This is a genomic window from Stutzerimonas kunmingensis (assembly GCF_002929225.1).
In the GTDB taxonomy this organism is placed as follows: domain Bacteria; phylum Pseudomonadota; class Gammaproteobacteria; order Pseudomonadales; family Pseudomonadaceae; genus Stutzerimonas.
Genome location: NZ_PISM01000019.1, coordinates 57,672 through 101,343 on the forward strand (window position 1 = coordinate 57,672; position 43,672 = coordinate 101,343).

Sequence of the window (43,672 nt, forward strand, 5' to 3'; positions counted from 1 at the left end):
GGTTGGCATGAAAACTTGGGTCGAGCGCTACAACGCTGCGGAGGTCGTCGCCGCCGAGCGCCCGGACAGTCTGGTCGCGCTGGCAGGCTCGGTTGGCATCGTGGTCTGCAGCTCCCTGCAGCGCTGCATCGAATCGCGCTCGCATCTGGAATGCGACTGCTGTGAACTGCCTGATCCGCTGTTCGCTGAGCCGCACCTGCCGTATCCCGAGTGGGGCCTGCCGCTGTTGCCGTCGCGCTTCTGGCGCCTGGCGTTTCGCACCGCCTGGTTTCTCGGCTTCGCCAGCCATACCGAGCACATCCGCGAATCCACCAGGCGTGCCAGCGCAGCGGCCGAACGGTTGATCGAGCTGGCCGAGGCCAATGAAAGCGTGTTGCTGATGGGGCACAAGATCATGAATGCGCTGATCGCCCGGCAACTTCGTCAGCGCGGCTGGCGTGGCCCCGCTCTGCCGCTGCTCACCGGCTACTGGCAGCCGAGTCGCTACAGCAAGGGCTGAAAGCCAAGCTAGAGCACTCCGTACAGCATGCGTTCCGCCTCCCTTCGGTCATTCGGCAACCGCTTTGGCTTGCCAGATGAAACGTTTCAGCTACCTTGATCAGGAGTCATAACAACAAAGGGAACCCCCATGACCCGTTTGCAGCTTCTCCTCGGCCTGGGCATCTGCCTGGCCACTCCTGCCATGGCCTGGGAACAGGTGCTGATCGACCACGACAAGCCGGCGAAGAACTGGCGCATCACCAGCGAAGAGCTGGGCATCGACGCGTCGACGCCATTCTCGGTCAGCATGCGTACCTTGCATGGCGGCCGGCAGGAAGGCGTCAGCCTGATCGAGATCGACAACGGCAGCATGCGCATGACCGTCGTGCCCACGCGCGGCATGAACGTGCTGGAAGCGGTGGCCGGCGATGTACGCCTGGGCTGGGATTCGCCGGTGGATGAAGTGGTCAACCCCGCCTTTATCGAGCTCAACGGGCGCGGCGGGCTGGGCTGGCTCGAGGGCTTCAATGAACTGGTCACCCGTTGCGGCTTCGAGTGGGTCGGCCACCCCGGCGAAGACAATGGCGAACTGCTCACGCTGCATGGCCGTGCGGCGAACATTCCGGCCTCGCGGGTGGTGCTGCAGATCGACGAGAAGCCGCCCTATGCCATTCGCTTGCGTGGCGAGCTGCAGGAGAAGGCCTTCAAGAAACTCGAGTTCGCAATCCTCACCGAGCTCAGCACAGAGCCCGGCCGCACCGGATTCTCGTTGCACGACACGCTGACCAATCAGGGCGACTACGCCAAGGAATATCAGGTGTTGTACCACACCAATTTCGGCACGCCGCTGCTGGAGGAGGGCGCGCGCTTCGTGGCGCCGGTCAAGCAGGTCTCACCGTTCAACCCCCGCGCGGCGAAGGAGCTGAGCGACTGGCAGCGCTATCGCGGCCCAACCAGGGACTACGACGAGACGGTGTTCAACGTGGTGCCCTATGCGGACGAACAGGGCCAGACCCTGACCATGCTGCACAACCGCGCCGGCAATCTCGGCGTCAGTGTCGGCTTCAATACTGCCGAGCTACCGGTGTTCTCGCTGTGGAAGAACACCGATACCGAGAAGCAGGGCTACGTGACCGGTCTCGAACCAGGTACCAGCTTTTCCTACAACCGCCGCTATCAACGGCCGTTGGGATTGGTGCCGAAGATTGAGCCAGGTGAGCAGAAGCATTTTCGCGTGAGTTACGAGCTGCTGGTCAATAGCGCCGCAGTCGACGCCGCGCGCAAACGGATCGAAGCGGTACAGGCCGGTCGCGACACTGAAATTCGTGACGAGCCGCTGGTTGACCTGTCGAAGGACTAATACGTCTGCTGGACAGGTTTCGCGCGTTTTGGATCTCGTCGCAGCGATGCACCGTCGATTACGATGCATCGCTTGCTCAGGATGGCTCTACGTCGGGCCTTTCAGGGCGACTGCGAGGCGTTCCTTGGGTCTGAAAGTTCCCCGGCTCCTGCAGCTATAGCAAAAGGCTTACAAGAGGCTGAGGCGTTCGACCCTTTAACCGTCCACCGCGTGTAATTAATCTACACCCACTCTGAAGCGCAGGACGCGCTCAGGATCAGGAAGATCGACCATCGCCAGGACGGCAATCGAAGGGAATTCGGAAAGGTCAGAAAAAACCCGCTTCGGCGGGTTTTTGCTTTTCTGACGTATTCATATGCCGCTGGCGCTGAACGTCGACCGCGCCTATTTGCGACATTCAGAATTCGCACCCATTATTTTCCGATTATGGGAAAGCCGTTGCGTCAGATATTACGGACGAAAAAAAGCCCCGCCGAAGCGGGGCTTTTTTGTATCAGGCGTCTTAGGAGACTTGAACCTGATCAGCCTGCATCCCTTTCTGGCCTTTGGTAGCCATGAAAGAGACCGCTTGGCCTTCGCTCAGGCTTTTGAAGCCTGTGCTTTCGATTGAACGATAATGAACGAACAGATCTTCGCTGCCATCGGTCGGCGTAATAAAGCCGAAACCTTTTTCATCGTTGAACCATTTGACTGTGCCATTTTGACGAGTAGACATGAGTATCTCCCAAGGTGTTTTAAGGCTGCAGCACTGAAACATTCGGTGCCGAGACTGAGAAGCGAGAAGCAAAACGAACCGAGGAGATGAAACAGAGAAACATCATGCCGGGTGTCGAAGTGTTAATTGCGAAGCAGTGGGGGCGAATATACGTAGATTTAAATATATGTACAGCTTTTATTTGCGATTTAAATAAATTGGCTCCTTTAAGTAAGCCCGCGAACTCAAATATTTAGGGTTTAACTAGTTGTTAATCATCAATGTTGTATGGGCTATGGAGGCAAGAGAAATAATTCAACAAATGTTCCACGCTAATAGTTCGTAGCGGGGGCATCGCTTGCCGACAAAGCAGCGGGGGTGCGTGGCCGCGCAAAGGCGCCTTCTGTCCCGCCAGGCTGGTAAACGCGACAGTGAAACGACACGTTCGTTTTAGCTATAGCGAAAGGCTTACAAGAATCCCGGTTTTTGGCTCTTCATTGCCTGCGGCCTGATGATTAATCTAGGCCCACTCTGAAGCGCAGGACGTGCTCAGGATCAGGATGATCGACCACCGCCAGGAAGGCAGCCGGAAGGATTCGGATAGGTCAGAAAGAACCCGCTTCGGCGGGTTTTTTGTTTCACGATGACTCCAGTACCGCAATTCGCTGGACTACGCCAAGGCTCGATACAGCAGGTTTATCAATCACTTAGGCGAGTTCAACATATGCCGGTGCTTTCCGAAACTTGACCCGGCTTCCCCTCGCGTGGCTCCCATGCGGCTCTTGGAAACCGGGCTTTCCGAGGAGTCATCATGGCGAAGATCAAGCTCACCAAGTCCGCAGTCGATGCGGCACAACCTCAAGACAAGGCCATCGAACTGCGGGATACCGTGGTGCCCGGCTTCCTGTGCAAGATCACCCCGGCCGGCCGCAAGGTGTTCATGCTCCAGTACCGCACGAACGCCGGCGAGCGCCGCAAACCCGCCCTGGGACAGTACGGGGAACTGACCGTCGATCAGGCGCGCACGATGGCGCAGGAATGGCTGGCCGAGGTGCGCAAGGGTGGCGACCCCAGCGCGGCCAAGAACGCCGCCCGCAAGGCACCGACCATGAAGGAGTTCTGCGACACCTTCATGGAGGACTACTCCAAGCAACGTAACAAGCCCAGCACACAACGCGGCTATCAGGGTGTGATTGACCGCTGCATCATCCCGATCATGGGCCGGATGAAGGTGCAGGACGTGAAGCGCCCGGACGTGGCTGCGCTGATGAAGAAGCTGGCCTACAAGCCGACTGAGGCGAACAAGAGCTTCGGCGTCTTGCGCAAGATGTTCAACCTGGCTGAAGTGTGGGGGCTGCGCCCAGATGGCACGAATCCATGCCGCCACGTCCCAATGTACCCCCCCCGGCAAGGAAACCCGACTCATCGTGGACGATGAACTGGTGCGCATCTTCCGTCATCTGGAGCATCTGGAAGCCGAGGGACTGGAGAACTACGTCATCCCGTTGGCGATCCGCCTGCAATTCGAGTTCGCCGCCCGCCGTTCCGAAATCTGCCCGCTGGAGTGGGACTGGGTTGATCTGGAAAAGCGCCGCGTCGTCTGGCCGGACAGCAAGACCGGCGGCATCTCCAAGCCCATGAGCGAGGAAGCCTATCGGTTGCTGTCCACCGCGCCGCGCCGGGAAGGCTGCCCCTACGTCCTGCCGTCGCCGAACGATCCGACCCAGCACATGACCCACGGTGAGCACTATGGCGGATGGAAGCGCGTGCTCAAGGCCGCCAGCGTGCCGCACGTCGGCACGCACGGCATCCGACACCGGGCGACGACCGACATTGCCAACTCAGGCGTGCCAACCAAGGTGGGCATGAAGCTCACAGGCCACAAGACCGTGGCGATGTTCATGCACTATGTTCATACCGAGGACAAGCCGGTGCGGGATGCGGCCGAACTGGTGGCCAGCCGGCGGCTGGCGATCACCGGGGCATCCCGTTCTATGGAGGTGACAGCATGACAAGGAAGACGCCTGTGGCAGCGGGGAAACGCGCCACCTTACCGGCTGGCTATGCCGGCATCCACGGCGGCATCGTGGAACTGCTGGATGCGGCGCGCCAGGCCGCGGCGCGCAGTGTCAACGCGCTGATGACGGCCAGCTATTGGGAGATTGGTCGCCGGATCGTCGAGGCCGAGCAGAAAGGCAGGCGGCGGGCCGGTTACGGCGAGCAGTTGATGGAACGCTTGTCCGCCGATCTGACGGCCCGGTTCGGGCGCGGGTTCAGCCCGGACAACTTGGAGAACATGCGGCGCTTGTTCGTTGCATACCCAGTAGGGACAATTTCCGAGACACTGTCTCGGAAATCTGGAGAAAGACTGCCTGCAGGGAATTCCGAGACGGTGTCTCGGAAATTCGACCTCTCCGAATTGTCCCAAGTCTTCACCTTGCCGTGGTCGGCTTATGTTCGGCTGCTGTCGGTCAAGGACGACCATGCCCGCCAGTTCTACGAGGCTGAGGCGCTGCGTGGTGGCTGGAGCGTGCGCCAACTCGACCGGCAGATCGGTAGCCAGTTCTACGAGCGCACGGCCTTGTCCAAGGACAAGGCGGCGATGCTGGTCAAGGGTTCGGTAGCCAAGCCCGAGGATGCCGTCACGCCCAACGACGCGATCAAAGACCCGTATGTGCTGGAGTTCCTCGACCTCAAGGACGAGTATTCGGAATCCGATCTGGAAGCAGCCTTAATCCAGAGGCTGGAAGACTTCCTGCTGGAATTGGGTGAAGGCTTCACCTTCGTCGGAAGGCAGCGCCGGTTGCGCATTGACCAGACCTGGTATCGGGTCGATCTGTTGTTCTTCCATCGCAAGCTCCGCTGCCTAGTCATCATCGACCTGAAGCTGGGCAGCTTGACCCATGCCGACGTTGGCCAGATGCACATGTACTGCAACTATGCCAAAGAGCATTGGGCCTACCCGGACGAGAACCCTCCCGTTGGCTTGATCCTGTGTGCCGACAAGGGCCATGCCCTGGCGCGATATGCGCTGGATGGCTTGCCGAACAAGGTCATGTCGGCCAATTACCGAACAGTGTTGCCAGATGCAGAATTGCTGCAAAAAGAGCTGGAGAACACGCGGCGTCTGCTTGAATCTCGCGGAACGCTTTTCCTTAAGGAAAGCAAGCCGTAGTCTTGCGTCCCGGCGTGTTGCTGTCGGGCTCGCGGACTACACCCCCTGCTTAGTAGCGAATCACAGCCATTCGGCGCTGATCCGTGACGCCTTCGGTTTCCAGCATCAAGTCGCCTTAGCAATGATCTCAACATATCCAATCAACTCGGCCGAATAGCTGCCATCTCCATTTGCTGCGCCCTTGTGCTTCAGCTCACGTTGCAGGGTCGGCTCCACGGTATGGGCAAACAGCGCTAGCCGCTGCTCCGGCGTAAAGCTTGGCTGAATCGTCGGCGCTTGCAGATACCTTTCGCACTGCCGCTCAATCGCCGGTACCCGTGTCCCGTCCTGCTTGACTGCGATGGGCTGCACCACCACACGACGTTCGCCGTTGCCCGCAGACGCCTCCACCATCCACAAGGACAGCACCACCGGCTCGTCAACATCCCCGGCCACCGCAATGCCGATGTCTTCGGGCGTCACGCTGCGCCAGCGGCCCAGCTCTTCCTGTACCAACGGGTGATCCAACCCCATCAGCTCCAGATCGTCCCTGCTGGTGGCGGTGTCGCGGCTCAATGTGAAACGCGCACGGCGCGTGCCATCCACTGTTACAAGGTCGTAGGTCTCCTCGTCCACCTTCAGCAGTTTCTGCTGGCGATCTGCCACTGCCGCTGACAGAAAACGCACTAGCCGATCCAGGCTGGATGAGACATCCGAGAAAGGCTGGTAATCATCTAGACTGAAACCGTCGAGGTCTTGAAACAGGTCGAACACCACCTGCCGTGCCTCGCGGGAATTGGACAGCGCCGCTTCCAGCTCCACCTGGGTGCGTTTCAGTTCGGGATCGGACAGCGCCTCCTGGTACAGGCGGTCGTAGTTCAACCGCTCGGAAAGCTGCCCCAGAATCTGCGCCCTCATGTCTTCGGCCACGTTGCCCTGATCATCGACCTTGCCGACCGTGCGTGCAATTTCAGTCAACTTCTCATCCAGCAGCAGGAAGATGCGACCCTCGATGGTGTCCGACAGCACCAGGTTGTAAACCTGTGCAGTGTCGCGCTGGCCGTAGCGATGGATGCGCCCGATGCGCTGTTCCATGTCCATTGGGTTCCACGGCAGGTCGAAATTGAACAGGATGCGCGCGAACTGGAGATTCAAGCCTTCGCGGCCTGCCGCGGTACACACCAGCACACGCGGCCCGTCTTTCAGGCGGAACTTCCTCTCTGCCGCCAGTTTGGCACCGTGGTCGCCGCCACGCAGTACCACTACGCCTTGGCCTGGATAAGCCTGTTCAATCTCACGGGCAATCAGATCGACCGTGCCGAGGTAGGTGGCGAAGATCACGATCTTTTCGTTGGCGTTCTGTCGCCATAGATGCCCCAAGCCATCGAGCAGCTTTTGCGCCTTGGTCTCGCGCTGCTGCGGGAAGATACGCAGCAAGTCGCCAATGCGCAGGCGCTCCTCGGGCAGATGCAAATCGACCACAGCGGAAGCCGCCTCCTCGGCGTGCGTAGCCGAATACTCGCTGCCATAGGGGTCGGAGGCCATTTCCAGCGCCTCTTCATCCAGTTTTTTCGCCAGCCGGTATTTGAGATCAGCCAGCACACGGTCTACCTCGCTGCGACCGATGCTGTCCTTCGCCAGCCCAAATTCTGCGTGGATCAGCTCGCGGGCTTCTTCCGTCAGCCGCTCGCGGCCTTCGATGTCCAGTTCCTTGTCACGCAGCAGCGCCTCGTGCAGCGTCAGCATCAACAAGCGGCGCTTGAGCGTGCGGCGCACGGCGGCAAAGCTCGATGCCGCGATCTTCTGGAAGATCGCCATCAAGAAGCCCAGTGCGCGCCCTTGGTTGCCCTGGCGGCGGGCCAGATCGAACCCATCTTCAAGGTATTCGCGCAGCTTCTCGTAAAACAGCCGTTCCTCCTGATTCATCAGGAAGGATTCGGTATGCACCCAGCGCCGTGCAAACAGCGGTGAGCCATCGGGTTGGCAGGCATCGGCCTTGGTGCGGCGGAACATCACCGTGTTCAGGCGATGGCGGTTTTCCAGCATGTCCTCGGGACTGCCAAAGAGCGTGGGGTTCAAGAGCTGCGCCAGCATCCAGAACTGGAAGTGATTGCCTTGGTGCGGCGTGGCAGACAGGAGCAAGAGATCACGCGCGTGATCCTTCAATGCCTCGGCCAGTTTGTAGTTTTCCGTCTTGCGCACCTTGCCGCTCGTGCGATGGGCGGTCAGGTGATGCGCCTCGTCGAACACCACCAGATCCCACCGAGGCGCGTCCAGCAGACGCTTGATGCGCGCCGGGCGCTTCAATGTGTCGATGCTGGCGATCAGCCGGTCGTGTTTGGCGAAGGCATTAGTCTTGCGGTCGGTGATGTCGCCCTCGGAGCCAAACACCTCGAAGTCGAGATTGAACACCTCGTTCAGCTCGCGGTGCCAGTTGTTCACCAAGCCTGCGGGCACCACCATCAGCGCCCGCGTCAACTCGCCCCGGCTGGCCAGTTCACGCAGAATCAGCGCGGCTTCGATGGTTTTGCCCAAACCCACCTCGTCGGCGATCAGATAGCGTCGTGGTGACGCAGTGGCTATGCGGTGCGTCAGCACCACCTGATGCGGCAGCAGATCAATGCGCGCCGAGGTCAGCGCCGAGGCGCTTTCCATCACCGGCAGTGCATGCGCCTCGTAAGACAGCCATGCCTTTCGTGCGCGGTCTGAGCCGCCTGCCACCGATTGCAGAATGCGCTCGGTACGGGTGCGCTCGCGGCGTACCGAACTGACCGGCACGCGGCGCTCGCCCACGCCGAAGAACGCGCGCATATAGCCATCGTGCGCTGGTTCGAGCACCACGCCTGGGCCGAATTCAGTGTGGGTGATGCGCTCGCCGGGCTGGAATAAATCCTCAAAATCATCTGCTTGCACGCGCTGGCCTCAAGTAATCCGAAGGTGAAACAGGCCAGCCGCTTTCGCGCCCTCGCGCAGCAAAATTTCCTGCGGGTACTCGTTGGCCTCACCCCACAGAAGGCGGCCAAAGTCGAGCTGTTGCCCCCGATGTGGCGCTTCACACAGCCAGTTCACTGCGTCGGTGGAAGCCTGCACGCGCAAACGGCCTTGGCCCTGCGGCAGCCAGAAAATCAAGGCGGCTTCGCCTGCGTATTCATCCTGAAATGACAGGATGGCGCGTTTGATCGTGTCGCCCAGCCAGATTTCGCCTTGATCGGGTGCCAGCAGGTCCAGGCTGCCTTCCAGCCCGGCCACCACCAACGTCTGCCCGCCGTTGCTGGGCAGATCATCCGGCCAGCCCTGCGCACCGGGGGCGGCGGCCTGCAAAAACTGCCGCAGGCTCCAAACCTCGCCCGCCGCGCACACCGTGTTGCGTGCCTCCTCATCCCACAGCCAGCTGGTGCCGCGCCGTTGCCATACCGTATCGAGCACCTGCCTCATTGCGTGTACTCCTCATCGTCATCGAACAGCGAAACCTGCTGCGGCTTGGGCGCCTGGCTGGCTTGCCAGGTGGAGAAAATCGCCACCGCGCGCGACGCCGCGTTGCGGGTGGTCTGATCCGAGCCGTTCTTTTGCAGCCATTCCAGCAGCGGCTTGAGCGCTATGTGCGGCTTGAAGTTGTCGTTCGTTAACGTGTCCGAGGCATTGATGCCGCTGCCATCCACGCACGCACCGATCAGCACCATCGCCTGATCGAGATCAGAGGTGAGCTTGCGCCTGTGCTTACCCGACCAATCGCGGGCGAAATCGAGCGGATTGGTGCGCGTAAACACCTTCTTCTCTTCGCTGCACCAGCCACGCTGTACAAAGTCATCCGGCGTGGTGATGGTGCCGCGCAGAAACTTCTGCAACTGGTCGCGCTTCATTTCAGTCGCAGCCCCGAAGGTGCGCAGAAACTGGCGTGACATCGGTTCGGCATTGACCGGCGGCGGTTCCTTGCCCTTGTCGGCGTCTTCGTCGATGAGCTGGTTGATACCCACCAGCGCGTCGCGGACGGAGATGGTGCGGCCTTCATCCACATAGACCTTGCCGTAGTGGCGAGAGAAATATTCCAGCGCCTTGCCGCGCCGGATGACCTGGATGTCGGCAGCGGGCAGACCCTCTTTGGCGTGGTTTTCCAGCATGGCCTGCAACTGGCGCACATCGGCCATCACTTCGCGGCGCATGCGGCCCCAGCTCACTGGCTTGGGTTCTTCCGTGCGCTTGCGGCAGACGTGGATGATGTCATATTCAATAGTTTGCGAGCCAAAAGTTCCGGGTTTTGCGCCATCCCCCTTGGTTTCATCGGAGCGAATTGGGTATGTTGCTTCGAGGTAAAATCCGGCATCAAATAGCGATTCCAACACAGCCACCCACGGTTCATCCGCGCTATGGTGAAAGGTGAAGGCCAGAATGCCACTTGGCTTCAGAAGGCGATGCGCTTCGCCCCAACATTGGGTTAGCAATCGCTGATAAAAGCCATCCGGATCCTCAGGCTCTCGTGCGCGATTTGCCACAGCCTCTAGCGATTTGGGTGTGTACTCAGCGCCGAAAATCTCTGAGTACCTGCTTTTAAGCACCAAGCGCAGCCAAACGTAGAAAAAATCGGCCAATTCTGAGTAGTGGAGCAAGCCGCCAAAAGGCGGATCGGTGATAACGAGATCGAGGCTGCCGCTTTCAAGCTGCGCCAGATCTGTGGATGATCCTTGATGCACGGTCACGTCCAGAACGGGGTCGCCGGGGCGTACCTTCTCGCTCTTACCACTCAATTGTTTCGCTAATATTGGGTCGAGGCGCGTCAACGCTTCGATGCTCACAGCCTCCCAAGGTTGAATCGCCCAATCGCGGCCCTCAAGTATGCCGTCGGAGCTGGATGCCCAGTTGCCACGCCCTAGTGTGGGGAAAACGCAGTTCTCAACTACAGTGGACTTCGGGTGATAGTTGTTATTTGCAAACTGAGGCTCAAGCTTGTCGCCTTGGACATTCCATAAAGTGAACAAGCTTTGATTGCGCAGATATTGCTGAAATGCCCCCAATACAAACTCTCTCACAGCCCAGTCATAGCTTCCGACTTCAATAGTCGCCTTGAGGAGCTGTGCATGCACCAGTAGCTGGCGAGGGTTGAACATCGTCCACCAATGCGTAAATCCATGATTTGGCAGTCCCCCGTTGTTCATATGTGTCATGAAGCCGTAGGGAAGCTCAGAGCGTGGCCAGTAATCTTTTAGGTCGTCGTCCTTGCGCGCCTCCCATTCCGTGAGCGCCGCGTCATACTGTTGGGCATGTGCCGAGTCATAAGCCGCAAAGAAGCGACCGCTGTAGGGTTTTCCTGCTGCATCACGTTTAGGCGCGTAGCCCTGCACCGCGTAGGCCGCCATTGGCCCTGTTTTCCCCGTCGCCTTGATGGTGGTCAATACATCCTGCACGGTGCCGCAGGCTGCGCAGGCGTAGTGGGATTTTTTCGGCACCGTGCCGTTTTCCGGCGCAAAGGTGATCTTCGTTTCCGGGCAGGTCACCTCATCTGGCAGCGCACCACGCACCTCCAGCAGGCGAATCTTGGATGCGCGCGCACCGTCCCACCGCGTTGTCGCGGTCGCATTGTCTTGCGCAGAGCCGCCGTAGGGCTGGCCATTCGCGTCCTGTTTGGCTTCGCCCGCCAGCCATTGCGGATGCACCAGCAGGCTCAGCTCGACCTTTTTGTTCGGCTTTTTCGGCTTGCCCAGGTTGACCATTGCCGCATGGCCGCAATGCGGGCAGATGACGCCTTTCCTGCGATCGAGCACGGAGAACGGGTATTCATCCGGCGCCACATACAGCGGCGAATCGGGCGCCATCCGTGCTGCTTCCTCCTCAACGTGGAATTCGCCGCCGCATTTGCTGCATGTGTGCTCCCAGTGCTTCACGCTGATGGTCTTCACGGCCATCACCGGGCTGGTCATGATCGGCGTGCGGTGGCCGCAACCCGTCACCTGACAAGGGCCGTGCTTGGCCCAGAAGGTATAGATCGCCTCCGGGCCTTCGTAACGGTAGTCCTTGCGCTCATCGCGCGGAATGGTCAGCGGGTCGAAATCGGCAGGCATCGCCTTGTTCGACGGCAAGTGCGTCCACGTGCCTTTCTCACCCTCCGGGCCGTCGCAGTAGTAGTACGGCATGATCTGCGGCTTGACCTCGGCCTCAATCTCGGCGAGCAGCTTCTTCACTTCCTCCAGATCGACGTCGGCCAGTTCCTGCTTGACCACGAACCACGCGACCGGGTTGAGGTCGTTGCCGACCATCTGCATGCCCAGGCGCGAGCCTTCCACCAGCGTGGTGCCGCCGCCCATGAAGATGTCGGCCACTTTCAAGTGTTTGAATGCGCCTTTATGCTGGTGGTTGGCGTAGTAGTTGTCCCACACCAGTTTGGCAGCATGCGATTTGTCTTCCGGGGCCTTGGTCGCCGCAGCGATCAGCATCGAGCGAAATACGCTGGAGCGTCGCCGCGCCCACCACTTCGACATCTGGTAAATCGGCTTGCCCGCGTTGCCTTCGATGATCGCCACCTGATTGACGGGCAGGATCGGGAAGTCCACCTCCAGGCAGGTCTTGGGGCGGTTGGGGTCGTTGAAATCGACGGTTTCCAGCGCGACGGGCTTGCCCGCCCCGACGGCTTTGGCGACTTGCTGTGCGAGTAGTTCTTTTTTGGTGGCCATTCAAGCTTCCTTAATCTTCTTGTGCGCGCGACTGCCTGCGCATGTTTTCTACCGCGGCAACCAAATCAACTTCTGCTTTGGGCGTGGCCCAGCGCGTCCAAAAGGGGATCGTTGCGCTGCGTGGTTCGTGTTTGGGCTTGGACATCTTGATGCGGGTCGGCAGCAAGGTGGCATCGCCCACCACCACAGCCTCGCCCACATCCAGCGTCGGCAGCACCTCCATCAACCCTTCCAGGCTTTCAGGCAGGAGCTGCCTGACCACTGCCTGGTCAGTCTTATTAGCCAGGCGCAGGCTGATGATGTTGCTGCACTGGCTAAGAATGGTCGTGCTGACATCCGAGGGCCGCTGACTGACCACCATCAGACCAACGCCATACTTACGGCCTTCCTTGGCGATGCGCTCGTAATTTTCCAGGGCACGCTTTTCCAGCGGCCCGGTGGAGGCGGCACTGCTTGGCAGGTAGAGATGCGCCTCATCGCAGACGATGACAATCGGGTGGCGCGCATCACCGTCTTCGCCCGGGCTGCTCCAAAACTGAATTTGGTAGATCAACCGCCCGACCAAGCCCACTACTACCGGCAGTATGTCCGAGGGCACCTCCGAGAAATCGATGATCTTGATACCAGGATTGACGCCATCGTTGACGTTGCCTGTGCCGAGCAGTTTTTTTGCGAGATCGTGCAGCGCCTCGTAAGTCTCGTACTCCTTCGGCGCTTGGTACATGAACGCATAACGGCGATCGTTCATCTTGGTTTTCAAGCGAATGAGGAAGCGGGAGAGCTTGCCATTCAATGGGCCTTTTTCGGTTTTGGCTTGACCTTTACGCGGGCCGCTTGCGTAGGTTTCCCCGGTATCAATAGCTTCGTCGTTTTTGTCGTCCAGCGATTGGACAAGATCAGCAAGCCGGTAGGGTACTGGTGTATCGACGGTGAAGCCTTCCAAAAGATCTGGCTTGCCAAGCGCGGCGATAGCTGCGCGCTTCATCACCATGACGGAATCCATGAGCGCAAGTGCCTGATTGGGTGCGTTGTCCCCTGAGCGATCCACAAATACCGATTGCATTTCGTCATAGGTCAGCAGCCAGAACGGCAGGAAGATCGCACCGTCTTTCTTGGCTTTAATGTCGCCAATACCAGCGATGCGGTAATGTGACGCGAACTTCATGCTCGAATACTCGCCATGCAAATCGAGCACAACGATATTGGCGTGAGGCAGTTGCGCGGACTGCTCTAGGATGGATGCGACAGTGAAGGATTTCCCCGAGCCGGTGCTGCCCAGCAATGCGGCATGGCGCTGAAAAAGCTTGTCGCCATCGATGTAGGCGCTGGCCTTGCCATCCAGGGTATAGGTGCCGACCTTGAGCGGGGCAGCGGCATCCGCCTTGGACGACGCACTCAAGATGCCCATGAAGTCTTCGAGAGACTTTTCTTCGATGGGGAACACAGGCCGGTTGATCTCCGGCAGGATGAAAACGGCGCGCGTGAAGGTGTCCTTGCGCTGCCCATCCCGAGCGCGATAGGTGCCGACCAAGCTGATCGACACGCCGTTTTCCTCTTGGGGAACACCGGCAAGATCCGCTGGTGGATCAGCTTCTGGTAGCGTCGGCAGTTCCACCGGATGCCGCCACACTCTTTCGATGATGCCGATCAGCCATTCATCCCCCATCGACTGGATGGCAACCAATCGACCGACGCGCGCTTTTTGCAGACGTTGACCGTCCGTCACCCGCACGGTGATCCGCGAGGTTTCCACACTGCGGACTTCGCCCAGTGACTGCTCGTCGGTGAAATTGAAAATGCTCATCCTCGCCTCACTCCACGAATTTTTTCAGAAAATCATCAAGTTGCCAGATTGGCTCTGAAGACTGCAATGCATTCCCGTTCCAGCGGCAAACCGCCCCGTCACCGTTCTTGAACACGGCGATCACGTGAGGGTGTTCGCCAAGCAGTTGTTCAATGTTCGGGGTGGAGTCGCGCGTGACAATGATTGCGGGCATGCCTGCCGCCAGACGGTGTTTGATGACGCCTTGCAGATGGTCGTCATTGAAGCCAAACCCAATGCACAACAACGCTTGAGCATCGGCGAGTGCCGCATTCATCGCGGTACGCATTTCGTCGAACAAGGTATTGACCAGTGCGTCTTGGTACTTTGACGGGCCGGGTACTACGATGGCCCGACCTGCTGTTGCGGCATCGTTAAGAACCTCCATCGGCCCTTCATCGGTGGTCAACCAACTAATGGAACCATGAGGTTTGTAGATGCGAACGGTTTTGCAAAGCCTGTGGTCGAACTGCTGCTGACGCTTTTCAGCAACCCAGATTCGCGTGTACTGATTCTCGAAAATTGGTCGAGGACGAGGCTTGCGTCGGCGAAATCCGGTGAAACCTGTATCAATGGGAAGTCCAGCCAGATCGCAAAACAGCTCCAACAACGTGTCGTAGTTGGTCGTGATGACGTGAATGCCTTCTGCGTTCTGCGGCGAGCCATCGAACAGACGATTCAGAAGGCGTGATGGCGCGTGTCCATCATCCGCTTTTTCTTGAAGTAACTTCGATTCGGCAGTGGCCGTTCTATCAAGAATCAGCCGAGCAGTTTCACTGCGTATGGCTGATACGATTTCACCCCAGCCCGTAGCGCCCAACGGAATATTGTTAAGCCCCGTCTCCAGGTTCTCCTTGATCGCCTCAATTGCCTGTGCCCAAGCTTTTTTTGCTTCATCCGTGGTCAGTACGCCATCAACGGTATTCGCCAGATGCTCTGCCAGATCCCCCATGCCAGGAAGGCCATAGCCGCAAGAGAATCCAGACCCGACAAGGAGCACAGGCGCTTTGCGAAAAGCGCCCTGTATTTCTGTGAAGAGATCGTCGGGTAAATCTGCCGCTGACATATCGCGCCGCCTACTTGGTCAATTCGACAAACGGCGACAGCACCTCCAGCAGAGAGAGACCACCGTGCGTCAATGTCGGGTAGCCGCCTTGGCTGCGCCACTTTCTGCGGCCCAGCGCCAACAGGTGTGCGCCGTGCGGGCTGTCGATTTGCAATGCGACCGGAGGCACGAAAGGGCCTGCGTCACCATTCCCCGTCTTGCTGCGCCCGCTTGAAAAAGTTTGCTTGAGGTAAGCGGCAACCTCGCCATCGGCATCATGAAAATAGCCAGTGGCGGCGTACCCATGATCCGATGTGATGACCAAGCGCCGACCAGTGGCGAGGCGCTCAACAAAGCCCCAAAAGTCGTCACTGGAAAGTTGCTGCGCGGCATCTTTGGTTAGGAGCTCCAGCCCCTGGCCTGCCCCGTAATCGTGCAGCTTGGCGTCTGGCCAGTGATGCCAGAACACCCAGTTCTTCGCACCCGAGGCATTGCCCACCAATGCGGTGCAGTCCTTCCAAGGCAGATCGATGGTTTCGGTCTGTGCGGGTTGTAGCTTATGCGCCAAGCCGCCGCCGTTGGCTTGCAACTGACTGCGGCTGGCCAACCCCAGTGCGCGGGCGAACGGGTTGGTCTCACTGGGCAGCTCGGATGCAGTAGCGGCCACCGTGTGCAGGGTGAATCCACGTTCTTTGGCTCCTTGCAGTAGCCAAGGCAGCTCGCGCAGCGAGAGGGCATCAAGAATCAGTACGGCGCGCGCGGCGCTATGGCCATAACCGGGTTCGTTCCACCAGCGCGCAAGCCGGTCTGAGGTACGTTCCACACCACTGATTTCGGGTTGACAAAAGGTCTGCCACAGATCCCAGCCGCTAGAGGCCAGGAACAAATCGAGCTCGCCAATCTCGCGGTCTCGCTTGACCACTTCGCCGGGAGCATTGCCTTCGGCCAGCGGTTTGGAGGCAATCTCTAGCGCCCGTTCGGTGATGATGCGCCATGCCTCTTTCGGGCTGTCCTGGGTCAGGCGCTGCAAGATTTGAGCATCCAACGCCATCAGTTGTCCTCCTTCTCAAGGCTCAGCTCGAAAGTCATGCCATCGGGCAGCTTCTTGAGCAGTTCCTTGAGCTGGGCGCCGGTGGCGGCAGATACCTTGATGGAGATTTCGGCCACCGGTGTGGCTGGGCCAATGCCCCAGCCTTCGAGCTTACCGATCAGGTTGAGCGGCGAGGTTGGAGGGTTAGAGAGAGGTATACGCGGTTTGGTCGTGCTGTTTGTGCCACCGAAAATTCCGCCCGGCGTAGAGGCTGGTGTGGATGGAGTACCAGGCTGCGGCTCTTGTACACCGGGGGCCGGGATTGTGCCGCCGCCAAAGATATCGCCGCCCAATCCACCATTGCCGCCAGCTGGTGGCTGCGGCGCGGGCGGCGTAGTGCCGCCGGTGGCGGACACGGCTGAGGGTTCCATCAAGAAGACTTCATCGAGCTGACGCCCGGTGTAGGAGAGCTTGGGCCGCAAGCGTCGCCAAGCTGTGTCCTCATCTTCGCCTGCCTGCGTTTGCAGATGCTCCAGATTACGCAGGTTGATGGCGATCTTGCCGCGCGCGCACAAGCGCAGGATGCGCTCCTTCATCGCGGTTTCACCCAGCCAGGGGATGCAATCCTGACCCGCAGGGCGAGGCTCTTGCAGTTCACGCAGCAGCTTGCCGAGGGGTGCGTTCACCGAGGCGGCTTCAAGCACGAGGTCTTCGAAGTCTTCGGGAACAAAGAGGTCGTTGGTCAGCGTTTCCTCGATGCCCTCGGGGATTTGTGCACCTTGCTTTCTCAGGTGTTCCGTACTGAACAGCGATTGTTGCGGGTTCTGGTGGTCGTAGCGGTGCAGGATGGCAAAGCGATCAAAGCGTTTTTTCAGGTTCTCGCGCAGCGTGCTTTCAAATTCCTTGTGCAGCCTTTTGTACTCGGGGTTCTGCCCGCTCCATTCCTGCGCCTTCATTTCGGCGCGAGCAAGGATGAGTAGGTCCCGATCCTGGAAGGCATTGGTAGAGCCAGATCGGGGCAACAGGAAGCGAATGGTGTTGCGGCGCTTTTGCAGGTGATCCTTGAGCCAACGGCCCAATGTCTGGTCAATTTTTTCCGGTTCTTCGGGCAGAACCAGAATGGGTAACCGGTCATCCCAGCGCTCCGGCTGCTCAGCTTCATCGAGCGAGGTCCACGGATCGTTTTGCCACGATTTCGGCAGCGCAATCACGCGGGAGGTTTTAGCGACCTCGTCGCTGCCTCCAATGACATAGCGCACTTGCTTGGCAAGCTGCGCCTGATCGGAACCATCGGTGAACAGCTTGTCATTGCGTGCGCAGGCCATCAGCTTGGCACGAGGGTTTTCTTCCTCGCGGAAGACCAACCGCGGGCCATCCTGGTGGATGTTGAAGCTGTTTTCGACAATAGTCGCCAGTTCGACCTGAAAGGCATTGCCATCCACCGGCTTGCTGCGGGTGATGTCCACTTGCAACGTGGCAGGCTCGGCCCCGGCAAGATTGCCAACGGCGATGGAGCGCAGCCACAACGCACCTATGATTTCTTGTAGGTGCGGCGCAAGGTTGGCATGGTCGTACACCGCTTCGGTGACCGAAATGATGTTGTGCTGTGCTTTTTCGCGTAGGGTGCGGTGGTGCTCGTTGGACACTGAATCCAGCAGCGCGCCAATGCCCGAGGCATCATCATCCAACCGAAAATCAGCAGCGGTGAGCACCGGTACCGCTTCGCCCCGGCTCTTGTAGAGGTTGGCCAGAATGCGAATCATGTCGCGCGTTTCCTGCGCATCCGTGGCGATCAGCACCTGCTCTTCCAACAGACGTAACAGGTGCGGTGCGTAGGGCCAGGATTCAGTGAATTCGTGGCGCTTGCGATCCTGCTCTGCGGGCGGCACATCCAACAGGCGAAAATATTCGGAGACGTGCTGAGCAACCAGTGATTCGATGGTGCCATCGGCAATCTGCAGGCGGTTGTCGAACAGACGGTGCAGCAGCATCCGCCGCCGATCCTGCTGGATACGCTCGGCATTTCCGCCCGCTTTGAAGTCGATGGCTATGGGGTTTACGCGATGCACCTGCTGGTAAGCGTCGCTGCCACCGTTGCGCACGGAGATCACCAGCACCAGTAGGTCGGGACGCTCTTTGGCGATCTCCGACAGGATCTGGATGAAATTGAACGCCCAGTGCTTCCATGGGTACTGCTTGGTGTTGGTCAGGCCGTCGTACCAAGTCTGGAATTCGTCGAGGAGCAGCATCGTGGGCCGATGCTCCAGCAGTTCGATGATGAGCTTGTCCGAGGGGATGTCGGTCTTGGCCGCTCCCATACCTTCCCACTTGCCCTTGATGAATTCGCCGCGCGGATGGCGCTCGAACAGCAGATCCCACAGGAACTTGTAGCGTTGACGGTGCAGGCTCTCGCCAATAACTAACATGCCATCGCGCAGCGCGATCTTGCCGATGCCGGGATCACCCAGTGTGCTTGACCAGGAGTTCAGCCATGCCCCCGTCGATGCGGCATCGTTGACTGCGTGGTAGAGCGCTGCCATCAAGTGCGACTTACCCAGGCCGCGCTCGCCGATCACGACCACTGGCCGCCCTTGGTTGGGGCCAACGGCTTCGATCCCCTTCAGCAGATCGTGGGTGGGATAGGTGATCTCCAGGAACGCCTGTGCGGCGATCTGGGTGGCACCAGTGTTCGAGTCGTTGGAGAGCTCAATGGCTGTCCCCTTGAGGCGCTTGCCCCGAAATTCATCCCGAAGAGTCAATCCAAGCATTAGTTTTCTTCCTCTTTACGCGATTTTTCTTGAATATCGTCCTTGGACTGACCGGTTGACTGTTGCTTGATCCAGATTTCAATGTCCGCTCGCAGGAATCGCCACGTCCCACCAACTTTGAACGCGGGAATTTTTCCGTCTGCTGCTAAGCGGTAGACCGTGCGTTTGCCCGCCTTTAAATAGGCAGCCATTTCTTCAATGGTAAGAATTTCGTCGCTATCGGTCGGCATGACGTTGCTGCCCTGAAAAATAGTACATAGTTCGACGTATTGTAGTTGAAATTGGCAAGCATTGGCAGACTTGGCAAGGGCGTGGTGTTTTGTACCGCCTTCAAGTTTTCGGTGCGTCTCCGCTTCGCGGATCGCGCTGCTCCAGGTTCGCTTTTCGCTCATCCCTGACGGGACTGGCATTCGCCAGCCTTCCACATCCCTGACGCCTTCGGCCCGGCTTCCAGCTTCGGGCCTGCGCGCTTCGCTTGCGTGCGGTCGGCACACAGGGATGGCCGTTGCCATGTCCAGCCGTCTCTCCTGACGCCATCACCTTGCTCGCGACTGTAGCCCGTGGCCGCGTGCCATCAAGGCGCGCCAGGCCGTGTCCTCGGCTGCGCCTGCGGGCCGCACCTACCTGACGCTTTCCTCCTTGACGGCCCGCGTCCGTGGGCTCCTGACCGTCGCGGGCGATGAACTCAGGAAAGACGGTGGCAACAGGGCCAACCGGGTTCCTCGTGCCAACCGCACCGAACAGCCGAAAGGCTGGGCTCCGAATCTAGGAATCCGGTGTGCGGTTTGAACAGCAAACCCTTTTCGTCAGGAGAAATGACATGCAACTCGCATCCCGATTCGCTTCCCGTTCCCCGTCGCTGCGCAGCGATTACCCGCTGTCCGACGATCAAATCCGCCGCGTGGCCCCGTCCATCTTCGCGGACGCCCCGCATGAGAGCCGTTCCGAACGGTACGCCTATATCCCCACCGCCGCCGTGCTGGCGGAACTGCGCAAAGAAGGGTTCCAGCCCTTCATGGTGGCGCAGACCCGCGTGCGCAACGAAGACCGCCGCGACTTCACCAAGCACATGATCCGGCTGCGCCATGCCAACCAGATCAACGATGCAGAAGCCAATGAAATCGTCTTGCTGAACTCGCATGACGGCACCAGCAGCTATCAATTGTTGGCTGGTTTGCTGCGCTTCGTCTGCCAGAACGGATTGGTATTCGGCGACACCGTGGCAGACGTGCGCGTGCCCCACAAAGGCGACGTGGCCGGTTCCGTCATCGAAGGCGCTTACGAAGTCTTGCGTGGCTTCGACCGCGTGAAGGAATCCCGCGATGCCATGCGTGCCATCACCTTGAACGATGGCGAATCCGAAGTGTTCGCCCGCGCCGCGCTCGCCCTCAAGTACGACGACCCCGGCAAGCCCGCGCCCATCACGGAATCGCAAATCCTGATGCCGCGCCGTCACGACGACCGCCGCCCGGACTTGTGGAGCGTGTTCAACCGCACGCAAGAGAACCTGACCCAAGGCGGCCTGCGCGGGCGCAGCGCCAACGGACGCCGCCAGCAAACCCGCCCGGTGCAGGGCATCGACCAGAACATCCGACTGAACCGTGCGCTTTGGCTGCTGGCCGATGGCATGCGCCAGTTGAAAGCCTGACCCCCCACCCGGCAAGGGCAGGCAGCAACCCTTGCCGCTTCTCTCGCTGCTGCATCCCAACCGCTAGGAGTTATCACCATGAACGCCGTTACCCAAACCGAAACCCGCGCCATCGAAACCACCGCCGCGCCGCTGGAAGTGGCCGACCCGACCAAGAACCTGATTTTGGTTCCGCTCTCGCAGTTGCTGCCGCGCCGCTCCAAGCGCAACGCACGCAAGACCCCGCGCCTGTCCATTCCCGAACTGGCCGCGAGCATCGCCCGCATTGGCCTGCTGCAAAATCTCGTCGTCATTCTTACCGCCGATGGCGAGCAATACGAAGTGGTGGCCGGCGACCGCCGACTGACCGCGTTGAAGCTGCTGGCGAAAAAGAAGCGCATCGCCGCCGACTTTGAGGTGCCTTGCCTGCTGGTGCCCGACGCTTCGGCCCGTACCGTCAGCCTCGCGGAAAACCTGCTGCGCGAGCAGATGCACCCGGCCGATCAGTTCGAGGCTTTCGCCGCGCTGGTCAAGGAAGGCCGGCCCATCGAGGACATTGCCGCCGACTTCGGCGTGTCCCCGCTGGTGGTGCAGCGCCGCTTGAAGCTGGCCAACGTCTCGCCGCGCCTGCTGACCGACTACCGGGCCGCAGCCGTCACGCTGGAACAGTTGATGGCCCTGAGCATCACCGACGACCACGCCGCGCAGGAAGCCGCGTTCTACGGTGCGCCCGAATGGCAGCGTGGCGCGTCCGCGCTGCGCGAACGCCTGACCGAGCGCGAAATCGACGCCACGCATCCGCTGGTGCGCTTCGCCGGGCTGGACGCCTACACGGCGGCGGGCGGCGGCATCCGCCGCGACCTGTTCGCGGAAGGCGATGCCGGAACCTACCTGACCGACCCCGCGCTGCTGGAAACGCTGGTGCGCGGCAAGCTGGATGCGCTGGCCGGGAACGTGCGCGCCGAGGGTTGGGCGTGGGTGGAAGCCGTGCCGCACATGAGCTACGCCGAGCGGCAGGCATTCCAGAACGCGCCGCGCCAGCGCCGCGAACCGACCGCCCGCGAAGCCCGCCGCATTGCCTCGCTGCAAAGCCGCCTCGACAAGATCGACGCCGAACTGGAAGAAGCCTACGACGCCGAGGACGAGGACAAGACCGAGGCGTTGGAACCGCGCCGCGAACAGGTCGCCGGGGAACTGCAAGCCGTGGAGGAAGCCTTGCAGGGCTACGCCCCGGACGTGCGCGCCGTGGCCGGTGCCATCGTCACGCTCGACCGTGAGGGAGAAGCCGTGATTCATCGCGGGCTGCTGCGCGAAGCCGAAGCCAAGGCGCTGCGCACGCTGGAACGCTTGCGGCAGGGTTTCGGCAGCGCGGAAGGCGAAGCCGGGAACGACGACGAAGGCGAGGACGCCGAGCCGCCCAAGGCCGCGAGCCTGTCCGACCGGCTGGCGCAGCGGTTGAGCGCGCACCGCACCGCCGCGCTGCAAATCGAAGTCGCCCGGCATCCGCAAGTCGCGCTGGCCGCGCTGGTGCATGGCATGGTGCAGACCGTCTTGCAGGACAGCCACTACGGCCACGACCTGCCACAGGTGTGAGCATGAAAGTGCAAGACCGGCTGGAAGGCATGGCCCCGGACTGGCCGGAATCGCCCGCCGCCGTGGCGCTGCGTGAACTGCAACAGGTGGCGGGTGAAGCCTTGCCGGAGGACAGCGCCGAACTGTTCGCCGCGCTGCTGGCGAAGCCGCAGGATGAACTGGTGCGCCTGTTGGCCGTGTGCGTGGCGTCCACGGTGGACGTGGTGACGCCCCGCGCTATAGCACAGCAGCCGGGCGCGGAACTGGCGCAGGCCGTGGGACTGGACATGGCGGCATGGTGGCAGCCCACCGCCGAAGGCTACTTCAAGCACGTTTCCAAGGCGGTGATTCTGGAAGCCGTGGGCGAGTTCGCACCGTCGCACGCTACCCGGCTGGCGAAGTTGAAGAAGGCGGACATTGCCAGTGAAGCCGAACGGCTGGCTGCTGGCACCGGCTGGATGCCTTCGATCTTCAAGACCACTGGCCCGCAGGATGCCATGCAGGAGGCAAGCACGGAGCAGGACGTCCCAAAGGATGACGAGGCAACGGTGGATGAACCCACCGAGGCGCTGGCCGCCTAGCCTGCACCGAAGGCAAGTGCCCCGGCCCTATGACCGGGGCACTTCGCTGGCAGGAGAACCGCCAATGACCCGCACCACCAGCCGCCCATGCATGGTGGCAATCTATGCCTCCGGCGTAGTACGTGCCCGGCGCTACGTAGCTTCGCCAGAGTGCGAAATACGTGGATGCAGCCCAACAACGACATGGTTTATGACATAGAGCCAACGGCCGTCCGCCTGCCTGCTCACCAACTCGGCGGAACTGCCCGACGCAACAACAGCGCCAGTCAGTTCCCAGTTCGCGCGCGGCAACGCAAGATCGCGGCCGGCTTTCGAGCTGCGCCCCCGTGCCGCCTTCGCCATCACGGCCATGTGGCTTCAATCCCTCGCGCCTTGGCGCTCTGGAACTGTACGACTACTGTCTGGTATCTATCGCATTCCACATAATTGTGCGGCTACAACTACAGCTCACGTGCTCTCTGCATATTGGCGAGAGCAAAGGCTGAAAATGCACATAACGCGCTTGCAATCAAAGCCCAGTGCGCTCCTTGCTCAGCGCTAAGGCTTAGAGAGCCTGCGGCAATAACCCCACCAGCCATTTGGCCCAGCAACCTGAGTGTGGCTAGAACACCGTTAGATCGACCACTTTCCTGTACAGGACTGTAGCTCAGTATCAATTTGAGGTTTGGTGTTTGAAATATGCCAAAACCTGTTCCAGCTACAGCCGCACATAAGCATGCAAGCCAGACCGCCCCCCCTGCGCCTGAAATGGCTAAAAGAGCTATCCCGACAAACATAAAAAATAACCCGCCAACAAGCAAATGAACGGAATTCCACTTGTCAGAGGCTCGTCCAGAAAAATATGCGGCAATCCCGGAAAATAATGCCCAGAACACCAGCGCAGTCACAGTTTTTGGCAAGTTTTCGGCGTAGGCAAGCGAAAAAAAGAAAGGCAGAGAAATTAGTGCTGAACCTTGCGCCATATACCCAAGTGTCGTGATAAAAATTGCAGTAAGAAACTTCCCTTTACTATAAGGATGAGGCAGGAATTTTCTAAAGGACTTCGAGTTGAACAGTATGATGGTTAGTCCGATGGCGAACGAGGCACCGCCAGCAATGAATCTGGCATTACCATAACCACTCAATCCCAACGCCGCGAGTGAAAAGGCGATTAGAAACAGTCCCGCCACAACGATAAAAAAATCCAGCCAAGGAATTGCGACTGAATCTTTACGATGGTCGTTTGGTAAAAAAGCGGCGGTCATAATAAAAACAACTGTGCCAATCATAAAATTCAAAAAGAATATGAGTGACCAAGATCCATAAGATAGAATTATCGATGAAATCAAAGGCCCCGCACAAAAAGATAAGGCCACCACCAATGCACTAAATCCGATCGCCTTTCCAAATTGATGTGCAGGATATATGCTTCTTATGATTGCTATATTGACTGCAGTCATGGCACTCCCACCTAATCCCTGGATTGCTCTAATTAAAACAAGATGATCGAAAGATGTGGCGATCGAGCAAGCAAGTGATGAGGCCGCGAATAAAATAGATCCGAGTATGTAAATGACTTTGTAGCCAATCGCATCGCCTAGTGCAGAAAAAACCAGCAATGAAGCAACCATCGAAATTTGATAAGCGTTGACTATAAATATAGAATCCGCAGCGGCAACATTTAATTGAAAAGCAATTCTCGGCAGTGCAACATTCACCATCGAGACATCAAGAATGGCGGCTGCAACTCCAAGAAGAATTGCTGACATTGCAACGACTCTCTCATCCACACAACTCATAGAGTTCACGGCCTGCTCAGTATTATTTAAGTCTCAGCATAAGGCTGGCACAGAAGGCTTCAACCAGATGGCCACTCCATATACTGATCTAAGCGTTCTAATGATTCCGTCAACTGGATTAGGCCCTGCGGCTAAGTGAGCGTTCCACCCAAGACTCTTTGCCGTGTTAATATTGGCAAGTGAGTCATCAAAAAAAATTACTTCTTCCGCTGCTGATCGAATTGAACGTTCCACGTCTTTGAAGGCGTCTTGACTGGGCTTCTTTTTCTTCATCAGGAAAGATACGAAAGCATCCTCGTACTGAAAGGCATATTTTTTTATATGATTCCAATGCGCTTCGTTAGTATTGGAAAACAAAACCACCTCAACTTCCAGATCGGCCAGTTTTGACAACAACTCGACAGCGCCAGGAAAGGGGCCTTTCAGCCGTTTTTCTATAAACCACTGTTCGATAGGAATGGCTCCGTCCGGGTGTTTGCTAATGGCTTTAAGGTTTTTGAAGAAGGCTTCCGTGCCGATATTGCCGATGCTATAGTCATCAAGAAGGATTCGCACCTGCAAGATGTCCTGTGGTTCAAGCCAGGAATCAATAGTTGGCCCTAATTCTACCAACACGTTGCCGACATCAAAGCAAATCACATAATTCCCAGCTTTGGCTTGCATAATCAAGAATGCTCTTCTTTCGAGAAGGTTTTCCAGGCGCCTGTTTTGCCAGCGTGGGCATCCAGAATCCTGACTCGGGTGTTGTTTTTCATAGGAGAAGGAAGATCGTCTACGGGAAAGAACTCAGCGGCAGCGATCTCCGAATCGGGTTGCCAATCCTCCCGTGCAACAATTCTGCACGAAAAATATATGACGATATCCGATTTGAAAGGCGCCGAATATAATCCTACCAGTCTTTCGATAACGACCTTGTATCCGGTTTCCTCAAGGACTTCCCTGGTCACACCATCTTCAGGCGACTCTCCATCTTCAAGCCTGCCCCCAGGTACAGTCCATCCATAAGGCGGGTAGTTCCTTTGCACGCAAAGAACTTCTCCCTTGTCATTTAAAATGTTCGCAAAAACGCCAATCGTCGCCATCGTTATAAATCTCCGTTATCTTCAGAACTAAGCTTGCTAGCGCCCGCGTTCCACTCTCCTTGCGGGCGGTCGCCCTGGACATATGCTGGATTTCCATATGCAAGCGTTCCAGGAGGGATATTTCGCGTAACCACCGACCCCGCGCCAATAAAAGCATTTGTCCCTACGGTCACATTGCCCAGCAAAGTCGTTCCGCTTCCAATTCTGGCCCCAGAGAGTATCTTGGGGGCGCGCAATATCTCGCCGACACGCCAGCGCATCTCGTTATCATTTACGGTGACAACCCTTGCGCCAATTTGCACATTGTCACCAATTGAGCAGTTTCCGGTGATGTGGGTCAATGCCGAAATTCTGACATTTTCTCCAACCGTGGAATCACGCTCCAAACAGACAAAATGTGAGATCACGCTATTCGCGCCGATCTTTACCCGCGCGCGAATTACGGCATTGTGTCCGATGATGGAGTTTTCCCCAATGCTGACACCAGAGCACAACAAAGCCCCCGATCTTATTCGGGCACCTCGTCTCACTACAATCGGGCCACTGTTCACGCCATCATCCTCGTTTGGAATAAACCTTACGTCGGATGATATGAGCGCACCTTCTTCCACTTGCAGTAAGCCATGTTGGACTGCCTGCTCATAACTTAGTATTTCCGCTACCATAGTTGACGCTCCCGTGCTGGTGAAGAAGTGTTAAATTCACGTCCTAAGGACAAAGAATATAGTTCTTCGCCCAGGATTCCTCTTGCGACCTGTCCTCGAAGAACGTCGGTAGTGCCATCTGCAATCCTTAGTCCCAGAAGGTCTCGTAACGATTTTTCGAGCTGTGCTTCCGCCGAGTAGCCGTATGCACCGTGCACGAGCATGCTCCACTGGACTGCTGCAATTGATGCTTCTACACCTTCTGCTTTAGCCATGGCCGCGTCGACGTAGCTGTATTGCTTGAGGTCTATGCGCTGCGCTGCGCTTTGCACCAATAGCCACACCATATGCAGCCGAGATGCGTGTTTTGCAAACTCCTGCTGCAGATGCGTGAATCTACCTATTTGCCCAGAAAAGGCTTCCCGGGTTCGCATTCGGTTCTTAGCCTTGTCTAATGCTTTTTCGGCTGAACCTATTGCCGCGGCAGCCATTGCACAGCGCCAGAATGAGAAATGAGTGGAAAAAATCGAAAAACCTTGTCCTTCACCACCAATTCGATTTTTTGCTGGCACCCATACCTTCTCTAGATCAAGCTGCCCCCAGGATATGCCGCGAAGTCCCATTGCTTCAATATCGGCTATTTGAATCGCTGGATTAGATTTTTCGACCATGAAGACGGTCAGCCCCTGTTCGGCGCCGACTATATTTGCAAATACTATTAGAGTATCCGACTGCCTTAGACGAGCCACATATTTCTTTTGCCCATTTATTTCGTATCCACCGTCCAGACGTTTTGCAGTGGTCTTTATGGCATGTAGATCAGAGCCGCCATCTTCTTCAGTTATGCATATTGCGGCAAAACTTCTTGCGCTTGCTATTTCGCCAAGCTGAGAGCTGAATTGATTTTGCTTTTTTGAGGCTAAAAAAACTCGCCCATGTCCGAGGCCTGGGACATCTCGGAGGTCAAGACTGATACTTCCGAAGAATTTAAAGATACTCATAAGGGCACGAGCACTTAGTACAGCTTGCTCACCTGGTCTACTATTTTTGTAGTCCAAGGACGCCAAGCCGGGAATCATCCTCCGCCAAGTCAAAGGATCATGCAACTCTTCTTTATCGCTCAACTCTTCTAGAGTCGAGAGAATTCTGTCGCCCATTTTTTCGCAAAAAATTTGAGGAAGACGTATGCCCATGATCTTACCGTTGGCTAGATGGTTGGATTTCAGTCTGAAACTCTGCGGCACTTCGGATGCTGGGTAGCACCATCAAGTCACAGCAAAGAAAAGTCCCCCTCCAATCTAATGGAGTTTTTGGAAAGCACCATTGCTTTATTGGCATTGATTATTGCTTATTTGGCCTTAATTAAAGTTGCTTCTTCACGCCATATCTCATTCCGAAATTTATAATTTACTTTTTATTATTAAAAAGAAGGACATGCTCTTCGTTGTGAGGGGTTCTGGATGTCGCGTTTCGTAGCCGATGTGATGCGCTACTGCACTTTTTTGTTTTGACGATGACTCCAGCCCGGCACTTCGCTGGACTGCGCCTAAGCCCGCTACAGCAGGTTTATCAAGGACTTAGGTGCGTCCATCATATGCCGGTGCTTTCCGAAACTTGACCCGGCTTCCGGTCGCGTGGCTCCCATGTGGCTCTTGGAAACCGAGGTTTCCGAGGAGTCATCATGGCAAGAATCAAACTCACCAAGTCCGCCATCGATGCGGCAAAGCCCCAGGCGCAGGCCGTCGAACTCCGGGACACCGTGGTGCCCGGCTTCCTGTGCAAGATCACCCCGGCGGGTCGTAAGGTGTTCATGCTCCAGTACCGCACGAACGCCGGCGAGCGCCGCAAGCCTGCCTTGGGCCAGTTTGGCGAGCTGACCGTCGAACAGGCCCGCTTCATGGCGCAGGAGTGGCTGGCCGAAGTGCGCAAGGGCGGCGACCCGAGCGCGGCCAAGGCCGCCGCCCGCAAGGCGCCGACCATGAAGGAGTATTGCTCTACCTTCATGGAGGACTACTCCAAGCAGCGCAACAAGCCCAGCACCCAGCGCGGCTACCAGGGCGTTATTGACCGCTGCATCGTCCCCATCATGGGGCGTATGAAGGTAAAGGACGTTAGGCGCCCCGACGTGGCCGCGCTGATGAAGAAACTGGCCCACAAGCCGGCCGAGGCCAACCGCACCTTCGGCGTGCTGCGCAAGATGTTCAACATGGCCGAGGTGTGGGGACTGCGCCCTGACGGCACGAATCCGTGCCGCCACGTCCCGATGTACCCGCCCGGCAAGGAAACCCGGCTCATCGTGGACGATGAACTGGTGCGGATCTTCCGCCACCTGGAGCATCTGGAGGCGGAAGGACTGGAGAACTACGTCATTCCGTTGGCGATCCGGTTGCAGTTCGAGTTCGCCGCCCGGCGCTCTGAAATCTGCCCGCTGGAATGGGGCTGGGTTGATCTGGAGAAGCGCCGGGTTGTCTGGCCCGACAGCAAGACCGGCGGCATTTCCAAGCCCATGAGCGAGGAAGCCTATCGGCTGCTTTCGACGGCGCCGCGCCTAGAGGGTTGCCCCTACGTCCTGCCATCGCCCAACGACCCGGCCAAACACATGACCCACGGCGAACACTATGGCGGCTGGAAGCGCGTGCTCAAGGCTGCCGGTGTGCCGCACGTCGGTACGCATGGCATCCGCCATCGCTCAACAACCGACATTGCCAATTCGGGCGTGCCGACCAAGGTAGGCATGAAGCTGACGGGCCACAAGACCGTGGCGATGTTCATGCACTACGTCCACACCGAGGACAAGCCGGTGCGGGAAGCGGCCGAACTGGTGGCGAGCCGACGGCAGGCCATCACGGGCGTGCGGCAACCAACGGAGGCCCTGGCATGAGCAAGCGCAAGGCATCCATCACGTCAACCGCCGCGCCGTCGGCGCTGCTGGGGGATATTCGGGCATTGATCGAGGCATCGCGCCAGCGCGTCGCCTCAACGGTCAATGCAGAGCTGACCCTGCTGTTCTGGCGCATCGGCCAGCGCATCCATACGGAGGTGCTGGCCGGGCAGCGGGCCGAGTATGGCGAGGAAATCCTGCCGACCCTGGCCGAGCAGCTTGCCCGCGACTATGGGCGCGGCTTCGGGGAAAAGAACCTGCGCCGGATGGTCAAGTTCGCCGCCACGTTCCCCGAGGAGCCAATTGTCGCGACACTGTCGCGACAATTGAGCTGGTCGCATTTCGTCCTGCTGCTGGCACTCAAGGAGCCGCTCCAGCGGGACTACTACGCGCAGATGGCCGGCGCCGAACGCTGGAGTGTGCGGACGCTGCGCGAGCGCATCGACTCGATGTTGTACGAGCGCACGGCACTGTCGAAGAAGCCGGACGACACGATTGCGCAGGAGTTGGCGACCCTGCGCGATGCACAGCGCATGACACCGGCGCTGGTCATGCGCGACCCGTACATCCTCGACTTCCTGGGGCTACGGGATACCTGGCAGGAAGGCGACCTAGAGGCAGCGATCATCCGCGAAATGGAGTCGTTCTTGCTGGAGCTTGGCGCGGGTTTCAGCTTCGTGGCCCGGCAGAAGCGCATCCAAATTGATGGCGACGACTTCCACCTCGACCTGCTGTTTTACAACCGCAAGCTGCGGCGGCTCGTGGCGGTGGAGTTGAAGGTCGGCGAGTTCAAGGCGGCCTACAAAGGGCAGATGGAGCTTTACCTTCGGTGGCTCGACAAGCACGAACGGGAGCCGGAGGAAGCCTCGCCGCTGGGGATCATCCTTTGCACCGGCAAGAAGCGCGAGCAGATCGAATTGCTGGAACTGGACAAGTCGGGAATCCACGTTGCCGAGTACCTGACAGCCTTGCCGCCGAGGGGCATGCTGGTGGAGCGGCTACAACAGGCAACTCAGCGGGCGCAGTTGCAGATGGAACAGCGAGAAACAGGTAACGATTAGCCTTGTCTCAAACAGCCCGGTTTCCCAGCGTGCCGCTCAAGCTATCTCGGCATCTCGCCTCCAATCTCCCATAACCATCCTAGCGGGATTCCTGATCTTTAGCAGGCCGATCATCTGCTGATGCAGCGGCTCAAGGTAGCTCTGGTACTGGTGGCGACGTGCTCGTTGGGCTACTCAGGGCTGGAGAATCTACCGCTTGCCGAGCGTTGCCTGGCATAAATCTGAAAAAGGAGGGGGACGGTGGAGCCCCCCCATAATTACTACAAAATCATTCGATAACAATGATCGGATGACCTCGATCACGCGGCGACCCCGGAAAATTCGAGTAGCACACTCTCTTTCCAGGCGTGGCTGATGATTTTGACCCATAAACGCTTTCTCGACTAAAAAAGGTCGTTACACCGTCGTCGCCGTCTATGAAGCCGCTATATCCATTTTGAATTAGGTTGGCCACACTTCCAACCTTCCTATCAACGCCGATAAAGCAAAGATTAGAAATTCTCGCGACAACATCATCAGCGGTAGGACGGTCCGCAATGTTGTACTGAAGGCAGTCTTCCACGAGGGACTGTAACTGCTGCGCAAGAATCTTATATTGCGGGTTTGACGTCATGAAGTCCGGCCAAGGCTCTCTATTTTTATTCTGCACATTGACAGCAGCCTGGAGATAAACGCCGAAAGGAACTTTTCCGGTCATTATCTGGAACATCATGGCGCCGAGCGACCAAATGTCGACTGAGGCGCCTGGGTGTTCACCTGGCTGCCTGAACATCATCTCTGGTGCCATATAAGGCAGAGCACCGCGAATTGTTCCAGATGTCGATCTGGTTATATCGCCTTCCCGTGCAGCTTCATCAAAGACCTCTTCTGTTAGTGTGGCGATGCCGAAATCAGTGATTTTTAGCTCATGCAAATTAACGCCATGTTCAACGATGATGTTGCTTGGCTTCAAGTCACGATGAACAACTCCAGCATGATGTGAAGCAGCAACGCCTTTGGAAACGTGCAGAAATATACGAGCAGCGAGATGAGGGTCTATGGCACCAAAAGTCTTGAGCTTATTTTCAAGATTATCACCATCAACAAGTTCTTCGATAAGAAAAAGTCGGCCATTCTCCTCAATATAGTCCAGGGTTTTTGCCACGTTATGATGATTAACTCTTGCAGCTATTTTTGCACTACTTTTGAATCTCTTGTCCGGCTGTCCGAGTTGAGGTGTTTTCAGTGCAATATTAGACTCCAGCAAAATGTCATGTGCCAAATAGACATCTTGCATGCCACCTCGACCTATGTGGCGTTCTATGCGATAGCGGCCAGAGACAATATCTTGTGGATTCATGGCATCACCTCCGGATTTGAGACATCAAAGGTCACGAACTTTCTGCCACCGCCATTGCCGAAAGTTAGAACACAACACCCTGGCACTATCGCCCCAACACTGACGGACGTGTTGTTTATGTAAACAGCCCCTGCAACTTGTGTGACGCTAAAAACTAAGCCGTCATATTCAATCGTGAGACTTCCGACAGTTGCATTTAGCGATATTCTTCTGTTTTTATGGTCTAGGGTGTTCGCTACGCCATTTAAAACAACCGTGGCGCGATGCTTATCCTTCAGAAGATGTTTTTCCAACAAAGTCTTGATGACTTGCATAGACGGCCTGTCTCTCCTGTCTACCGCAAGGCATTGAAACAAGGTGTTCGTAATTTCACTAGGCACCCCAGAGAGCGGAGCAGAAAAATCCGCTAGCGTTGGCTGGCTTGGAGGTCTACTGCGCAGACTAAGAGGAGGCTCATCGGTGAGCAAGGCTAGGCATGTCACACCAAATGCATAGACATCAATAGATGAGTCAAAAGCAATTGTGTGGTCACCCCATAGTTCTGGCGCCATGAATATAGGAGTTCCTATTATGCTCCTTGTCTCAGCATTGGCATTACTTCTCGACAATCCGAAATCAATAATCTTAACCACGCCCTCGCTATCTATTTTTATATTTCCGGGCTTAATGTCTCGATGGATAATTCCATGCGAATGAATGTCCGCAAGTCCGCATGAAATCTGCCATATCAGGTTTAGGTAGTCTTGATTTACAGAAAAAGACCCAACCTGAAGTATCTCTCCATCAATAAATTCAAGGACAATAGCGGGTTGCTGCGCGACTCCTCCTTGAATGTTCACAATGTCATAAAGTTGAACGACGTGCTTTGACCTAACCTTTGACAGTGCCTTTTGCTCATCAAGCAATCTACGAGCCTCGACTCCAGCTTGGAGATGCTTCAGTACAACCTGGCGTTGCAAATGAAGATCTTCGCAAAAAATAACCTCTCCCATTCCGCCTCTGTCGGAGTTGTCGAGAGTTTTATACCTATTTGCTATCAGCACCGACGTCTCCCTGTTCGGCAGAGTGGCCAATTTCTATATCCAGTTGAACTTCTTCCGGGTAATTCTCGTTTTTCTTTTTCCGAGATTTTCGAACGGGTGACTTCGACTTCTTCGGCACCCCCTCAATCGCCGGTGGCTTGCTGGGTATCAGCTGGGATGAATGATTATTCTCTGTTTCATTCGTCCCACTTGGAGCTTGAGCGTTTTTTGCATTAAGCGCCTGTTCTTCCTCTCGCAGCCAAAGCGTAGTTAGTTCTCCACCTGCATCCCATAAACGGATTCCGCCGCCTTCATATCGAGCAAGCGATGGAAGCATTCCGGCGATGTCAAATATGGCCGATGTTGCGTTGTCATTTCCTCCGCACCACATCGCGACAGAATTCAGACGCTCGGAGGCATCATTAAGGCTTGATGAATTCTCTAGAATCCTGCTGAGGGTTTTTTCTTCTATGCCGTGAATGCCATCACTGGTAATGGCGCAAAAACCTTCCTGACAGAGAAAATCAGATATCTTGGGCTGCATCGAATCGCCCATCCCAACAAATTGGAGCAATTCTCGGCCGCTTCCACCAACAGCTTCGACGAGAGAGTCGTCCGTTGTGTGCCGCTCAACCTTTTTCCCAGCCCCGAAAGTGTAGACACGCGTATCGCCAAGATGAACAATTATCTTGGTGCCTTGAGAATCCAGCAAAACGGCAGTTAGCGTAGATCCGCCATCGCCTCGATATATGTCGAATACTTGATTGTTTGACGCTTTTACAGCTTCGTAGGCTCTTTCCTTGATGCCTAAATTCCGGTGCTGTATCAAAGAATAGAAGAAGCTCGATATCGCCAATGAAGAGCATTTCCCGCCATCGCGCATGCCTCCCATACCATCGGCAACTGCTATTGCAAACAGGGGGTTTATTGACTTCTTTCCAGTATAGAGAGTGGCCACTCGATCCTGATTCTCCTTTCGAACCAGTCCTATATCACTGGACAGCAAGAATGGGATCTCAAGGCATTGACTGGATGAGTGACTTGCAAGACGCCTAGAAATCCAAGTTTGTATATTTTCTTGGAATGGGTGCATTGTGTTTTCGCAACTCCTATATTGAAAGCAATCTATTTGCGTCTTCTTTGGGACTTACGCCACTTTGATTTTGAAGTGCTGTGCGACAGTTACATTTTAGCTGACGCACTTCAAAGCGTCACGCTCGTACTGGCCTACATCGCCGGCGTCTCCTGCCCCTCTTGGACGGACGCGGATTGAGCAGCGCAAGCAGGACACCGAGTAGGCAAAGCAGCACTCGTGCGTCCCGGCGTGCCGCCGTCGGGTTCGCGGGCTGCGCCTCGCGCTTCGTGCCGAATCGCGGCCATTCGGCGCTGCCCCCTGACGCCTTCGGCCCTTGTGGGCCTGCGCGCTGCGCTTGCTTAAAGGCGGGTGTGTGCAGTGGGCGGGGTTTAGGCGGTCTTGCTGTTCCCTTCACCGTACCACGGCGTTCTCGCCGTCAAAGGCGGCGCGCGCCATGCGCGCTGGCGTCCTGGCGGCCGTCTTCGACCTTGTGACTGCTTGCGCTGCGCCGTGCTGAACACGGTTCCGGGCAATTCCGCCCGAGCAACCGGAGCACGATCATGTCGCAACTGTCCTTTTCCTCGTTCGATGACGCTTTGCTGGTGCGTGACTCTCACGGGCACTATGCGCTGGCATCGGCCGATCAGATTCTGGAGGCCGCGCGCCTGGTCATCGACCAGAAGATGCAGCGGGGTACGTCTTTCACTTCACCGGCGGCGGTCAAGGAATACCTGCTTGCCAAGCTGGCCGGCTTCGAGCATGAGGTGTTCTCGGTGTTGTTCCTCGACACGCAGCATCGGCTGATCGAATACAGGGAAATGTTCCACGGCACAATCGACTCGGCCGAAGTGCATCCGCGCGAAGTGGTCAAGGAGGCGCTTCGGCTCAACGCAGCGGCTCTGGTCATCTCGCACAACCACCCAAGTGGCAACCCGGAGCCGAGCGCGGCAGACCGGGCGCTGACCCGGCGGCTCAAGGATGCGCTGGAGCTGGTGGACGTGCGCGTGCTCGATCACGTCATCGTCGCTGGCAGCACCACGGCGTCGTTCGCAGAACGCGGCCTGATCTGACCAAGGGGCTTCGGCCCCTTTTTGCTGCGCCCGATTGCGGCTATGCCAAGGCCCGCAGCCATGCCAGCAAATCTGCCTGCGGGCTATCGGGCTGCAAGGGCCGTGGCGACAACAGGCAGTAGCGCGAGCCGTCCTCCACGAAACCCAGCGGCGCGGCCAGCACGCCGCTGTCCAGATCGTCGCGTGCCAGATGCCACGGGCCGACCGCCACACCCAGGCCGGCCACGGCCGCCTGCAAGCTGAAATAGAAATGATCGAAGGTTTGTCCCGGCGCATCAGGTGCGGGCTGGTCTGCGGCCGCCGCCCATTCCGGCCACGCGCCCGGCCGCGTGCGCGTGTGCAGGCGCGGTGCGCCGGCCTTGAGCGCGGCGCCGGCCTTCTTCGTGGTGAACCAGGCCGCCACCTTGTCGGGACGGCAGACCGGGCCGACCTTTTCCGCGAACAAGGGTTCGGCGTGGTAGCCCTCGGGCCAGGGGAAGTCGTCGCGGCGGATCGCCAGGTCGATGCCGTTGGCGAAGGAGAACGGCCCGCCCCCGGCGACCAGGTGTACGTCGATCCCCGGATGCCGGGCCTGGAAGTCCGGCCAGCGCGGGATCAGCCAGCGCATCAGCAGCGTCGGCTCGCACGACAGCACCCAGCGCCGCCCCTGGCGGGCGCTGGCGCGCAACTCGCCGACGGCCTGCCGCATCAGATCCAGCCCATTGCCCACGGCCCGCGCCAGCGTGCGGCCGGCATCGGTCAGGAACACGCGCCGGCTGCGGCGCTCGAACAGCGCCACGCCCAGTTCGTCTTCGAGCAGGCGCACGGCGCGGCTGACCGCGCCGTGGGTCAGGTGCAACTCGGCCGCCGCCCGGCTGAAATTCTCCAGCCGGGCCGCCGTCTCGAAGCAGCGCAGGGCCAGCAGCGAAGGCAGGCGCGAATCGCTCGATGGTGATTCCAGCTCACCATTCTTGTCAGAAAACATCGTTATTCACCGGGGGATGCTGTCGCTAGCATCTCGCTAATTCGTTGTTCTTCGACAGGATACGCCATGACCGAATTGATAGCTGTCATCACAATCACCTTGCTGGCCGTCATCAGCCCTGGGCCGGACTTTGCGATGGTCACGCGCAACAGTCTGATGCTGTCGCGCCGTGCCGGCATGCTGACGGCCCTGGGCATCGGCCTGGGCGTGCTCGTCCACGTCACCTATACGCTCGTCGGCGTGGGCCTGTTGATCCAGCAGTCGCTCTGGCTGTTCAACGCCATCAAGTTGGTCGGTGCCGTCTATCTGATCTATCTCGGCGTGAAGATGCTGCGCGCCAAGCCCAGCGGCGCGCTGGCCGACAGTACCGTGGCGCCGCTGTCGGATATGGCGGCTTTGCGTACCGGCTTCCTGACCAATGCGCTGAACCCGAAGACCACGGTGTTCATCGTCAGCCTGTTCATGCAGGTGGTGCGGCCCGACACGCCGCTGGCGGTGCAGATCGGCTACGGCGCATTCATCTCGGTTGCGCACATGGCCTGGTTCGGCCTCGTGGCGCTTTGCTTCTCGGCCGGGGCCGTGCGCGACCGGCTGCTGGCCGTGCGCCACTGGATCGACCGCGCCTTCGGCGGGCTGCTGGTCGGATTCGGTGTCCTGCTGGCGGTGGCGCGCGGGGCGCGCTGACTGCGCGGGGCATCGCGCCGCCCTGCGGCGTCTCGACCCTGGGGGGGAAACGCTGCCTCGGAAATCCGAGACAGCGTTTCGGAAATCCATTCCCTATCGTGTGCTTCTCAACGTGCCAGGAGGACGAGGACAGCCACCGCCAGCAGGATCAGCATGGCACCGGAGATGCGTTCCAGCCACGGCAGCGCCCGCGCGAAGCGGCGCAGCACGGCCTGGTTGCCGATGAGGACTGCGACCAGCACGTCCCACAGCAGCACGATGCTGAACATCCAGACGCCATAGATCGTCTTCCAGCCCGCGCTGGCATGCGCGCCGGTCAGCATCGCGGCCAGGCTCGCGTAGAACAGCGCGTTCTTCGGATTCAGGATGCCGGACAGGAAGCCCATGCCGGTTGCGCGTCGCCACGCGATGAAAGGATGCGCGGGTGCCGTGGAACGCCCGCCATTCGAGACATCCAGGTCGCTGCGGCCCGCGTGGCGGATGAACAGCACGCCAAGATAGAGCAGGTAAGCGCAGCCGGCCAGTTGCAATACGACGAACGGGAGGCTGTCCGGGCGCAGTGCCGCCATGCCGGCGAAGGCGGCAACGATGAAAACGCCATTGGCGACGGCGATCCCCAGGCAGGCGCCGCTGGCGACCCGCCAGCCGGCGGACAGCGAGGTTCGGGCGATCAGGAAAAAGTCGGGGCCGGGAGAAAGCAGCGCCAGGAAATGCGCTGCGGCAATCATCAGGAACGGCTGCATTCAGGACGCACTCGTAGTTTTTCTACGCAGTGTGCCGGCCGCAGCGCCTTCCGTATTGAAGGAAATTGCAGCCGCGCCGCTTGCGGCGTCAGGCCCGGAAACGGCCGGGCGTCACACCGGCATGCGCCTTGAACACCCGCTGGAAATGGGCCTGATCGGCGAAGCCGAGATGCTGGGCCACGTCTGCAAGGCTGTCACCGCTGCGAATCCACTCCCTGGCGAGGTTGACGCGCTGGTTGAGTTGCCAGGCGTGCGGCGTCATGCCGGTGACGGCGCGGAATGCCCGGATCACCTGATAGCGGCTCATGCCTGCCAGGTCTGCCAACTTCTCCAGGGTGGTAGTGGCGGTGGGCGAAGCACACAGACAGTCCAGGGCGGGCCGAATCCGCTCCGCCAGGTTCGACGGCACGGTCGGCCCTTTGATGGAGAGCCCCTGTTCGGTGTCGTAGTCCCCGACGAACTCGATCAGCGCGGCCTCCTTCTCGATCGGGTCGCCTTCCTTGAACAGCAGCACGTTGAGTCGGCAGAAGTGCGCATAGACCGCCGGATCGGTCACGATGCGCACCGGCTCGTCGTCCATCGCGTCGGTTCGGGCGTACTCCCGCCGAACAGCCTGGAGCCACGCGGCGTCCAGGTGCAGCATCTGGTAGCTCCAGGCGGTGTCCGGAGCCGGGTTGCACGCATGGACACGTGATGCGGGCACGAAGACGAGCGTGCCAGGGGACAGGAGAACCGGGCCATCGGCGGCACCGGTGAAAACGCTGGTGCCGCCATCGACGGCACCAATGGAAAAGGTCGGGTGATGGTGGGGCTTGTAGCAGGCCCGGCTCTGGCAGGCGCGGCGGCTCTCGACGAAGGGCAAGGCCGGATCGCGCCAGAATGCCTGGGTATCGCTGCATTGGCCTGCACAGTCCGGACGGCTAGTCATCGTTTCGAGATCGGCGTCCATGCAGTCTTCGCACATTGTTGTTCTGAAAGGTGCGGTGTCTCGGAAACAGACACCCCTGGGTCGCTGGCAATTTTAGCTTCCGGGCCTGGAACAGGCATCCATTCATTAGCGTCCCCGGCCAAGAAGCATGGCCGGGTCGCGCTGTCGTGCGTTGCATCGAGCCTCGCTGCACGAGTCTCGCCCCTGACGGGCTTCCATCCCTGACGCCTACGGCCCGGCTTCCAGCTCCGGGCCTGCGCGCTTCGCTTGCGTGCGGTCTGCACATCAAGGCGGCCGTTGCCTTGTCCAGCCGTCTCCCCTGACTTCATCACCTTGTCCGCGACTGTAGCCCGCGGCCGTGTGCCGTCAAGGCGCGCAGGGCCGTGTCCTCGGCTGCGCCTGCGGGCCGCACCAACCCTGCGCTTGTTTCCTTGACGGCCCCCGTCCGCGCGCTCCTGACCGTCGCGGGCGATGAACTCAGGAAAGACGGTGGCAACAGGGCCAACCGGGTTCCTCGTGCCGACCGCACCGAACAGCCGAAAGGCTGGGCTCCGAATCTAGGAATCCGGTGTGCGGTTTGAACAGCAAACCCTTTTCGTCAGGAGAAATGCCATGCAACTCGCATCCCGATTCGCTTCCCGTTCCCCCTCGCTGCGCAGCGATTACCCGCTGTCCGACGATCAAATCCGCAGGGTCGCGCCGTCCATCTTCGCGGACGCGCCGCACGAAAGCCGTTCCGAGCGGTACGCCTATATCCCGACCGCCGCCGTGCTGGCGGAGCTTCGCAAAGAAGGGTTCCAGCCCTTCATGGCGTGCCAGACCCGCGTGCGCGACGAAGGCAAGCGCGAACACACCAAACACATGCTGCGCCTGCGCCATGCAAGCCAAATCAACGGCGCGGAAGCCAATGAAATCGTGCTGCTCAATTCCCACGACGGCACGAGTTCTTACCAAATGCTCGCGGGCATGTTTCGGTTCGTGTGCAGCAACGGTCTTGTCTGCGGCGACACCGTGGCCGATGTGCGCGTACCCCACAAAGGCGACGTGGCCGGACTGGTCATCGAAGGCGCTTACGAAGTCTTGAGCGGCTTCGACCGCGTGGAGGAATCCCGCGATTCCATGCGCGCCATCACCTTGAACGATGGCGAATCCGAAGTGTTTGCCCGCGCTGCGCTGGCCCTCAAGTACGACGACCCCGACAAGCCCGCGCCCATCACGGAATCGCAAATCCTGATGCCGCGCCGCCACGACGACCGCCGCCCGGACTTGTGGAGTGTGTTCAACCGCACGCAAGAGAACTTGACCCAAGGCGGCCTGCGCGGGCGCAGCGCCAACGGACGCCGCCAGCAAACCCGCCCGGTGCAGGGCATCGACCAAAACATCCGCCTCAACCGTGCGCTCTGGCTGCTGGCCGATGGCATGCGCCAGTTGAAAGCCTGACCCCACGCGGCAGGGGCAGGCAGCAGCCCTTGCCGCTTCTCTCGCTGCTCTCGCTGCTGCATCCCAATCGCTAGGAGTTATCACCATGAAAGCCGTTACTCAAACCGAAACCCGCGCCATCGAAACTGCCGCCGCGCCGCTGGAAGTGGCCGACCCGACCAAGAACCTGATTTTGGTTCCGCTCTCGCAGTTGCTGCCGCGCCGCTCCAAGCGCAACGCACGCAAGACCCCGCGCCTGTCCATTCCCGAACTGGCCGCGAGCATCGCCCGCATCGGCCTGCTGCAGAATCTCGTCGTTATCCTTGCCGCCGATGGCGAGCAATATGAAGTCGTGGCCGGCGACCGCCGACTGACCGCGTTGAAGCTGCTGGCGAAGAAGAAGCGCGTCGCCGCCGACTTTGAGGTGCCGTGCCTACCGGTGCCCGACGCTTCAGCCCGTACCGTCAGCCTCGCGGAAAACCTGCTGCGCGAGCAGATGCACCCGGCCGACCAGTTCGAGGCGTTCGCCGCGCTGGTCAAGGAAGGCCGCCCCATCGAAGACATTGCCGCCGACTTCGGCGTGACCCCGCTGGTGGTGCAGCGCCGCTTGAAGCTGGCCAACGTCTCGCCGCGCCTGCTGGCCGACTACCGGGCCGGAGCCGTCACGCTGGAACAGTTGATGGCCCTGACCATCACCGACGACCACGCCGCGCAGGAAGCCGCGTTCTACGGCGCGCCCGAATGGCAGCGTGGCGCGTCCGCGCTGCGCGAACGCTTGACCGAGCGCGAAATCGACGCCACGCATCCGCTGGTGCGCTTCGCCGGGCTGGACGCCTACACGGCGGCGGGCGGCGGCCTCCGCCGCGACCTGTTCGCAGAAGGCGATGCAGGAACCTACCTGACCGACGCCGCGCTGCTGGAAACGCTGGTGCGCGGCAAGCTGGATGCGCTGGCCGGGGACGTGCGCGCCGAGGGTTGGGCGTGGGTCGAAGCCGTGCCGCACATGAGCTACGCCGAGCGGCAGGCGTTCCAGAACGCGCCGCGCCAGCGCCGCGAACCAAGCGCCCGCGAAACCCGCCGCATCGCCTCGCTGCAATCGCGCCTCGACAAGATCGACGCCGAACTGGAAGAAGCCTACGACGCCGAGGACGAGGACAAGACCGAGGCGCTGGAACCACGCCGCGAACAGGTAGCCGGGGAACTGCAAGCCGTGGAGGAAACCTTGCAGGGCTACGCCCCGGACGTGCGCGCCGTGGCCGGTGCCATCGTCACCCTCGACCGCAGCGGCGAAGCCGTGATTCATCGCGGGCTGCTGCGCGAAGCCGAAGCCAAGGCGCTGCGCACGCTGGAACGCTTGCGGCAGGGTTTCGGCAGCGCAGAAGGCAAAGCCGGGAACGACGACGAAGGCGAGGACGCCGAGCCGCCCAAGGCCGCGAGCCTGTCCGACCGGCTGGCGCAGCGGTTGAGCGCGCACCGCACCGCCGCGCTGCAAATCGAAGTCGCCCGGCATCCGCAAGTCGCGCTGGCCGCGCTGGTGCATGGCATGGTGCAGACCGTCTTGCAGGACAGCCACTACGGCCACGACCTGCCACAGGTGTGAGCATGAAAGTGCAAGACCGGCTGGAAGGCATGGCCCCGGACTGGCCGGAATCGCCCGCCGCCGTGGCGCTGCGTGAACTGCAACAGGTGGCGGGTGAAGCCTTGCCGGAGGACAGCGCCGAACTGTTCGCCGCGCTGCTGGCGAAGCCGCAGGATGAACTGGTGCGCCTGTTGGCCGTGTGCGTGGCGTCCACGGTGGACGTGGTGACGCCCCGCGCTATAGCACAGCAGCCGGGCGCGGAACTGGCGCAGGCCGTGAGGCTGGACATGGCGGCATGGTGGAAGCCGACCGCAGACGGCTACTTCCAGCATGTACCGAAGGCCGCGATTCTGGAAGCCGTTGAGCAGTACGCCCCGGCACACATCACCCGGCTGGCGAAGTTGAAGAAAGGCGACATTGCCAGCGAAGCCGAACGGCTGGCGAACGGTACGAGCTGGATGCCTGCTATCTTCAAGGCTGAAACGTCGGAAACCATGCAGGAGCAAGACAACGCCCCGGCGGATGCCGAAGCAATGGCGGATGAACTCACGCAGGCGCTGGCCGCTTGAACTTTGCGGAAGGTAAGCGCCTCGGCCACAACCGGGGCGCTTCGCTTTGTGCGATTCATCAAGGCGCAGGAATAACGCGGTCAGCAAGCACAGCGCCCAGGCCGTTCCGTCCTGGGCGCTGTGAAAAGCAAATCCGGGCGCGTCGGTGTCCGCGCCCGGATTTAAAACGAGTTATTGCTGAGAATTCGGAGTGTCAGATTGCGCATTCTTTGAAGAATGAGCCTCTTGTTCTCTTTGCCACTGACGACGCATCCGATTCGCTTCTCGACGCTCATGCAGCCTATCAAAACCGCTAAACACATCTACCTTTGTGCGTTTTTTCCCTTTGGCAACCGGACTCCAGTTTTCCTCAATTTTCTTGATGTGTTTGGCGATCTCAACCAATGGCTCATCTCCGAGACGACTGACTCCCTCATGGTCGAGCATACTTAAGGTATATGAATTTTTCTGACGCTGTTGGCTGGACGCATCACGCTTCCAGCTAATGTCAACTTCGTAGGTCTTGCCCTTCAGTTTTCCGAATTCAGACAAATAACTCACCATGCCTTGACCGGGTTTGAGGACACTTATTTTCTGGAATGGGATTTCGACCCGGTCTCCGCGTGCCTCCCCATTTTCTAGTGGAGGATCGAAGGCGATAGAAATGTCATATGCTGTCGCATTTCCGGTGTTGTCGATGTGAATATCAAAATGCCGCATTGACCACCGATTGGGAGTGAGTGTCACGACGACATGTGGTTGAGCTGCGGCTTCAGCCATCCTTGTCGTTTCATGCGCAAGAGTCTTGGTTACGCGCCATAGAAAAAAAGTTGCGACAGCGGTAACTATCGTTCCTAGGACACCGCCAACGGCAATAACAGTATTAACCCAAGAGGGCATGCCTTCCATAAGATCTCCCATAAATTATCCGGTGGCGTATCGCTTCGTGGCAGTTTAGCGTGACCCACTAAAAATTATGAGCGTGTCGGCGCAATGCCCGCCGGGCTTTCGGGCTGCGCCCCGTGCCGTCTTTGCCGTCACGGCCATTCGGCTTCAATCCCTCGCGCCTTCGCGCCTGCGGCGCTGCGCGCTGCGCTTGCGGTGAAGGCAGCGCCCCGCCGCAATGATCGGGGCTTGTGGGCCTACGCCCCGGCTTGCTGCCGCAGGTTGCACGAAAGCGTGCCGTCCTCGACCCTGGCAGTTCGTCGCCTGTACGTCACGAAGGACGGTTCACCGACACGCCACCCGGCCTCGCTATGGAGCATCCACGCCACGCATCAAGCCCGTCGCCGCAATCTGCGGCAAGAGGCGTTCTCGCTTGTCGTTGGGGGGTTGGCCTTGCCCGCGTCAGGGCGCAAGCCGGTGAAGCCGACACGCGGGGATACCGAGTCGGCCATATCTCCATTCGGGAGCGGGCGGCCCGTGCGTCCTTGGCTTGTCGTGAATCCTGGCGAGGGAATGGCTACGCCTTGGGCTTCATGGCCGCAACCTTCCAGCGAAAACAATTTCCCCGCCGCTGCGCGGCTTCCTCGCGGGACAAATTCTTTTCGCTTCCAGGTTCTCCACGGTGTTGCGACCGCTGCGCGGTGCGGCCAGCCCATCCCCCGCCGGCCGGATCACAACAAGGACGCACTGGCGCGACCTTGTTCAACCCGAAAGGAGAAACATCATGGCTAACATCGGCACCTTCACCGCAGAGAAAGACGGCTTCACCGGCCAGCTCCGCACCCTGGCCCTCAACGTCAAGGTCAAGCTGATTCCCAACGACAAGGGCGACACCGAGAACGCCCCCGACTTCCGCCTTCAGGCGGCCGGCCACGACATCGGCGCGGCGTGGAAGAAGACCAGCGAAGCCGGGCGGCCCTACGTGTCCGTATCCCTCGACGATCCTTCGTTCCCGGCGACGGTCTATGCCCGCCTGATCGAGAACGAGGACGGCGATTTTCAAGGTAGTTGTCGCGCGAGCGTGTCACGCTGCCTTTGGTGTTTGCTGCAGTACCGCTTCCCGCTCCGGGTTCAGGCACACGATTGGTGCCAGCACCCAGTTCCTGATGTTGCCG

General features: G+C 59.0%; 30 protein-coding genes and 4 pseudogenes (1 of these 34 running past the window's edge). 13 read left to right on the forward strand and 21 right to left on the reverse strand.

The window, feature by feature from the left end:
• On the forward strand, window positions 1–499 hold the 3' portion of the coding sequence (locus tag CW305_RS14560) for a histidine phosphatase family protein (protein ID WP_104098231.1). It extends 62 nt beyond the left edge of the window; 499 of the gene's 561 nt are visible here — the last part of the coding sequence; its start codon lies beyond the left edge, outside the window; its stop codon occupies window positions 497–499.
• A 129-nt stretch (window positions 500–628) separates the two neighbouring features.
• Window positions 629–1,840, forward strand: coding sequence for an aldose 1-epimerase family protein (locus tag CW305_RS14565; RefSeq protein ID WP_023447057.1), 1,212 nt, complete (start codon window positions 629–631; stop codon window positions 1,838–1,840).
• Between the two features lie 502 nt (window positions 1,841–2,342).
• On the opposite strand, the gene CW305_RS14570 is transcribed toward CW305_RS14565, so the two are convergent.
• Window positions 2,343–2,555, reverse strand: a complete 213-nt coding sequence (locus CW305_RS14570) for a cold-shock protein (RefSeq protein ID WP_014821949.1) — start codon at window positions 2,553–2,555, stop codon at window positions 2,343–2,345.
• 790 nt (window positions 2,556–3,345) lie between these two features.
• On the opposite strand from CW305_RS14570, the pseudogene CW305_RS14575 reads away from it, so the two are divergent.
• Together CW305_RS14575 and CW305_RS14580 are read left to right on the forward strand one after the other, a co-directional pair.
• Window positions 3,346–4,546: pseudogene (locus tag CW305_RS14575) on the forward strand (tyrosine-type recombinase/integrase).
• Window positions 4,543–5,709: a PDDEXK nuclease domain-containing protein gene (locus tag CW305_RS14580; RefSeq protein WP_104098232.1), complete on the forward strand. Its 1,167-nt coding sequence runs from the start codon at window positions 4,543–4,545 to the stop codon at window positions 5,707–5,709. The pseudogene CW305_RS14575 and the gene CW305_RS14580 overlap by 4 nt, the downstream one beginning before the upstream one ends.
• A 105-nt stretch (window positions 5,710–5,814) precedes the next feature.
• Here the strand turns inward: CW305_RS14580 and CW305_RS14585 are convergent, their stop codons facing one another.
• The 8 genes from CW305_RS14585 to CW305_RS23990 are packed head-to-tail and all read right to left on the reverse strand — an operon-like array spanning window position 5,815 to window position 19,527.
• The gene (locus CW305_RS14585; protein ID WP_104098233.1) at window positions 5,815–8,601 is read right to left on the reverse strand and encodes a DEAD/DEAH box helicase; all 2,787 of its coding nucleotides are present in this window, start codon (window positions 8,599–8,601) and stop codon (window positions 5,815–5,817) included.
• Window positions 8,602–8,610: 9 nt separating this feature from the next.
• Window positions 8,611–9,123, reverse strand: a complete 513-nt coding sequence (locus tag CW305_RS14590; RefSeq protein ID WP_043566963.1) for a hypothetical protein — start codon at window positions 9,121–9,123, stop codon at window positions 8,611–8,613.
• Window positions 9,120–12,350, reverse strand: coding sequence for a DUF1156 domain-containing protein (locus CW305_RS14595; protein WP_104098234.1), 3,231 nt, complete (start codon window positions 12,348–12,350; stop codon window positions 9,120–9,122). The genes CW305_RS14590 and CW305_RS14595 overlap by 4 nt, the downstream gene beginning before the upstream one ends.
• A 10-nt stretch (window positions 12,351–12,360) precedes the next feature.
• Window positions 12,361–14,154: an ATP-binding protein gene (locus tag CW305_RS14600; protein ID WP_104098235.1), complete on the reverse strand. Its 1,794-nt coding sequence runs from the start codon at window positions 14,152–14,154 to the stop codon at window positions 12,361–12,363.
• Between the two features lie 7 nt (window positions 14,155–14,161).
• Window positions 14,162–15,238, reverse strand: a complete 1,077-nt coding sequence (locus CW305_RS14605) for an SIR2 family protein (protein ID WP_181063896.1) — start codon at window positions 15,236–15,238, stop codon at window positions 14,162–14,164.
• Window positions 15,239–15,248: 10 nt separating this feature from the next.
• Entirely contained in the window at window positions 15,249–16,268 is a 1,020-nt protein-coding gene (locus tag CW305_RS14610; RefSeq protein ID WP_104098236.1) for a hypothetical protein, read from the reverse strand.
• Window positions 16,268–19,015, reverse strand: a complete 2,748-nt coding sequence (locus CW305_RS14615) for a DUF499 domain-containing protein (protein ID WP_104098237.1) — start codon at window positions 19,013–19,015, stop codon at window positions 16,268–16,270. Before CW305_RS14615 ends, CW305_RS14610 begins: the two co-directional genes overlap by 1 nt.
• Window positions 19,015–19,527 carry a helix-turn-helix domain-containing protein gene (locus CW305_RS23990; RefSeq protein WP_425444915.1) on the reverse strand — a complete coding sequence of 171 codons (513 nt, stop codon included), beginning with the start codon at window positions 19,525–19,527 and terminating at the stop codon, window positions 19,015–19,017. Before CW305_RS23990 ends, CW305_RS14615 begins: the two co-directional genes overlap by 1 nt.
• A 308-nt stretch (window positions 19,528–19,835) precedes the next feature.
• Between CW305_RS23990 and CW305_RS14625 the strand changes: the two genes are divergently transcribed.
• Entirely contained in the window at window positions 19,836–20,663 is an 828-nt protein-coding gene (locus tag CW305_RS14625) for a DUF932 domain-containing protein (protein ID WP_104098238.1), read from the forward strand.
• Window positions 20,664–20,741: 78 nt separating this feature from the next.
• Window positions 20,742–22,795, forward strand: a pseudogene (locus CW305_RS14630) (ParB/RepB/Spo0J family partition protein).
• Window positions 22,796–23,235: 440 nt separating this feature from the next.
• Here the strand turns inward: CW305_RS14630 and CW305_RS14640 are convergent.
• The 5 genes from CW305_RS14640 to CW305_RS14660 all read right to left on the reverse strand — a co-directional run bounded on the left by CW305_RS14640 (window position 23,236) and on the right by CW305_RS14660 (window position 27,492).
• Window positions 23,236–24,543, reverse strand: a complete 1,308-nt coding sequence (locus CW305_RS14640; RefSeq protein WP_181063897.1) for an MFS transporter — start codon at window positions 24,541–24,543, stop codon at window positions 23,236–23,238.
• Between the two features lie 63 nt (window positions 24,544–24,606).
• On the reverse strand, window positions 24,607–25,236 hold the full coding sequence (locus CW305_RS14645) for an HAD family hydrolase (protein ID WP_104098241.1): 630 nt from the start codon (window positions 25,234–25,236) through the stop codon (window positions 24,607–24,609).
• A 2-nt stretch (window positions 25,237–25,238) separates the two neighbouring features.
• Window positions 25,239–25,655, reverse strand: coding sequence for an NUDIX hydrolase (locus CW305_RS14650; protein ID WP_104098242.1), 417 nt, complete (start codon window positions 25,653–25,655; stop codon window positions 25,239–25,241).
• Window positions 25,656–25,657: 2 nt separating this feature from the next.
• On the reverse strand, window positions 25,658–26,320 hold the full coding sequence (locus tag CW305_RS14655; protein WP_104098243.1) for an acyltransferase: 663 nt from the start codon (window positions 26,318–26,320) through the stop codon (window positions 25,658–25,660).
• Complete coding sequence (locus CW305_RS14660; protein WP_104098244.1) at window positions 26,314–27,492, reverse strand: acyl-CoA dehydrogenase family protein; 1,179 nt, start codon at window positions 27,490–27,492, stop codon at window positions 26,314–26,316. The genes CW305_RS14655 and CW305_RS14660 overlap by 7 nt, the downstream gene beginning before the upstream one ends.
• 488 nt (window positions 27,493–27,980) lie before the next feature.
• Here CW305_RS14660 and CW305_RS14665 point away from each other — a divergent pair, with 488 nt between their 5' ends.
• The gene (locus tag CW305_RS14665; RefSeq protein ID WP_104098245.1) at window positions 27,981–29,180 is read left to right on the forward strand and encodes a tyrosine-type recombinase/integrase; all 1,200 of its coding nucleotides are present in this window, start codon (window positions 27,981–27,983) and stop codon (window positions 29,178–29,180) included.
• On the forward strand, window positions 29,177–30,241 hold the full coding sequence (locus tag CW305_RS14670) for a PDDEXK nuclease domain-containing protein (protein WP_104098246.1): 1,065 nt from the start codon (window positions 29,177–29,179) through the stop codon (window positions 30,239–30,241). The genes CW305_RS14665 and CW305_RS14670 overlap by 4 nt, the downstream gene beginning before the upstream one ends.
• Window positions 30,242–30,509: 268 nt before the next feature.
• On the opposite strand, the gene CW305_RS14675 is transcribed toward CW305_RS14670, so the two are convergent.
• The 3 genes from CW305_RS14675 to CW305_RS14685 are packed head-to-tail and all read right to left on the reverse strand — an operon-like array spanning window position 30,510 to window position 33,560.
• Entirely contained in the window at window positions 30,510–31,580 is a 1,071-nt protein-coding gene (locus CW305_RS14675) for a serine/threonine-protein kinase (protein ID WP_104098247.1), read from the reverse strand.
• On the reverse strand, window positions 31,577–32,623 hold the full coding sequence (locus CW305_RS14680; protein WP_181063898.1) for a serine/threonine protein kinase: 1,047 nt from the start codon (window positions 32,621–32,623) through the stop codon (window positions 31,577–31,579). Before CW305_RS14680 ends, CW305_RS14675 begins: the two co-directional genes overlap by 4 nt.
• The gene (locus CW305_RS14685) at window positions 32,607–33,560 is read right to left on the reverse strand and encodes a PP2C family protein-serine/threonine phosphatase (protein WP_104098249.1); all 954 of its coding nucleotides are present in this window, start codon (window positions 33,558–33,560) and stop codon (window positions 32,607–32,609) included. Before CW305_RS14685 ends, CW305_RS14680 begins: the two co-directional genes overlap by 17 nt.
• A 677-nt stretch (window positions 33,561–34,237) precedes the next feature.
• On the opposite strand from CW305_RS14685, the gene radC reads away from it, so the two are divergent.
• Complete coding sequence (radC, locus tag CW305_RS14690; protein ID WP_104098250.1) at window positions 34,238–34,747, forward strand: RadC family protein; 510 nt, start codon at window positions 34,238–34,240, stop codon at window positions 34,745–34,747.
• Between the two features lie 40 nt (window positions 34,748–34,787).
• Here radC and CW305_RS14695 read toward each other — a convergent pair whose 3' ends face one another.
• Window positions 34,788–35,711: a LysR family transcriptional regulator gene (locus CW305_RS14695; RefSeq protein WP_042933704.1), complete on the reverse strand. Its 924-nt coding sequence runs from the start codon at window positions 35,709–35,711 to the stop codon at window positions 34,788–34,790.
• A 66-nt stretch (window positions 35,712–35,777) separates the two neighbouring features.
• On the opposite strand from CW305_RS14695, the gene CW305_RS14700 reads away from it, so the two are divergent.
• The gene (locus tag CW305_RS14700) at window positions 35,778–36,395 is read left to right on the forward strand and encodes a LysE family translocator (protein WP_033939129.1); all 618 of its coding nucleotides are present in this window, start codon (window positions 35,778–35,780) and stop codon (window positions 36,393–36,395) included.
• Window positions 36,396–36,502: 107 nt separating this feature from the next.
• Here the strand turns inward: CW305_RS14700 and CW305_RS14705 are convergent, their stop codons facing one another.
• Window positions 36,503–37,138: a LysE family translocator gene (locus tag CW305_RS14705; RefSeq protein WP_042933703.1), complete on the reverse strand. Its 636-nt coding sequence runs from the start codon at window positions 37,136–37,138 to the stop codon at window positions 36,503–36,505.
• A gap of 88 nt (window positions 37,139–37,226) precedes the next feature.
• Window positions 37,227–38,066 (reverse strand): AraC family transcriptional regulator, encoded by an 840-nt coding sequence (locus tag CW305_RS14710; RefSeq protein WP_033939142.1) that lies wholly within the window; start codon window positions 38,064–38,066, stop codon window positions 37,227–37,229.
• Window positions 38,067–38,678: 612 nt separating this feature from the next.
• On the opposite strand from CW305_RS14710, the gene CW305_RS14715 reads away from it, so the two are divergent.
• A complete protein-coding gene (locus CW305_RS14715; protein ID WP_042933702.1) occupies window positions 38,679–39,506 on the forward strand; it encodes a DUF932 domain-containing protein in 828 nt (275 codons plus the stop codon).
• 85 nt (window positions 39,507–39,591) lie between these two features.
• Window positions 39,592–41,633, forward strand: a pseudogene (locus tag CW305_RS14720) (ParB/RepB/Spo0J family partition protein).
• Between the two features lie 171 nt (window positions 41,634–41,804).
• Here the strand turns inward: CW305_RS14720 and CW305_RS14725 are convergent.
• Window positions 41,805–42,521, reverse strand: a complete 717-nt coding sequence (locus CW305_RS14725) for a hypothetical protein (RefSeq protein ID WP_079388463.1) — start codon at window positions 42,519–42,521, stop codon at window positions 41,805–41,807.
• 760 nt (window positions 42,522–43,281) lie between these two features.
• Between CW305_RS14725 and CW305_RS14735 the strand changes: the two are divergent.
• Window positions 43,282–43,551, forward strand: a pseudogene (locus CW305_RS14735) (DUF736 domain-containing protein); the annotation flags it as partial.
• Window positions 43,552–43,672 lie beyond the last annotated feature (121 nt).

Coding starts and splice junctions, on each gene's coding strand:
- CW305_RS14715 (WP_042933702.1), top strand. CDS start 38,679: ATGCAACTCGCATCCCGATTCGCTTCCCGTTCCCCCTCGCTGCGCAGC.
- CW305_RS14675 (WP_104098247.1), bottom strand. CDS start 31,580: ATGAATCCACAAGATATTGTCTCTGGCCGCTATCGCATAGAACGCCAC.
- CW305_RS14645 (WP_104098241.1), bottom strand. CDS start 25,236: ATGCAAGCCAAAGCTGGGAATTATGTGATTTGCTTTGATGTCGGCAAC.
- CW305_RS14615 (WP_104098237.1), bottom strand. CDS start 19,015: ATGCTTGGATTGACTCTTCGGGATGAATTTCGGGGCAAGCGCCTCAAG.
- CW305_RS14610 (WP_104098236.1), bottom strand. CDS start 16,268: ATGGCGTTGGATGCTCAAATCTTGCAGCGCCTGACCCAGGACAGCCCG.
- CW305_RS14590 (WP_043566963.1), bottom strand. CDS start 9,123: ATGAGGCAGGTGCTCGATACGGTATGGCAACGGCGCGGCACCAGCTGG.
- radC (WP_104098250.1), top strand. CDS start 34,238: ATGTCGCAACTGTCCTTTTCCTCGTTCGATGACGCTTTGCTGGTGCGT.
- CW305_RS14660 (WP_104098244.1), bottom strand. CDS start 27,492: ATGGGCATACGTCTTCCTCAAATTTTTTGCGAAAAAATGGGCGACAGA.
- CW305_RS23990 (WP_425444915.1), bottom strand. CDS start 19,527: ATGGCAACGGCCATCCCTGTGTGCCGACCGCACGCAAGCGAAGCGCGC.
- CW305_RS14710 (WP_033939142.1), bottom strand. CDS start 38,066: ATGACTAGCCGTCCGGACTGTGCAGGCCAATGCAGCGATACCCAGGCA.
- CW305_RS14700 (WP_033939129.1), top strand. CDS start 35,778: ATGACCGAATTGATAGCTGTCATCACAATCACCTTGCTGGCCGTCATC.
- CW305_RS14580 (WP_104098232.1), top strand. CDS start 4,543: ATGACAAGGAAGACGCCTGTGGCAGCGGGGAAACGCGCCACCTTACCG.
- CW305_RS14600 (WP_104098235.1), bottom strand. CDS start 14,154: ATGAGCATTTTCAATTTCACCGACGAGCAGTCACTGGGCGAAGTCCGC.
- CW305_RS14605 (WP_181063896.1), bottom strand. CDS start 15,238: ATGTCAGCGGCAGATTTACCCGACGATCTCTTCACAGAAATACAGGGC.
- CW305_RS14640 (WP_181063897.1), bottom strand. CDS start 24,543: ATGTCAGCAATTCTTCTTGGAGTTGCAGCCGCCATTCTTGATGTCTCG.
- CW305_RS14725 (WP_079388463.1), bottom strand. CDS start 42,521: ATGGAAGGCATGCCCTCTTGGGTTAATACTGTTATTGCCGTTGGCGGT.
- CW305_RS14705 (WP_042933703.1), bottom strand. CDS start 37,138: ATGCAGCCGTTCCTGATGATTGCCGCAGCGCATTTCCTGGCGCTGCTT.
- CW305_RS14665 (WP_104098245.1), top strand. CDS start 27,981: ATGGCAAGAATCAAACTCACCAAGTCCGCCATCGATGCGGCAAAGCCC.
- CW305_RS14695 (WP_042933704.1), bottom strand. CDS start 35,711: ATGTTTTCTGACAAGAATGGTGAGCTGGAATCACCATCGAGCGATTCG.
- CW305_RS14565 (WP_023447057.1), top strand. CDS start 629: ATGACCCGTTTGCAGCTTCTCCTCGGCCTGGGCATCTGCCTGGCCACT.
- CW305_RS14625 (WP_104098238.1), top strand. CDS start 19,836: ATGCAACTCGCATCCCGATTCGCTTCCCGTTCCCCGTCGCTGCGCAGC.
- CW305_RS14655 (WP_104098243.1), bottom strand. CDS start 26,320: ATGGTAGCGGAAATACTAAGTTATGAGCAGGCAGTCCAACATGGCTTA.
- CW305_RS14650 (WP_104098242.1), bottom strand. CDS start 25,655: ATGGCGACGATTGGCGTTTTTGCGAACATTTTAAATGACAAGGGAGAA.
- CW305_RS14595 (WP_104098234.1), bottom strand. CDS start 12,350: ATGGCCACCAAAAAAGAACTACTCGCACAGCAAGTCGCCAAAGCCGTC.
- CW305_RS14670 (WP_104098246.1), top strand. CDS start 29,177: ATGAGCAAGCGCAAGGCATCCATCACGTCAACCGCCGCGCCGTCGGCG.
- CW305_RS14570 (WP_014821949.1), bottom strand. CDS start 2,555: ATGTCTACTCGTCAAAATGGCACAGTCAAATGGTTCAACGATGAAAAA.